A 56,458-nucleotide genomic window follows, 5' to 3' on the forward strand; every position below is an offset into this window, starting at 1 on the left:
TTTTCGAAGATTTCTTCAACAACTTCAACCACTTGCGCTTGCGATCTCTCGTCAGCGGGAGGCGAATTCTACAGCGTTACACGCTGCTGTCAACACCTCTTTTTCTCCGCTTTCGACCGAGAAGATCGAATCGTTAATAGCGTCAAACAACATGACTCTATCAACTCCTTCTGGGCCTCGATGAACTGAAGCAATCCGCTGCTTTATTCTGCATAACTCTTTGTTTACCAAGGAGTTTTGCGTTTCGACTGCGCCGGAAGTGGGGCGAATTATAGACTTCCAGGATCTGCCGTCAACACTTAATTTAGTTTTCCTATCAATTTGCCGAAGTTGATTAAAAAACCACCAAAACGCCCTCTATATAGAAGAGCGCCCCTAGATAACTCCCGCTTCTTTTAAAGCCTTCACATTCGCCGAGCCCAACCCCAACACATCCTGCAGCACCTGAGCCGTATGCTGCCCCAACAAAGGAGGCGCAGTACGGTACTCCACAGGCGTCTTGGATAACCGAATCGGACTGGCCACCAGCGGCACCATCCCCGCCAACGCATGCGGCAGCTGTATCGCCAGCCCTCGTGCCTTTACCTGAGGATCGGCAAACACCTGGGCTAGGTCATTGATCGGCCCACAAGGCACACCAACCCGCTCCAGTTGTGACACCCACTCAGCCGTAGTCTTGAAGACCGTAACCTGGCGAATCAATGGAATCAGCTCAGCGCGGTTGGCTACCCGCACCTTATTAGTAGAGAACCGCGGATCATCCGCCCACTGCGGCTGCCCAGCCACTTCGGCGAACTTGCGAAATTGCCCGTCATTACCCACGGTCAGTATGAAATCGCCATCGGCCGTAGGAAAATCCTGATAAGGCACGATATTCGGATGAGCATTACCCAGTCGTTTTGGCGCCGCTCCCGTGGCCAGGTAGTTCATCGCCTGGTTAGCCAGACAAGCCACCTGCACATCAAGCAACGCCATATCGATATGCTGCCCACCACCGTCATGATCCCGATGCGCCAGCGCAGCAAGGATCGCCACCGTCGAGTAGAGCCCAGTGAGAATGTCAGTCAACGCCACCCCCACCTTCACCGGCCCGGCCCCCTCATCGCCTTCCGGCCGACCGGTAAGACTCATCAGCCCACCCAACCCCTGGATCATGAAGTCATACCCCGCGCGAGCGGCATACGGCCCCGTCTGACCGAAGCCAGTGATCGAGCAGTAGATCAACTCCGGATTCACCTTCTTGAGCGAATCGTAGTCCAGCCCATACGCCGCCAGGCCACCCACCTTGAAGTTCTCGATCAAGATGTCGGACTTGGCAGCCAGATCTCGCACCAGCCGCTGTCCCTCCGGCCGCGTGAAGTCGATCGTCACCGACTCTTTGTTGCGATTAGCCGACAAGTAGTACGCCGCCTCACTCGTGTTCTCGCCATCAGCGTCTTTAAGGAAGGGCGGCCCCCAGGCGCGCGTATCGTCACCGCTACCAGGTCGCTCGACCTTGATCACCTCAGCCCCAAGGTCCGCAAGGATCTGCCCGGACCAGGGGCCTGCCAACACTCGCGATAAATCCAATACCCGCAGATGCGAAAGCGCGCCCATGCCGTTCTCCTATTAATAGAACGCCTGAATACCGGTTTGCGCGCGCCCCAGAATCAGGGCGTGCACGTCATGGGTACCCTCATAGGTGTTAACCACCTCAAGATTCACCAGATGACGCGCCACCCCGAACTCGTCGGAGATACCGTTGCCACCCAACATGTCCCGCGCCATACGTGCGATGTCCAGGGACTTGCCGCATGAGTTGCGCTTCATGATCGATGTGATTTCAACAGCAGCCGTTCCCTCTTCCTTCATACGCCCCAGGCGCAGGCAGCCTTGCAGCGCCAGGGTGATTTCGGTCTGCATATCGGCCAGCTTCTTCTGAATCAATTGAGTTGCTGCCAATGGACGGCCGAACTGATGGCGATCCAGGGTGTACTGGCGTGCGGTGTGCCAACAGAACTCGGCAGCACCCAAAGCCCCCCAGGAGATGCCATAACGCGCCGAGTTGAGGCAGGTAAAAGGGCCCTTCAAGCCGCGCACATCCGGGAAAATGTTCTCTTCCGGCACAAACACGTTATCCATCACGATCTCACCGGTGATGGAGGCGCGCAGGCCGACCTTGCCGTGAATCGCCGGCGCACTCAGGCCTTTCCAGCCTTTCTCCAGAACAAACCCACGAATATCGCCAGCGTCGTCCTTGGCCCACACCACAAACACGTCCGCAATCGGGCTATTGGTGATCCACATTTTTGCGCCGGTAAGGCTGTAGCCGCCATCCACTTTGCGCGCACGAGTGATCATCGCGCCAGGATCGGAGCCGTGGTCAGGCTCGGTCAAACCAAAACAACCAATCCATTCGCCAGAGGCCAATTTCGGCAAGTACTTCTGCTTTTGCGCTTCGGTGCCGAACTCATTGATAGGCACCATCACCAGTGACGACTGCACACTCATCATCGAGCGATAACCGGAGTCGACGCGCTCAACCTCACGCGCAATCAGGCCGTAGCTGACGTAACTCAAACCACTGCCCCCGTACTGCTCAGGAATCATCGCCCCCAGCAAACCGGTCTCACCCATTTCACGGAAAATCGCCGGGTCGGTCTTTTCATGGCGAAAGGCTTCGAGCACACGCGGCGCCAGCTTGTCCTGGGCGAATTGCTCAGCACTGTCGCGCACCATGCGCTCCTCTTCGGTGAGCTGTTGATCCAGCAGCAGTGGATCGATCCAGTTGAAGCTTGCCTTGCCAGCCATGAATAAGTCCTCGCAAAGAAAAATCAGAAGTCGTGCATGGAGCCTAGGCCGGGCAGGCAGGGAGAGCAAACGAGGTTTTAGCATAGGCTTGTGATAATTTATCACTCCGTAACGCCTACAAGCGGCGCAGCTGCACTTTTTATGTGAGGACAAGGTATATGCGCAGAAAAATTCCCAGCACCACCGCCCTTGTCAGTTTTGAAGCGGCAGCCCGCCACGAGAGCTTTACCAAGGCGGCGCATGAGCTTTCCATCACCCAAGGCGCCATTTGCCGACAGATCGCCAGCCTGGAAGAGTTTTTAAGTGTCGAGCTGTTTCGGCGCTCACGGCGCGGGGTAAAGCTGACGGAGGCGGGACTTTCATACAGCCGTCGCGTGGCCACCCAGCTGGACGCCGTGGAGCGCGATACCCTGTCCGTCATGGGGCAGCAAGGCGCAAACACCATTGAGCTGGCCGTAGTACCCACGTTTGGTACGCAATGGTTGATCCCTCGCCTCAAGGACTTTCAACGAGAGCATCCAGAAGTGACGGTAAACCTGACTAACCGCACGCGTCCTTTTCTATTTGCGGATACGGAATTCGACGCAGCAATTTACTTCGGCGACGCAGATTGGTCCGGCACCGAATCCCACAGGCTCATGGGAGAAAATCCTGTCCCCGTGTGCAGCCCGCGACTATTGGGCGAACTTGAGCGATTCACCCCCCAGGAGATTGCAGAACTGCCATTGCTGCAGCAGACCACCCGCCCTTACGCCTGGCGCCAATGGTTCAACGCCCAGCAACTGAACGTGCCCCGCGACATGACAGGCCCACGTTACGAGCTATTCTCGATGTTGTCTCAAGCCGCCATGCATGACATGGGTATTGCACTGATCCCGCCATTCCTTATCCAGCGAGAACTGGATGAGCATCGACTGGTGATCGCAAGCCCGCAGGCGCTGACCAGTTCGAAGGCTTATTACCTGATGATTCCTGACAGAAAAGTCGAATCCGCCTCACTGCACGCGTTCAGAGACTGGTTGATAGACCAATCGCAGCGCTACAGCCCCAGCATTTAAAGGACAAGCCTCACATGCTGACTTTGTAGTCAGCTAAATCTCAAGCCTACAGATGTACGTATATGTCGCATTTAAGCAGACTGTACCTGTCAGTCTGAAACAAGGCTTAAAGCCATGATTTTCGTGGCTTGTAGCGACTCCTATCAGCCAATGCCCGACTATTCACATCAACGATGGAAAAAAACACACGAATCAGCTGAAGCCCTTTAAACACCTGTATTTAAAGAGGTTATTTCAGACCGTTGCGACAATCAGTCACAGGGTGACTTGTAGTTAATTTTTCGTCACCCGTCATAATCCCTTGAAGGCCGTAAAGTTCGCCTGCAAAATGCCGCGCCCCGCTGTCATTTCAGCGGGATCGTGCTGATCGGCCGCCCCAGCTGCGCCACTCGCGGTGCACTGGCCTTTTTACAAAAAGATCAAAAGCAAAAAGATCATGCAGGAGATTTGACGTGCACATTGGTGTTCCTCTCGAAACCCAGACCGGTGAAACGCGGGTGGCTGCCACCCCGGAAACCATCAAGAAGCTGATCGGCCAGGGCCATAAGGTCACTGTTCAAAGCGGCGCAGGCCTCAAGGCCAGCATCGTCGACAGTGCCTATGAAGCGGCAGGCGCGACCATTGGCAGTGCCGGCGATGCGTTTGGCGCCGAGCTGATTCTCAAGGTGGTCGCCCCCAGCGACAGCGAACTGGCGCTGATCAAAAGCGGCACCGCGTTGGTGGGCATGCTCAATCCGTTCAGCAACGAAACCATTGCCAAGCTGGCCGAGCAAGGCATCACTGCCTTTGCGCTGGAAGCTGCGCCACGTACCTCGCGGGCCCAGAGCCTCGACGTGCTGTCTTCCCAGGCCAACATCGCCGGCTATAAAGCCGTGTTGCTGGCCGCTCATCATTACCCGCGCTTCATGCCGATGCTCATGACCGCCGCCGGTACGGTCAAAGCCGCGCGCGTGCTGATCCTCGGCGCCGGTGTTGCAGGCCTTCAAGCCATCGCCACGGCGAAACGCCTGGGCGCGGTGATCGAAGCATCCGACGTGCGTCCTGCGGTAAAAGAGCAGATCGAATCCCTTGGCGCCAAGTTCGTCGACGTCCCCTACGAAACCGACGAAGAACGTGAATGCGCCGTCGGTGTCGGCGGCTACGCGCGCCCGATGCCCAGCAGCTGGATGCAACGCCAGGCCCTGGCCGTGCACGAACGCGCCAAGCAGGCCGACATCGTCATCACCACCGCCCTGATCCCCGGCCGCAAGGCGCCGACGCTGCTCAGCGCCGACACCGTCGCGCAGATGAAGCCCGGCTCGGTGGTCATTGACCTCGCTGCCGCCCAGGGCGGCAATTGCCCGCTGACCGTCGCCGACCAGGTGGTGGTGGAGAACGGCGTAATCATCTGCGGCCCGACCAACCTCGCCGGCGCCGTCGCCGCCGATGCGTCGGCCTTGTATGCGCGCAACCTGCTGGACTTCCTGAAGCTGGTCTTCAACAAGGAAGGGCAGTTTGAAATCAACCTCGAAGACGACATCGTCGCCGCGTGCCTCATGTGCCGCGACGGCCAAGTCATCCGCAAAAACGCCTAAGCAGGGATTCAGACGATGGAAGAGCTTATCTCCCCCGGTATCTACAACCTGATCATCTTTGTGCTGGCGATTTATGTCGGTTACCACGTGGTCTGGAACGTAACGCCCGCACTGCACACACCGTTGATGGCAGTGACGAACGCCATTTCAGCGATTGTGATTGTCGGCGCCATGCTCGCTGCAGCGCTGACCGTTACGCCACTGGGCAAGACCATGGGCACCCTGGCTGTGGCCCTCGCGGCCGTGAACGTGTTCGGCGGTTTCCTGGTAACTCGCAGGATGCTGGAGATGTTCAAGAAGAAAGCCCCGAAAGTAAAAGAAGAGGCGCCGAAGTAATGAGCATGAATCTGGTGACGACGCTGTACCTGATCGCGTCGATCTGCTTTATCCAGGCCCTCAAAGGCCTGTCGCATCCCACTACGTCGCGACGCGGCAATCTGTTCGGCATGCTCGGTATGGCGCTGGCGGTACTCACGACCGTAGGCCTCATCTATAAGCTCGGCACTGAGCTGGCCACCGCCGGTATCGGCTACGTGATCGTCGGCCTGCTGGTCGGCGGCACCGCCGGCTCGATCATGGCCAAGCGCGTAGAAATGACCAAGATGCCCGAACTGGTCGCCTTCATGCACAGCATGATCGGCCTGGCCGCGGTGTTTATCGCGATTGCCGCCGTGGTCGAGCCGCAGTCCCTGGGCATCGTCAAACACCTGGGCGATGCGATCCCGGCGGGCAACCGCCTGGAGCTGTTCCTCGGCGCGGCCATCGGGGCGATTACCTTCTCCGGTTCGGTGATCGCGTTCGGCAAGCTGTCGGGCAAGTACAAGTTCCGCCTGTTCCAAGGCGCACCGGTACAGTTTGGCGGCCAGCACAAGATCAACCTGGTGCTCGGCCTTGCAACACTGGGCCTGGGGCTGACGTTCATGTTCACCGGCAACCTCACCGCCTTTGCGCTGATGCTGGCATTGGCGTTCGTGCTCGGCGTGCTGATCATCATCCCAATCGGCGGCGCCGATATGCCGGTTGTTGTGTCGATGCTCAACAGCTACTCCGGCTGGGCCGCGGCGGGCATCGGCTTCTCGCTGAACAACTCGATGCTGATCATTGCCGGTTCGCTGGTGGGTTCAAGCGGTGCGATCCTGTCGTACATCATGTGCAAGGCGATGAACCGCTCCTTCTTTAATGTACTGCTCGGCGGTTTCGGCAATGCGCCGGATGCCGGTGCTGCAGCGGGTTCTAAAGAAGCACGCCCGGTGAAGTCCGGTTCGGCCGACGACGCCACCTTCCTGCTGACCAACGCCGACACCGTGATCATCGTTCCAGGCTATGGCCTGGCAGTGGCACGGGCACAGCATGCCCTGAAGGAACTGACCGAAAAGCTGACGCACCGTGGCGTGACCGTGAAATACGCGATCCACCCGGTGGCCGGCCGTATGCCTGGGCATATGAACGTCCTGCTGGCCGAGGCGGAAGTGCCTTACGACCAGGTGTTCGAGATGGAGGATATCAACTCCGAATTCGGCCAGGCTGACGTGGTGCTGGTGCTGGGCGCGAACGACGTGGTCAACCCGGCCGCCAAGAACGACCCCAACTCGCCGATTGCCGGCATGCCGATCCTGGAGGCGTTCAAGGCCAAGACCATCATCGTCAACAAGCGTTCGATGGCCAGTGGTTACGCCGGGCTGGATAACGAACTGTTCTACCTGGACAAGACCATGATGGTCTTCGGTGATGCCAAGAAGGTCATCGAAGATATGGTCAAGGCCGTCGAGTAACACTGCGCCAGAGCAATACCCGAAACCCTGGCCTCCAGTAGGCTGGGGTTTTTTATTACCCCATGAAACCCGACCAAAGGCTCTAAATCGCTGCCCCGCATTCGACCATGGTAGCGGGCCGAAACTTTTTGAAATCACTACACTGCCCACCTTGCTTCCGTAGCCTGAGATAACAATTCATGTACCGTGATCGTATCCGCTTGCCTTCGTTGTTGAACAAGGTCATGAGCGCGGCAGACGCCGCCGCACTGATCGAGGACGGCATGACCGTCGGCATGAGCGGCTTCACCCGTGCCGGTGAAGCCAAGGCCGTCCCCCACGCCCTGGCCGAACGCGCCAAGACGTCCCCGCTGAAAATCACCCTGATGACCGGCGCCAGCCTGGGTAACGACCTGGACAAGCAATTGACCGAAGCCGGCGTGCTGTCCCGACGCATGCCGTTCCAGGTCGATAGCACGTTGCGCAAGGCGATCAACGCCGGCGAAGTGATGTTTATCGATCAGCACCTGTCGGAAACCGTCGAGCAACTGCGCAACAACCAGCTCAAGCTGCCGGACATTGCCGTCATCGAGGCCGTTGCGATCACCGAACAAGGCCATATCGTGCCCACCACGTCCGTGGGTAACTCCGCCAGCTTCGCGATTTTCGCCAAGCAAGTGATCGTCGAGATCAACCTGGCACACAACCCGAATCTGGAAGGGCTGCACGACATCTATATCCCGACCTACCGGCCAACCCGTACGCCGATCCCGCTGGTAAAGGTCGACGACCGCATCGGCAGCACCGCGATCCCGATCCCGCCGGAGAAGATCGTCGCCATCGTGATCACCAATCAGGCCGACTCAGCCTCCACCGTGACACCACCCGACAGCGACACCCAGGGCATCGCCAACCACCTGATCAACTTCCTCAAGCAGGAAGTGGACGCCGGGCGCATGACCAACAAGCTTGGCCCGCTGCAGGCCGGGATCGGCAACATTGCCAACGCAGTGATGTGCGGCCTGATCGATTCGCCGTTCGAAGACCTGACCATGTATTCGGAAGTGTTGCAGGACTCGACGTTCGACCTGATCGACGCCGGCAAACTGAGCTTTGCCTCGGGCAGCTCGATCACCCTGTCGGAGCGGCGCAATGCCGACGTGTTCGGCAACCTGGAACACTACAAAGACAAGCTGGTGCTGCGCCCGCAGGAAATTTCCAATCACCCTGAAGTAGTGCGGCGCCTGGGCATTATCGGCATCAACACGGCGCTGGAGTTCGACATCTACGGCAACGTCAACTCCACCCACATCTGCGGTACGCGGATGATGAACGGCATCGGCGGTTCCGGCGACTTTGCGCGCAACGCGCACCTGGCGATCTTCGTCACCAAGTCGATTGCCAAGGGCGGCGCGATTTCCAGCGTGGTGCCGATGGTCAGCCATGTGGACCACACTGAGCATGACGTCGATATCCTGGTCACCGAAATAGGCCTCGCCGACTTGCGGGGCCTGGCGCCGCGGGAGCGGGCCCGGGTGATCATCGACAACTGTGTGCACCCGGCATACCGCGATGCGCTGAACAGTTACTTCAACACAGCCTGCGCCATCGGCGGACACACGCCACACATCCTGCGCGAAGCACTGAGTTGGCACATTAACCTGGAAGAAACCGGGCATATGCTCAAGGCTTGATTGATACAGATTCGAGCTGACGCAAACACAGTTTCGTCAGCTCGATGCCACAACCCTCGCTTCTTGAAAAAACTGTACTGCTGTACCGGTCATTTCCTACCGAAAATTCCCACCCCCACATCATAAAATGCCTATTTCGCACTATTTCAGTGCGGACAGGTACAGTTGCCCCATTTCCGTACAGTACAGCGCCTATAAACAGTTAACTGGCCCCTCACAATACAGGTGAACTGTATCTAGAGAGTCTTGCGCCGGAAGAGGATCATTGGCATCAGTTAAACCACTACCTAATCCCGCCACAAGCGGAAGGATGTCATCATGGAACGTACACTCAGTTCCGAACTGTTCTTCGAAGAAAAAGCTGTAAACACCCAGGCTTCCCTGCCTTTGCGCGTTCTCGCCAACCTGATGTTGTGGCAGCGCCGCATCTCCAGCCGCCATCAACTGGCTCGTCTGGATTCGCGTCTGCTGGCTGATGCCGGTATCAGCGAAGCTCAACGCTACGAAGAGCTGAGCAAGCCGTTCTGGCGTTAATTGACGCCCGCTGGCCCTGACCCACCGGGTCCACAGCCAGCACTGATTTGTCAAAACAAAGCCCGCCCCGGGAGACCGGAGGCGGGCTTTGTTGTTTCGGGGCCAGCCTTGTTCCAGGCCAAACAGAAGCCATTCATCTCAACCAGTACAGTTCAAAAAATATAACAGTTAAGCAGTACAATTAAGCATTGGTGTATCTGTAACGGTCAAAGCAACTCGCCCACCATGGTGTTCCAGGACCTCACGGAAGGCGCTCACCATGGACACCCAACCCTCTCTCTATAAACGGCTGTTACACAGGACAGCTTCCACGCTGGCCAAATGGCTCCGCCACGCCTACGAACGCCGCCAACTGGCGCAACTCGATCTTCGAGAACTCTCCGATGTCGGCATCAGCCCGGGAGACCGAATGGCCGAGCTGTCCAAGCCGTTCTGGCGAGACTAGGCAGTCAAGAAGCTTTCCGAACGGATAAACAGCGGCTTAATATCCATGCACAACGTGGCGAACCGTTTAGAACAGGCGTCTTATCCCCAATGGCTGCCCTGCGCCACCTTATTCGTTCACCTACAGGAGTCACCCCATGTCCCGTATTCGCCTGCTGAGTGCTGCTGCCCTGCTGGCCCTGGCCACCAACGCCAGCGCATCCAGCTTCATCGTGACCACCGACTCCATCGTCGGCGCACTGAAGGCTACTTCCGACGCCACCTCCGATGCCACTTCGTCACTGCGGGATAACAAGGTCGTGCGCGCCGCTCGTGACGACGCAGCCAGCTTCGTCGCAAGCGAAGGCGCCATTCGTGGGGTGAAGCTGGAAAGCGCCCTGGCCCAGATCCGCCAACACGCGCCGCAACTGAACACCGCGACTGACGCACAACTGGCCCAAGCCATCCTGGCTATTTGAGTGGGCTGACAAAGGGAGCGCCCGTCGCTCCCCGATGCCGACGCACTGGCTCTCGCTCGGGCATTACGCTAGCCTTGGCGCTCGCTTTCAGTTGTCGAGTCCCATGGCTTTTTCATACCGCCTGCTAATAGTCCCTGTGTGTTTGTGTGCCAGCTGGTCGCCATTGGCTTCGGCCTTTGACCTGACCATCCAAGGTACCGTCGCGAGTGCGTACGCCACCAGCAAGGTGAGCTCCGCGCCTTTCGACCGGAAAGTAGTCGTGGCGGCCCAGGCTGATGCCGCTGCGTTTATCGCCACTGACGGCCAATGGCGGGGTGCACGGCTGGAATCCGCGCTGGATTACCTGCGCCGTACCCAACCAAAACTTAACGCCAGCGACCTTGAACTGGCGCAGGCAATTCTCGTCCAATAATCATCTTTGTATTTCGGAGTCATTCCATGCGTAGCCCGCTGATCGCCGCCACCCTTGGCCTGCTGTTGTTGGCCGACGTTGCCCAGGCACATACCCTGGTGGCCACCAGTAACATCATTGTTCGCGCCTCTGGCCGCACCATTGATTTCACTTCGGACACCACCACCTCCATCCGCGACTCCAAAGTCGTGCGCGAAGCCCACGATGACGCGGCCAGTTTCGTCGCCACCAACGGCGAGATCCGCGGCGCACAGTTGGAAGCCGCCTTCGACACCCTGCGCACCCGCCTGCCGGAAGCGCGCGATGCCAGCGACCAGACCCTCGCCGAAGCTATCCTCGCTCTGTGAGGCGCCTTGTCGCCTGGCTCCTGGCCGGGACTGTGCTGCTGTGTGCCAGCGCAGCCCAGGCCAGCCTGCAACTGCGGCTCAAGACAGATGGCTTGAGCCCGACCGAACAGCAGGCCAGCCAGGCATTGCTCGATGAGGCGATGCGCTCGCTGCCACCGCGCTTCGTCGAGCAGTTGGACCGGCGCATCGATGTCGGCTGGACCGACAAGATGCCCGAAAATGCCTACGGCCAGGCCTCCCTGGTGTCCGAGTTGGACCTCAACCGCAACCTGCTCGACAGCCTGACCGACGGCAGCGCCGCCACGCAAAAAACCAATCGCCCCCACGGCACCGTGCGCCGGGAAATGCTCGCCACCGTGCTGCATGAACTGACCCACATCTATGACCGTGCGCGCCTGTGGCCCAAGGACGAACGCGCGCTGATCCAGCGTTGCAGCCGCCAGAACAACATCACCGGCCTGATCGGCCTGCCCGATCAATGCCGTGGCCAGAATGACCGACGCTTCACCCTCAGCGATGACCCGCGCCTGCTGGACCTGGCGGGCTGGCCGCAATATGTCGGCCGTCGCGGTGAGCGCGAACAACACAACCGTCAGGTCGCGCGCAGCCCGGATATCTACGAAACCACCAGCCCGCTGGAATTCGTAGCGGTCAATATGGAGTACTTCCTTCTCGACCCAAGCTATGCCTGCCGGCGCCCCGCGCTGTTCCGCTATTACAAGGAACACTTCGGCTGGGCCCCACCGGAACAAGACACCTGCGCCAAGACCTACGCGTTCCTCAACGCCGGCAACGATTTCGCCAAGACACCCCTGGGCCACGTCGACCCGGAGCGGGTCTACGAAATCGACTACCTGCTGGCCGAAGCCAACCAGAACCTGGTCAGCCGCTGGGGCCACAGTATGTTGCGCCTGGTGATCTGCGCGCCGGGCCGCCCCCGTGGGCCGGACTGCCGGCTCGACCTGGACCAGCACCTGGTGCTGTCCTACCGCGCCTTCGTCGGCGATGTACAGCTGTCCAGCTGGGACGGCCTGGTGGGCAAGTACCCGTCACGGCTGTTCGTGTTGCCGCTGGCCCAGGTGATCGACGAATACACCAAGACCGAACTGCGCGGCCTGGCGTCCGTGCCGCTGAAACTGTCGCGCCAGGAGATCAACGACACCGTCGAGCACGCCGCTGAAATGCATTGGAGCTATGACGGCAACTATTACTTCCTGTCCAACAATTGCGCGGTCGAAAGCCTGAAACTGCTGCGCAGCGGCAGCGCCAACCCGCAGCTGACCGGCCTGGATAACATCACGCCTAATGGCCTGCTGGAAGTGCTGCAAGCCCGCGGCCTGGCGGATACCAGCGTACTCAACGACAAACGCGAGGCCATGCGCCTGGGGTATCACTTCGACTCCTTCCGCGAACGCTACCAGGCCATGTTCGACGTGCTGCGCAAACACCTGCCGATCAAACAGACCCAGGTTGAAGACTGGCTGTCCCTCAGCGCCGAAGAGCGCCGCCAGTGGTTCGACCAGGCCGACCTGCGCACCAGCGCCGCACTGCTGCTGCTGGAACAGGCGAGCTTTCGCAAACAGCTGATGCTGGCCCAGGACGAAGTCAAGCAACGCTACCTCGGTGCACGCGAGCTGAAAAACGGCGGCATGGAGAAAGCCAACGCCACGCTGCAGCAGATCCTCGCCAACAGTGGCTTCCTCAGCCGTCCGGCAGAACTGCTGGGCAGCGGTGGCTATGGCCTGCCGCAACCATCGGAAGCCAAGCGCCTGGAATCGGAAAGCGCCGAGCGCCAGAAGCAGCTGCAATCGCTCACCGGCGAGCTGGATAAAGAGGTGAGGGCGCTGCTGGATCCGTCCCGCGCGGCCGAAATTGCCGCGTGTGAAGCCAACCTCAAGCAGGTGGGTGAACACCTGCGCAAACTGCACAAAGCAGCGGGCGGCCTCGAGCTGCCCTGAAGTACACGGGATAAACACATTCCAATGTGGGAGCAGCCCCCTCCCACATTTGCAATGTGTACACCTGAAGACCGTACATCTTCCCACCACCAACTGTTTTGCCAACGAAAGCTGGCTGAAAGCTAACGCGTCTAGGATCGCCCCCAACTGCCGGCAACAGACCGGCTGTACACAACAACAATGGTGATCCCCGATGTCCGTCCGTACCCGCCTGTTCGCCCCAACTCCACCCGTACGCCTCGTGCCCTTCGTTCTGCGCTGACCCCACCCCGGTTCGCCATTCCCTAGCCGCGCTACGCCTGGAGTATTCCTATGCTGACTTTCCTTGGCTTTGCCATGGTCATCACGTTCATGTTCCTGATCATGACCAAGCGCCTGTCCGCGCTGATCGCCCTGATCATCGTGCCTATCCTGTTCGCGCTGTTCGGCGGTTTCGCACCGAAGATCGGCCCGATGATGCTCGAAGGCATTACCAAGCTCGCGCCCACCGGCGTGATGCTGATGTTCGCCATCCTCTATTTTGCCCTGATGATCGACTCCGGCCTGTTCGACCCGGCTGTGCGCAAGATCCTCAAGATGGTCAAGGGCGACCCGCTGAAGGTGTCGGTCGGCACCGCCGTGCTGGCCCTGGTGGTGTCCCTCGACGGTGACGGCGCCACCACCTACATGATTTGCGTGGCCGCCATGCTGCCGCTGTACCAGCGCATCGGCATGAGCCCGCGGATCATGGCCGGCCTGATCATCCTCGCCGGTGGCGTGATGAACATGACCCCCTGGGGCGGCCCGACCGCCCGCGCCGCCAGTGCGCTGCACGTGGACCCCTCGGATATTTTCGTACCGATGATCCCGGCGATGGCCGCCGGTGTGGTCGCGATCCTGGTGATTGCCTACATGTACGGCAAGCGCGAACGGGCGCGCCTGGGTGAACTGCACCTGCAAGGCGACGAGATCGACCACAGCGAGATCAGCGTGTCGCAATACCCGGACGCCCGTCGTCCGAAGCTGATCTGGTTCAACGGTGCCCTGACCCTGGCCCTGATGTGCACCCTGATCGCCGGCCTGTTGCCGCTGCCGGTGCTGTTCATGGTGGCATTCAGTATCGCGATGATCGTCAACTACCCGTGCCTGCAACAGCAGAAAGACCGCGTCGCCGCCCACGCCGGCAGCGTATTGGCGGTGGTCGGGTTGATCTTCGCCGCAGGGATCTTCACCGGCATCCTGTCGGGCACCGGCATGGTCGATGCCATGTCCAAGAGCCTGCTGGCCGTCATTCCGGAAGCCATGGGCCCTTACCTGGCGGTGATCACCGCACTGGTGAGCATGCCGTTCACCTTCTTCATGTCCAACGATGCGTTCTACTATGGCGTACTGCCAGTACTCGCCGAAGCCGCCAGCCATTACGGCATCACCGCAGTGGAAATGGCCCGCGCCTCGATTGTTGGCCAGCCCGTGCACTTGCTCAGCCCGCTGGTACCGTCGACCTACCTGTTGGTGGCCCTGGCCGGTATCGAATTTGGCGATCACCAGCGCTTCACCCTGAAGTGGGCAGTACTGGTATGCCTGTGCATAATGTTCGCCGCATTGCTGATGGGGATTTTTCCGCTGTTCAGCACTCTATAATCGTACCGACTCACTCACCGCGCGGCGCTGCAGCTTGCGCGGTTTAACACTTGCTCAAAGGAATACACATGGAATGGCTGACCAATCCGGAAATCTGGATTGCCTTCTTCACCCTGACGGCCCTCGAGATCGTCCTGGGCATCGATAACATCATCATGATTTCGATCCTGGTCAGCCGCATGCCCAAGCATATGCAGGCACGCACCCGGATCTTCGGCCTGGCATTGGCCATGGTCACGCGAATCCTGTTGCTGCTGTCGATCACCTGGGTCATGCGCCTGACCGACGATCTGTTCGTGGTCTTCGGCCAAGGCATTTCCGGCCGCGACCTGATCCTGTTCTTCGGTGGCCTGTTCCTGCTGTGGAAAAGCTCCCAGGAGATGTACCACGCCCTGGAAGGTGAAGACGAAACCCACGACGAACCCAAGGGCGCCGGTGGCAAGTTTATCTACACCATCATCCAGATCGCGATCATCGACATCGTCTTCTCCCTGGACTCGGTGATCACCGCCGTGGGCATGGTCTCCCATGTGCCGGTCATGGTTGCCGCGATCATTGTTGCCGTATTGGTGATGATGCTGGCCGCCGGCACCATCAGCGACTTCATCGACAAGCACCCGTCGCTGAAGATGCTGGCGCTGTCGTTCCTGCTGGTGGTGGGTACCGTACTGATCGCCGAATCCTTCGACGTGCACGTGCCAAAAGGCTACGTCTACTTCGCCATGGCATTCTCGCTGGCGGTGGAAGCAGTGAACATCAAGATGCGCACCGCCATCGCGAAAAAGAAGAAACAGCAGGACCCTGTGAAACTGCGCAAGGATATTCCGGGTCAATAAACCCGAGCCAGACAAAAAAGGGGCTTTTATAAGCCCCTTTTTTCATGCATAAAAAGCTGATTTCATGACAGTTTTGTTTCAATCCCCACTTTAGCTATGCGATGCTGGCGCCGAGCCCATTCGCCAACTACAGCTTAACTACAAGACGTAGAACGGCACGCGGTAATTCTCATTTGCGCCAAATGGCGCACACCCACACGGGGGGCCGAGCATGCTGACCTTGCTCAATCTGCTTTCCGCCGTGACCCTGCTTATCTGGGGCACGCACATCGTCCGTACCGGCATCCTGCGGGTCTACGGTTCCAACCTGCGTCAAGTCATCGGGCAGAACATGTCCAAGCGCTGGCTGGCATTTGTCGCCGGCATCCTGGTGACTGCCATGGTGCAGAGCAGCAACGCCACGGCAATGCTGGTGACCTCCTTTGTCGGCCAGGGCCTGATGGGGCTGGTGCCCGCCCTGGCGACCATGCTCGGCGCCGACGTCGGTACCGCGCTGATGGCGCGGGTGCTGACCTTCGACCTGTCCTGGCTGTCGCCGCTGCTGATCTTTCTCGGGGTGATTTTCTTCCTGTCGCGCAAACAGACGCGGGCCGGGCAGTTGGGCCGGGTCGGGATCGGCCTCGGGCTGATCATCCTCGCGCTGCAGTTAATCGTCGAAGCCGCCGGGCCGATTACCCACGCCCAGGGCGTGAAAGTGCTGTTCGCCTCGCTGACCGGCGATATTTTGCTCGATGCCCTGGTCGGCGCCCTGTTCGCGATGATTTCCTACTCCAGCCTCGCCGCTGTCCTGCTGACCGCCACCCTGGCCGGCGCCGGGGTGATCGGCTTGCACGTGGCCATCGGCCTGGTAATCGGCGCCAACATCGGCAGCGGCGTGCTGGCCTTTCTCAGCACCAGCATGCAGAACGCCGCCGGTCGCCAGGTCGCCTTGGGCAGCCTGCTGTACAAACTGATCGGCCTGCTGCTGATTATCCCGGTGCTCGACCCGCTGGTGCTGTGGATGGACGGCCTGGACTACAGCGCCCAAGGCATGGTCATCACCTTCCACCTGCTCTACAACGTCAGCCGTTGCCTGATCCTGCTGCCCACCATCGGCCCCATGGCCAGGCTGTGTGCCTGGTTGCTGCCGGAGCGGGACGAGGTCAACGGCAAGGCCAAACCGCGCCACCTGGACCCCACGGCCCTGACCACACCGAGCCTGGCCCTGGCCAACGCCGCGCGCGAAACCCTGCGCCTGGGTGATCTGATCGACAACATGCTCACCGCCATGCAGGAAGTGCTGCGCGGCAAACAGACAGCCATTACCCAGGAAATACGCAGCCTCAGCGATGATGTCGAGGCACTCTACAGCGCGATCAAACTCTACCTGGCGCAAATGCCCCGCGAAGACCTCAGCGAGCAAGACAGTCGGCGCTGGGCCGAAATCATCGAGCTGTCGATCAACCTGAAACTGGCCGGCGACCTGATCGAACGCATGCTGCGTAAAGTCCAGCAGCAGAAAACCTCCCAACGCCGCCAGTTTTCCGAAGTGGGCCTGGAAGAACTCACCGGCCTGCACAGCCAATTGATCGCCAACCTGCGCCTGGGCTTGTCGGTGTTCCTCAGTGCCGACCCGGAAAGCGCCCGCCAACTGCTGCGCGAAAAGCGCCGCTTTCGCGCCCAGGAACGCCGCCTGGCCCACGCCCACGTCAGTCGCCTGCAACGCAAGATCGTGCAGAGCCTGGAGACCAGTTCCCTGCACCTGGAGCTGATTGCCGACATGAAACGCTTGAACTCGTTGTTTTGCAGCAGTGCTTATGTAGTCTTGGAAACGTCCGACACCGGCGCACTCTCCGCCGAAGATATTGCCGACATCACACATTCGCCCTGAACGTACGATGGCCCGTGAAGTCAGTTAAAGCTGACCTCACTCGCCAGGAAGCTTGTTATGCGTCGCCTGTTGTTCGCTTGCCTGCTCATGGGTTCTGCCCACGTCCTTGCCTTTGACCGCTTGCAGGTTGAGGGCTACACCTTGCCCAACGGCCTGCAATTGCTGCTTAAACCGGGCACCGAGCGCGGCCATGTGGCGATTCGCCTGGTGGTCGGCGTCGGCCTGGACGACTTCGGTTGCGAAGACAAGGAACTGCCGCACCTGCTCGAGCACTTGCTGTTCAGCGGTATCGACGGCGGCGGCGAAGGCGAGCTGGAAGACCGCATGCAAGCCCTGGGTGGCGAGTGGAACGCCTACACCAGCAACGCCGATACGACCTTTGTGATCGAGGCACCCGCGCAAAACCAGCGCAAGGTGCTCGACCTGCTGCTGGCGATCATCACCCGCACCCAGTTGACCGACGCCAATATCAACGCGGCCAAACAGGTCGTCGAGCGCGAAGACGGCGGTCATTACTCCCACCTGCAACGCCTGCTCGACCGCCAGGACCTGGGTCACACCGCCAGCAATCAACTGGCCATCGAGCTGGGGCTCAAATGCGCCGAGCGTTCCGAGGTCGATCACCTGACCCGCGACCAACTGGAGACGCTGCGCAAAAATTGGTACGCCCCCAACAACATGACCCTGATCATCGTCGGCGACCTCGACAAACTGCTGCCGGCCTACCTGGAGCGCACCTACGGTCAACTCGACCCGATCGAACCCAGCGAGCACCCGGCGCTGCCGCAGATCCAGCACGCCGCCGCCAGCCACCGCGACCTGATCCACGGCTGGGTGGGTGACAGTGCCAAACTGCACTGGCTGTTCCCCGAGCCGGTGCTGGACGACCAGCATGATGAAACCTACGACCTGCTCAAGGATTACCTGGATTGGGCGCTGTACCGCCAACTGCGCCTCAAGCATGGGTTGTCCTACGGCCCCTGGAGCGAGCGCGAAGTGCTCGGCGGCGTTGGCTTCCTCAGCCTGAATGCCGACCTCGAGCGGGACCACCTCCCCGAAGCCGAGCAGGTGCTGCAAGACCTCAAAGCGCAACTGCTCAAGGACGGCCTTGACCCAACGGTATTCGCGCGCCTCAAACAGGCCGCCATCGCCCGCCAGGCCTGGGCCGTGCAGGGCAACAGCGCGCTGGCCGACTATTATTGGAGCGCCTCGGGCGATTACGACAACGGCCACTTCAGCGACCCGGTCAAACGCATCAAGGCCGTGAGCCTGGAGCAGACCAGCCAGGCCATGCGCGAGTTGCTCAAGCAACCGGGTTACTGGCGCATCGAGAAACCACTGCTGAGCTACGACATGCTCAACTGGATCGGCGCCGGCATCCTCGGGCTGATCGCCATTGCGTTGATCGGCGTGCGCCGTTATCGCAAACGGATCGCGTAATGAGGCACCGAACCCTGGCCTAAGACGTTATTCTGTCTGGGATTTTTTCCTACAAAGACTGCGAACCGCCGAATGCAAAACCTGACCCGCTTAATCACCCGCGTCCTCGAACTGATGAAGCGCTACCCAGGGGTGATTGCACTCGGCGGTTTTATCTCGGGTGTATGCAGCTTCATCCTGGTGGATCGCCAGCAGGGCATGGCCAGTTGGATCGCGGTGATCATGCTGGTGAGCTGGCTGTGGCTGATGCTGGAAAACAGCTTTACCCAGCTGTTCACCAAAGTCTTCAAGCGCGAAATACCCGAACCCCTGCTGCGCTACGCGACCCAGATGATTCACCAGGAAAGTCTGTTCTTCGTGCTGCCGTTCTTTTTCGTCACCACCGCCTGGAACAGCGGCCAATCGGTGTTCACCGGCCTGCTCGGCGCGGCCGCGCTGGTTTCGATCGTCGACCCGCTGTACTACAAATGGCTGGCGCCCAAGCGTTCGTTGTTCCTCGCGTTGCACACCCTGACCCTGTTCGCCGCGCTGCTCACTGCGCTGCCGATCATCCTGCACCTGACCACCGCCGAAAGTTACAAACTCGCCCTCGGCGTCGCCATGGCCTTGTCGATTCCAAGCCTGGCGGTGAGCCTGCCGCTGCGCAGCCTCAAGGGCTGGGCGATGCTGCTGGGGGTAACGGCCGCCATTGGTTGCGCGGGCTGGTTCCTGCGCAGTTGGGTACCGCCGGCCACCTTGTGGATGACCGAAGTGGCGATCAGCACCCAACTGCAAGACCGCACGCCGGGTGACGACCTCAAGGAAGTCAGCGCCGCCCAACTGCGCAACGGCGGGCTCTATGCCTACACCGCAATCAACGCGCCGCGCGGGCTGGATGAGCGCATCTACCACGTGTGGAAATTCAACGGCAAAGAGGTCGACCGCATCGCCCTGGACATCCACGGCGGACGCAAGGAGGGCTACCGCGCCTGGACCCACAAGCAGAACTTCCCGCCCGAAGCGGTAGGGCGCTGGCAAGTCCAAGTGTTGACGGAGGACGGCCAGGTGATCGGCGTGCTGCGTTTTAAAGTGACGGACACAGCACAAACCGACAACCCAAAGTAGGCAGGATCGTGCTATTACGTAGGAATTGTGGATAGCCAGACAAGCTCGGAGCTTATGACCAGTAGTACTACGGCCGGCGCAGCCCACCTCGATACGTCCACCGCTCCCCCGTTACTGCGGATTACAGGGGACTGGACGCTTGCCCACTACGCAAACCTGAAGAAGCTGTCGGACAAGCTCGACGGCCAATACGACGCCGGAGCGTGCATCGATCTCAATGGCCTCGGCGCCCTGGATACCGCCGGCGCCTCGCTGCTGGTGGAGCTGCTGGGGCCCACCCGTATCGAACAATCCGCCGAGCAGACCGACTGCAGCCTGTCCGCAGCCGACCGCGCGCTGCTCAAGACCGTCTACCGCTCCCTCAACGATTTTTGCGTGCCGGACAAAGCGCCGGAAGAAGCCACTGGCATTCAGGTGCTGGCGCGTATCGGCGCGGCCGTGGACAAGGTCTGGCAAGACAGCAAGCAACTGCTGGGCTTTATCGGCCTGATCCTCGAAACCTTTGCCCGGGGCATTTTCCGGCCCAAGCGCTGGCGCCTGACGCCGATGGTCGCCCATCTTGAACAGGTCGGCCTCGACGCCGCGCCCATCGTCGCGTTGCTGACCTTTCTGGTCGGTGCCGTCGTGGCGTTCCTCGGCGCTACAGTGCTCAAGAGCTTTGGCGCAACGATCTTTACCGTGGACCTGGTGGCGTTCTCTTTCCTACGGGAATTCGGCGTATTGCTCACCGCCATCCTGATTGCCGGTCGCACCGCCAGCGCCTTTACCGCGCAAATCGGCTCGATGAAGGCCAATGAAGAAATCGACGCCATCCGCACCCTGGGCCTGGACCCGATGGAGTTGCTGGTATTGCCGCGCGTGCTGGCGTTGCTGGTGGCACTGCCGATGCTGACGTTCATGGCGATGCTGGCGGGGATCGTCGGCGGCGGCGTGGTCTGCGCCGTGGCCCTGGACATCTCGCCGGCGATGTTCCTCTCGCTGCTGCAATCGGACATTGGCGTGCAGCACTTCCTGGTGGGCATGGTAAAAGCCCCGTTCTTCGCCTTCCTGATCGCCGCCATCGGCTGCCTGGAAGGCTTCAAGGTCAGCGGCAGCGCCGAATCGGTCGGCGCCCACACCACCTCCAGCGTGGTGCAATCGATCTTTGTGGTGATCGTGCTGGATGCGGTGGCCGCGTTGTTCTTCATGGAGATGGGCTGGTGAGTCGTCTGCACCGTGCGCCCACCGAGGCGGTGATTGAAGTGCGTGGCCTGTGCAATCGCTTTGGCAGCCAACGCGTGCACGAGCATCTCGACCTGGATCTGTACAAGGGCGAAATCCTTGCGGTGGTCGGCGGATCCGGCAGCGGTAAATCAGTGCTGCTGCGCAGCATCGTCGGCCTGCGCCGGCCCAGTGAAGGCGAAGTGCGGGTGTTCGGTAAGAACCTGCCGAGCCTGCCGGAACATGAACGCTCGCTGGTGGAACGGCGCTTTGGCGTACTGTTCCAGCAGGGCGCGCTGTTCTCCTCGCTGACGGTGACCGAGAACGTCGCGCTGCCGCTGATCGAACATGCCGGGCTCAGCCGCCGTGATGCCGAGCACCTGGCTGCGGTCAAGCTGGCCTTGGCCGGACTGCCGCTGTCGGCGGCCGACAAATACCCCGCTTCGCTGTCCGGCGGCATGATCAAGCGCGCGGCCCTGGCACGGGCACTGGCACTGGACCCGGACATCCTGTTCCTCGACGAACCCACCGCCGGCCTCGACCCGATTGGTGCGGCGCAATTCGACCAACTGATCCTGACCCTGCGTGATGCGCTGGGCCTGAGCGTGTTCCTGGTCACCCATGACCTGGACACGCTCTACACCATCACCGACCGTGTGGCGGTGCTGGCGCAGAAGAAGGTGCTGGTGGCCGATGCCATCGATATCGTCTCGGAAACGGACGACGCCTGGATTCACGAATATTTCCACGGCCCCCGTGGCCGCGCGGCATTGGATGCCGCTCAACCGCTCAACGAGGTATGACATGGAAACCCGAGCCCATCATGTGATGATCGGTCTGTTCAGCGTGATCGTGGTGGTCGGCGCGATGCTGTTTGGCCTGTGGCTGGCCAAATCCAGCGTCGACAGCGCCTTCCAGGATTACGAAGTGATCTTCAACGAAGCGGTCAGCGGTCTGTCCCAGGGCAGCTCGGTGCAATACAGCGGGATCAAGGTGGGCGATGTCATCAGCCTGCGCCTGGATCCCAAGGACCCGCGCCGCGTACTCGCGCGCATTCGCCTGGCCGGCCAGACGCCGATCAAGGAAGACACCCAGGCCAAACTCGCGCTGACCGGCATCACCGGCACCTCGATCATCCAACTCAGCGGCGGCACGCCGCAAAGCCCGGAGCTCAAGGGCAAGGACGGCAACCTGCCGGAGATCATCGCCTCGCCATCGCCGATCGCGCGATTACTCAATAACAGCAACGACCTGATGACCAGCATCAACCTGCTGCTGCACAACGCCAACGACATGTTCTCCGCGCAGAATGTCGAGCGCCTCAGCAACACCCTGGACCATCTGGAACAAACCACCGGCGCGATTGCCGACCAGCGTGGGGATATCAAGGTGGTGATGCAGCAATTGATGCAGGTAAGCAAGCAGGCCGGGGCCGCCCTGGAGCAAACCACGGCGCTGATGCGCAACGCCAATGGCCTGCTCAGTGATCAAGGCAAGCAGGTCTTCGGCAGCGCCGAACAGGCGATGAAATCCCTTGAGCAAAGCACCGCCACCATCAATACCTTGCTGACCAACAACAAGGACTCGGTGAACAGCGGCATGCAGGGCCTCAACGAACTGGCGCCGGCCGTGCGCGAACTGCGCGAAACCCTCGGTTCACTGCGCGCCATCTCTCGCCGCCTGGAAGCCAACCCCAGCGGCTACCTGCTGGGCAGCGACAAGAACAAGGAGTTCACGCCATGAAGCGTGCTTACCAAATGATCGCCCCTGTGGCCTTGGCGCTGATCAGCGCGTGTTCGATCCTGCCCAAGGCGGATCCGTCGGACGTCTACCGACTGCCTACGGCCCAGGGCACGACCCAGGGCGCGCCAGTCAATTGGTCGCTGCGCCTGGCCAAGCCGCAGACCAGTGAGTTCCTCGACAGCCCACGCATCGCCGTGGTGCCCAATGGCGATTTGATCAGCAGCTATGCGAACTCACGCTGGAGCGACCCAGTGCCGGTGCTGCTGCGCAATCGCCTGATGGACGGGTTCCAGCGCGATGGACGCGTAACGCTGTTGAGCACCGACGACACCAACCTGCAGGCCGATTATGAATTGGGCGGGCAGTTGCAGGCGTTTCAGAGCGAGTACCGGGGCAGTGCGGTAGCGGTGGTGATCCGCCTCGACGCACGCCTGGTGCGTGGGAGTGATCAGCGGATTATTGCCAGCCGGCGGTTTGAAGTGCAGCAGGCGGTGACTGACACCAAAGTGCCGGCGGTGGTGACCGGGTTTGGGTTGGCGGGAGATCAGTTGAACAGGCAGGTGGTGGAGTGGGTTGTTCAGCAGGGCAATGGTGCGGTGAAACGCTGAGGGCCTCATCGGGGCCCCCTCCCACATTTGGATCTGTGAACACATTCAGAATGTGGGAGGGGGCTTGCTCCCGATAGCTATTTAAGCCTCAGCCAAAGAACCAGTAGCACACCGCGATCGCTGCGACCACACCAGCAAACTCAGCCAGCAACGCGCACCCTACGGCATGCCGCGCCCGCTGGATGCCCACCGAACCGAAGTACACCGCCAACACATAAAAGGTGGTCTCCGTACTGCCCTGAATCGTCGCCGCCACCAACGCCGGGAAGCTGTCCACCCCCTGGGTCTGCATGGTCTCGATCAACATCGCCCGGGCCGCGCTGCCGGAGAAGGGCTTGACCATTGCGGTCGGCAAGGCGTCGACAAAGCGCGTGTCCATGCCCGTCCAGGCCACCACATGGCGAATGCCTTCGAGGCCCAGGTCCAACGCGCCGGAGGCACGCAACACGCCCACCGCACACAGCATCGCCACCAGGTACGGCAGCAGGTTCTTGGCGACGTCGAAGCCTTCCTTGGCGCCTTCGACAAATGCTTCGTAGACCTTAACCTTGCGCAGCGCGCCGATCAGCAGGAACAGCATGATCAGGCCGAACAACGTGAGGTTGCCGAGGATTGACGACAACCCGGCCAATGCGGTGGCCGAGAGGGTCGCCAGCAGGGCCATGAACCCACCCAGTACCAATGCGCCTGGAACCAGGTAGGCCAGCACCACCGGGTCCCACAGCCGCAGGCGCTGCATCACCGCCACCGACAGCAGGCCCACCAATGTGGATGCGCTGGTGGCCAGCAGGATCGGCAGGAATACCAGGGTCGGATCGGGCGCACCTTGCTGGGCGCGATACATGAAGATCGTCACCGGCAACAGGGTCAGGGAGGATGCATTGAGCACCAGGAACAGGATTTGTGCGTTAGTCGCCGTGTTAGGGATGGGATTGAGCTCTTGCAGCGCCTTCATGGCCTTCAGGCCGATAGGTGTTGCTGCGTTATCCAGGCCCAAGCCGTTGGCGGCAAAGTTGAGGGTGATCAGGCCAATGGCCGGGTGACCGGCCGGCACTTCCGGCATCAGGCGCAGGAACAGCGGGCCCAGGGCCTTGGCCAGCCATTCGACAATCCCGGCTTTTTCGGCGATACGCAAGAAGCCCAGCCATAACGTCAGGGTGCCGAACAACAGCACCATCACTTCCACGGACAATTTGGCCATGGCGAAAATGCTTTCGACCATCGCCGCGAAAATCCCGGCGTTACCGCCCACCAGCCATTGCGCCAGTGCTGACACCATTGCCACGACAAAGAAGCCAAGCCACAGGCCATTGAGCATCAGTTGAATCCCCCGAAAGATGGGGCGAATGATAGCGGGGCTGACAGAAACGACAAACCCCGGATTTACCGGGGTTTGTCTTACAGCCGTCGGGCTATCAGCCGCGAGTGGCTTGGGCAGTCGGCAGGGCTTGCTTGGTGCGCCAGTGCGGCAGGGAGTTCCAGTAGCGCTCGCCCTTGGCGTCGTCGTACATGCCTTCCCAGCGCGAGATGACCAGCACGGCCAGGGCGTTGCCGATCACGTTCAGCGCGGTACGGGCCATGTCCATGATGCGGTCGACACCGGCGATGAAGGCCAGGCCTTCCAGCGGGATACCCACGCTGCCCAGGGTGGCCAGCAGCACCACGAAGGACACGCCCGGCACACCAGCGATGCCTTTGGAGGTGACCATCAGGGTCAATACCAGCATCAGTTGCTGGCCGATCGATAGGTCGATGCCATACAGCTGGGCGATAAAGATCGCCGCGATGCTCTGGTACAGGGTCGAACCGTCGAGATTGAACGAGTAGCCGGTCGGCACCACGAAGCTGCAGATGGCCTTGGGCGCGCCGTAGGCTTCCATCTTCTCGATCACACGCGGCAGCACAGTTTCGGAACTGGCGGTGGAGTAGGCCAGCACCAACTCGTCCTTGAAGATGCGCATCAGCTTGAGGATCGAGAAGCCGAACAGGCGAGCGATCAGGCCCAGCACCGCAAAGGCGAAGAACAGGATGGCGACGTAAACCAGGATCACCAGCTTGGCCAGCGGCAGCAGCGAGGCAAAGCCGAAGTTGGCCACGGTCACCGCGATCAGCGCGAATACGCCGATGGGGGCGTACTTCATGATCATGTGGGTGACTTTGAACATGCTCTCGGACACGCCCTGGAACATGGTCACCAGCGGCTCGCGCAGCTCCGGCTTGAGGCTCGACAAGCCCAGGCCGAACAGCACGGAGAAGAAGATGATCGGCAGCATCTCGCCACGGGCTACAGCGGCGAAGATGTTAGACGGGATCAGGTTGAGGATGGTCTGGATGAACGCATGCTCATGCTGCACCTCGGCGGCGGTCGCCTGGTACTTGGAAATATCGACGGTACCCAGGGTACTCATGTCGATGCCTGCGCCCGGGTGGAAAAGGTTGGCAAGCAGCAGGCCGACCACGATGGCGATGGTGGTGACCACTTCGAAGTAAAGGATGGTTTTGACGCCGATGCGCCCGAGTTTTTTCGCGTCACCGACACCGGCAATGCCGACGATCAACGAGGAAATCACAATCGGGATCACGATCATCTTGATCAGGCGGATAAAGATATCGCCCGCTGGCTGCAACACATTGCTGATCCACCAGGCCTTTTCAGCACTGAAATGGTTGAGCACTGCGCCGATTGCGATCCCCAATACCAAACCGATGAGGATCTGCCAGGCGAGGCTTAGCTTTGCCTTCTTCATGTCATTACCCTTACTTCAAGTGGACTTAAGGCAAATGCGCCAGCTGCAACGCTCGAGAGCGAAAAAGTGTGCGCATCTGCCTCCATGGAAGGTCACCGCAGCATGGCCGAAATGGCTTACTGGCAGGCGAAAAAAGGCGCAACTATTCCCATGCAAGGGGACGACGTCTAATGCCGTAAACGCCTACCCCATGCCAAATCGGCATGACTTTTTTCCATAATAACTGTCCGAACGGTCAGTTCAAATGTGACATTTTGTCCGGTGAATATGCCGTGAACCTGCCAATTCAGGCTCGCGCAGAGATTTTGCAGGTCTTGGAGAGGTTGGCAGAAATGCCCGGGAACTCTGCCGTCGAGCGTCGGAAACGTCCTATGGCGCGAGCAAAACTTTCTCGATAGATGGTCGCCCCGACACACCCAGTAATGGTTGGTCGAAAGCAAAATCAGGATTTGTGGCTATGGGCGGCATAGGAGGCGGGAATAAGAGTCACAAGCCCGCCGCAAGTTCAGCAAGCCGTGGGCTTGTGAACCTGCGTCGCAGCTTTTCACCTGACCTGGCCCTTGCGCAGGCACTCCCTGTGCCCGTAGGTCACGCCGATCTCAATTGATCAGAACAACCCGGCCCCCTGGTCATGCATCCCCCTTGGCGGGGGATGCAGACAGAAAGAAGCGAGAGGCTTCTTTCTATGGACGCTGATCGCGCAGACGACAGACCCGTCAGACGCAACCTAGTACCAATTCGGATCTTTCTTCAGCTGCTCCATCAGCAGCTTCTGCATGCCTTCGTCCGGCTTACCGATAAACCGGTAATCGGCATGCCGCGTCGGAGACTTGTCCGCCGGCAAACCGGCAGGGACTTCCACCAACATGGCGTAGGCATCTTCCTTGTCGAGGCTGAAGGCGACGATCAGGCGCTTGTTAAGGCACGTATCCGCAGTTTCGCAGAGCGGCCCCACCAAGTACTTATCGCCATCTTCTTCCACGGCATTCATCTGCTCGGCCGTGCCCGACAGGTTCAAGACCCATTCCGGCAGGCGCTCTTCTTTCTTCACCACGCCTTGCCAGGTCTCGCGGTACTGCGGATCCGCGCTGAGCAGTTCGTTGGCCCGCGACTGACCGTCATTGGCGGCCATCGCGAAGCCGCTGCCGCCCAAGAGCACAGCGGCAGCAATCGCTTTGAGGGACAAAGTGGTCATTTTCAGCCTCGGCCGCGACGACCAAAGAAGAACGAAGCAATGAACATCACCAGGAAGACCACAAACAGAATCTTGGCGATACCCGTGGCGGTGCCCGCGATACCACCGAAGCCCAGGACTGCGGCCACAATGGCGATGATCAGAAATGTGATTGCCCAACTCAACATGGTGATTCTCCTTACGCTTCTATAAAAGGTAACAGCGGTGATACCGTTCAGGCGCTCAACACAAGCGTCCGACGTTTTTGCCTAGAACACCCAACGCTCTTGGGTTGGCAGCTCGCCCAGGGTGGAGTCCTGATCGGCCACTCTCAATTGCTTGGCGGTCACATCGGCAGAAACGCTCCCGACGGCACGGCTCTCAATGGAACTGAAATGGGTCTGGGTCATTACCGGACGTTCGAATTGCGGGGCTTGGTGCTGACTCTGCTGCCAATGTTGCATCTGCTGGCCTGCAATCAGCGTGACCATCAGGGCCAGGCTGGCAAACAGCCCCTGTTGCATACGCAGTGGCGATACACGCAGTTGGCTGAGGTGTTGGCGAGTCATGCTGCTTTTCTCCCGCATTCTGATTATTCGTTCATGACGCTCTTGAGAGAGGTATTGCAGAGCGCATGCCAGCTTTTTTACAAAATAAAAACCATTAAAATCAACAGCTTATAAATTAAGGCTCAACTGGCGGCGCAGCATCCTGCACGATCCACCGCTACAGGCCGTGCGAAATGCACGATGGCCAGCGGTCGGGTCAAAGGATCGAATGCGCGGGTTGAGTTGCCGAAGTGGCAAGACGGCATGAAAACGCCATCAGACGGGGCTTTGTAGGAAGACTTGCAGATAGCTGCACGACGTTGCTTTTTATCGATCAGAATAAACCATGCAACTTGCCCGATTATTCCGGGACTAAACACCATCATTCATAGTTAAGGAGCGCGGGACAGATGGAATCAGCCAAGGAACTTCAAGGCCGCATTCTTTTAGTGGATGACGAGTCCGCGATCCTCCGCACCTTCCGTTATTGCCTGGAAGATGAAGGCTACACCGTCGCCACCGCCAACAGCGCCGCCCAGGCCGATGCCCTGATGCAACGCCAGGTGTTCGACCTGTGCTTCCTGGACCTGCGCCTGGGTGAAGACAATGGCCTGGATGTGTTGGCCCAGATGCGGATCCAGGCGCCGTGGATGCGTGTGGTGATCGTCACCGCCCATTCCGCCGTCGATACCGCCGTGGACGCGATCCAGGCGGGTGCCGCCGACTACCTGGTCAAGCCTTGCAGCCCCGACCAACTTCGCCTGGCCACCGCCAAACAGCTGGAAGTGCGCCAACTTTCCGCGCGCCTGGAAGCATTGGAAGGCGCCGTACGCCAGCAGAAAGACGGCCTCGACTCCCACAGCCCGTCAATGATGGTTGTGCTTGAAACCGCACGCCAGGTGGCGGGCACCGATGCCAACATCCTGATCCTCGGCGAGTCCGGCACGGGTAAAGGCGAACTGGCCCGGGCCATTCACGGCTGGAGCAAGCGCTCGAAGAAATCCTGCGTGACCATCAACTGTCCGTCGCTGACGGCAGAACTGATGGAAAGCGAGCTGTTCGGCCATAGCCGTGGTGCCTTTACCGGTGCCAGTGAGAGCACGTTGGGCCGGGTCAACCAGGCGGACGGCGGTACACTGTTTCTCGACGAGATCGGCGACTTTCCCCTCACTCTGCAACCCAAGTTGCTGCGATTTATCCAGGACAAGGAGTATGAGCGCGTGGGCGACCCGGTCACCCGTCGCGCCGATGTGCGTATCCTGGCCGCCACCAACCTGAACCTGGAAGACATGGTGCGCGACGGTCGCTTCCGTGAAGACTTGCTGTATCGCCTCAACGTCATCACCTTGCACCTGCCCCCGCTGCGCGAGCGCAGTGAAGACATCCTCACCCTGGCAGACCGCTTCCTGGCGCGCTTCGTCAAGGAATACGCCCGCCCGGCGCGGGGCTTCAGTGATCAAGCGCGCGAAGCCCTGCTCAACTATCGCTGGCCAGGCAATATCCGCGAACTACGCAACGTGGTGGAACGCGCCAGCATCATCTGCCCACAGGAAAAGGTCGAAATCATCCACCTCGGCATGGCCGAACAACCGACCAATAACGCCCCGCGCATTGGCGCGGCGTTGAGCCTGGACGAGCTGGAGAAAGCCCATATCGGCGCCGTATTGGCCACCAGCGATACCCTGGACCAGGCCGCCCGCACCCTCGGCATCGACGCGTCGACCCTGTACCGCAAACGCAAACAGTACAACCTGTGAGCTGCACCCTATGAAGCTAGCGATGAAACTGCGCACTCGATTGTTCCTGAGTATCTCAGCGCTGATCACCGTCGCCCTACTGGGTCTGATCCTGGGTCTGGTCAGCGTCATGCAAATGGCCAAGACCCAGGAGTCCCTGATTCGCAGCAACTTCGTCACGCTGGACCTGGGGCTCAAACTGCGCCAAAGCCTGGGCGACCAATTGATCATGATGCTGGAACATCGCCCCGATCCGCAGGCATTGCAAAGCTCCAAGCAGCATTACTTCGACCTGCTGGACCAAGGCATCGCCCATGAGCAACGCGACGGCCATAACCACGGTTTCAGCCAGGCGCGAGCCCAATACCAGGACCTGCTGGACGCCTTCGAGCAATCCCAGCAGGCGTCGCCACCACCGGGCAGCAAGGAAAAACTCACCGAAACCTTCAATGTGCTGCGCAACGGGCTGATTGCCGAACATAAACAAGCCCTGGGAAACATCAGCGCCAGCGAGCATAAATCCCGCGCGCGCGCCTTGCTGATCGCCGGTTTGCTGGGGTTGGTGGGCCTTGCAGTGCTGATCATCGGATTTGTCACGGCCCATGGCATCGCCCGGCGATTTGGCGGCCCGATCGAAGCGCTGGCAAAAGCAGCCGACAAGATCGGCCAGGGCGATTTTGAAGTGACCCTACCGCTCTCTTCGGCAGCGGAAATGAACCTGTTGACCCGTCGCTTCGGCCTTATGGCCGAGGCGGTGCGCCAGCATCAGGCGACTAATGTTGACGAGTTGCTGGCCGGCCAGCAGCGCCTGCAAGCCGTGCTCGACAGCATCGACGACGGCCTGCTGATGATTGACCGCCAAGGCCGCCTGGAGCATCTCAACCCCGTTGCGCAACGCCAATTGGGCTGGGACGAGGAACGCCTGGGCCAAGGCCTTGGCGAAGCCCTGGTGCGCCCGGAGCTGGATGAACAACTGCAACTGGTGCTGCGCGGCGGCACTCTGGAGCGCGCGCCGGAGGACCTGGAAGTCGAAGTCGAAGGCGAACTGCGCCTGCTGACCTACAGCCTCACTCCCGTCAGCCATACCCAGGGACATATCCTTGGGGCGGTGATGGTGCTGCACGACGTCACCGAACAGCGCGCCTTCGAGCGGGTACGCAGCGAATTCGTCTTGCGCGCGTCCCATGAACTGCGCACGCCGGTGACCGGCATGCATATGGCGTTCGGCCTGTTCCGTGAACGCGCGAAGTTCCCGCCGGAATCCCGTGAAGCGGACCTGCTGGATACGGTCAATGAAGAAATGCAGCGCCTGATGCAGTTGATCAACGACCTGCTCAATTTCTCGCGCTACCAGAATGGCCTGCAGAAACTCACCTTGGGCCCCTGCGACGTGACCGATCTGCTCGAACACGCCCGCGCGCGCTTTGCGGAGCCCGCCAATGCGCAACACATAGAACTGCTGGTAGAAGTGCAATCCGATCTGCCACGGCTGTATGCCGACCAGGGGCAATTGGAACGGGTGCTCGACAACCTGCTGGGCAATGCCCTGCGTCATACCGCCGACGGTGGGCAAATTCGCCTGCAGGCGCGACGTCATGGCGAGCGGGTGATTATCAGCGTCGAAGACAACGGCGAAGGTATCGCTTATGGCCAGCAAGGGCGCATCTTCGAACCCTTCGTCCAGGTTGGCCGCAAGAAAGGCGGCGCCGGCCTGGGGCTGGCGCTGTGCAAGGAGATCGTGCAATTGCACGGCGGCCGCATGGGGGTGTATTCGCGGCCGGGGCAGGGCACCCAGTTCTATATGGCGCTGCCCTTGTAGGCGCCAGCTTAGCGCCGGTTCAGGGCACGCAGGATGGCAGCACTTTCGGCATCCGGCACGCCATCGAACCGGGATGGCCGGAAGCGCATCTGGAACGCCGCGATCACATGGCGCGTGGCGACATCCAACTCACCCGTCTGGGGTGTCGGGTAACCGAGGAGCGCCAATTCTTCCTGGAACCAAGTGATGCTCGGCAATTCAGCGGCGTACTGCACCTGGAAACGGGCGACGGCCTGGGCATCCGGCCACACACTCAGGCCCTCATCGGCCAGGCGCTTCCAGGGGAACAGCGGCCCCGGATCGAGCTTGCGCAGGGGTGCGATATCGCTATGGCCGATGATGTTCCTGGGATCGATGCCATTGCGCTTGCTGATGTCCTTGAGCAACACCACCAATGATTTCACCTGGGCCTCGGAGTACGGGTACCACAAGCGGCCTGTGGGGGTGTCCTTGTAGCCAGGGTTTACGATCTCGATGCCGATGGAGCTGGAGTTGAGCCAGGTACGCCCCATCCACTCGCTTTCTCCCGCATGCCACGCACGTTGGCTCTCATCCACCAGCTTGTAGATGGTGGCGCCGGCGTCGTCACCGATCAGGTAATGAGCGCTGACCTGGCCGTGGGTCAGCAGGGCGAGGGAACGCTCAAGATTGGTGGAGGTGTAGTGCACGACCACGAACTGCACGCGATTGTCGTGGTTCGCCGAAGGGTGGCGGGTGTCCAGGCGCGGACCACTGGCGCAACCGGCGAGCAGAAGAAATACACAGGCGAAGTACAAGGATTTCATGGCGGAAGACAGTACGCTGAAGACGATAATGCAACAGTGTAACGTACCGTTTGTGGCCCGGCGGTCAAATTACACAATGGAACATCTTTTACGCCGCCTGCACCTGGTTACGCCCAGCGGCCTTGGCCCGATACAACGCTTCGTCCGCTCGCTTGAGCGCCAGCTCACTGCGCTCACCGGGCAGGAACTGCGCCACGCCCATGGACACGGTAATCGTCACCGGCTCGCCCTTGAAGTGGAATGGGCAGGCGGCAATCGCAGCACGTAGCACCTCACCCACCGCCAACGCATCCGAGAGGGATGAGTGGGGCATCAGCAACACAAACTCCTCACCGCCAAACCGCGCGATAAAGTCGCCGGTGCGCAGGCGCTTGCGCAGGACGTTGGCGATGATTTTCAGCACCTTGTCACCCGCCAGATGCCCGTAGCCATCGTTGATGCGCTTGAAGTGATCCAGGTCCAGCATCGCGAGCGACAGGCTATTGCCACGCTGGTGCCAGGCATTGACCTCATGGTCCAGACGCTCGCTCCAGGCCGCACGGTTAGGCAAACCGGTGAGCGGATCGACCAGGGCCTTCTGGCGTTGCACCTCCAGGTGCTCACGGTAACCCTGGGCTTCCTGCTCCATATTGGCGACCCGCTCGGCCAGGCCTTTCAGGCGCGCCGCCACTTCCTGCTCGCGCTGATCACGTTGTTGCTGGTGCTCGTCCATGGTCCCGAGCAAACCCTCCAGATGGCTTTCGAGCACCTGCTTGAGGCTGTCCAGGTCCGCGGCTTCCTGGACACTGCTTTGCAGGCCGTCGACCTGTTCGCGAATCTGCGTGTCCAACTCCCTGGCAGCGGAGCGGCTGTCGGCATGGCCGTCGCTGGCCACCTGCAGATGGCCCTGGAAGGCTTCAAGGCGTTCGTTGAGCTGTTTGAGGTAAGCCTCAAACTCGTGCTGGCCGCTGTCGGTGATCGCCAGCATCAGCACCGCCAGGTCATCGAGGATCGGCAGCAATTCGTACCAATTCAAGCCGTGGGCCAAGCGCTCACGCATGGCTTCGGCCTGGGGCCGATGGCGCTCGGGGAGGGCCAGCTCCTCCAGCAGGCCGATCAGGGTGTCTTCGATGTGCTTGGCCACGGAGCTATACGATGGCTCCGGTGAATCCGGCAGGGAGTAGAGGCCATCCGATTGAAGTTCATCGGGGTCCGGTTCTTCGACGTCAAGAACCGGAGGGAACGAGAGGCTGCCGATCACCGTCTCCTGCGGCGCCTCGACGGCAACCTGCGGCGCTTCGATAAAAGCGGCGAGAGCACTCTCGGTGCTGGGCTCTTGCAACTGTGGCTCGGGCTCCCCGGGCTCGACAAGTGCTGGAGAAGCGTCGACAGGCGCAGCCACTGCGGCCCTTTGAACAGGCGCCTCGTACACAAACTTTTCACTGGCGACATCGGCAGCCTTGGCTGGCGCTGTGGCTTCAGGCTGCGCGGCAAGCGGCGCCTGAGACGGCGGCGCAAAGGCTCGCAACGCTTGCGTCAACTCGTCGGACTGTTCGGGCTCCTGGGGCTCGGCGGCGGGCTTGGGGGCAACAGGGGCCGGCGGCGGACTGGGGATGGGCTCGCTGGCCGGCGCCTCGCTCGAAGCGTCCTTGGCACCAAACAGGCGTTGCAACAAACCCGGCCCGGGACGCACGGTTTCACCGTCCGGCTCCAGGTTATCCAGCGCCTGCCCTTGCAGGCTGCTCAACTCGCTGAGCAACAGGGGAATCTCGCGCGCCTGGCTGACACGGCCATCCAACTGCTTGGCAAAGGTTTTCAGCGGACGGGCGACCTCACGGGGCAGCGGCAGCTTTTGCAACTGCGTGACCAGGGAGGTCAGTGCGGTGCTCATCTGGTCGATCCGGGTTTCGCGGCGCTGCTCCGAATCCAGTACCGCCTTTTCCAGGCGCGGCAGCAAGGCGGCGAGGGCAGCGTCCATGTCGTCGGTACGCACGACGTCGCGCATTTCCTTCATGCATTGGTCAACCGCGCGGTCGGTGCCTTCCGCCGCCAGCGTGCTGCGCACCAGCCCACGACGCAGCAGGTCGAGGCGGGCAGCCCAACGGCGTTCGAGCTTTTCTTGTTGCTCGATGCTTAACAGGTATTTTTCTTTCCAGCGCTGGGCGTCGTCGCTCATGCAAGGGGTCCGCGAGGGCCGGGGCTCAACGCGGGCAATGCATCAGCCGTGAGCGAACCCGGCAGACGAATCTCTACCGCGACTGGCAGGTGATCGGAGATGGGCTGCGCCAGTACCTGCACACTCTCAAGTGTGAGGGTCGGGCTGAGCAGGATATGGTCAAGACAACGTTGCGGGCGCCAGCTGGGGAACGTGGCTTCGACTTGCGGCGCCAGTAGCCCGAGGTCACGCAACGGGGAATTCAGCAGGAGGTCGTTCGCATGGGTGTTCATGTCACCCATCAACACCTGATGCTTGTAGTTGCCAATCAGGTCGCGCACGTAGGCCAATTGCAGGTTGCGCGTACGCCCCCCGAGCGCCAGGTGCATCATCACCACCACCAAGGCCTCAGGCCCTTCGCCAAAACGCACGAGAATCGCCCCGCGCCCCTTGGGGCCCGGCAATGGGTGATCTTCGATGGAGGTGGGCTTCAAACGGCTGAGCACACCATTACTGTGCTGCGCCAGGCGCCCGAGGTTGCGATTGAGCTGCTGATACCAGTAGGGGAACGCCCCGAGGTGTGCCAGGTGTTCGACCTGATTGATATAGCCGGAACGCATGCTGCCGCCGTCGGCCTCCTGCAGGGCGACCAGGTCGAAATCATTCAACAGGTCGCCGATCTTCTGCAGGTTACCGGCCCGGCCGTTGTGGGGCAGCAAATGCTGCCAGCCACGGGTGAGGTAGTGCCGGTACTTCTCGGTGCTGTTGCCCACCTGGATATTGAAGCTGAGCAGGCGCAGGCGGTTGTCTGCCGGCAAACCTGTGGACTCCAGGTGATGTGCGTTGACCTGCGGTTCACGCAGGCCAACCACACGTTCAGTACCCCAGCGGCGCATGAGGAGCCCCTTACTTGGCTGCGCGTTCTTTGGCGATCAACTGGTCGGCAACGTTGAGGGTCGCTTCAGGACCACCGGTAGTGCCCAGGTCGAAACGATACTTGCCGTTGACAATCATGGTCGGTACGCCTTGCACGCCGTACTTCTGCGCCAGCTCCTTGGCCTGTTTGATCTGGCCCTGGATGGCGAAGGAGTTGAAGGTGGCCAGGAACTTGTCCTTGTCGACGCCTTGGGTAGCAATGAAGTCAGCCATTTCGTCCGGCTTGGTCAGGCGCTTGCCTTGTTTCTGGATGGCGTCGAATACCGCGTTGTGGACCTTGTGCTCCACACCCATGGCTTCCAGGGTCAGGAACAGTTGGCCGTGGGCATCCCATGGGCCGCCGAACATGGCGGGGATGCGCTTGAAGTTCACGTCCTTGGGCAGCTTCTCGACCCAAGGGTTGATGACCGGCTCAAAAGCGTAGCAATGCGGGCAGCCGTACCAGAACAGCTCTACCACTTCGATCTTGCCCGGTACCGAAACCGGCACTGGGTTGGCCAATTCAACGTAGGTTTTACCGGCTTCAAGCGGCACGTCGGCAGCTTGTGCGGTCATGCCGAAGAGGCTGGCAGTGACGAGAGCGGCGCTGAGGATCAGATTACGCATGCTTTACTCCTGGACAAATAAAGTCGCCTCACGCGACCTTTGTTGTGACAGGTCTACGCGGGCATGAGTTCGTTAGTGTAACGGCAGCGGCCACAAAAAAGGGCGGCCTAAGCCACCCTTTTTATGCTTGCATCGATGGATTAATCGAGCGTTAACGTTGCGTGCACCTTAGTGCAGGCCCTGGATGTAGCTGGAGACCGCCGCAATGTCTTCATCACTCAGCTTGCGAGCGATGGTGCGCATGATTGCCGCGTCGCCATCATTGGCTCGCCCGGCCTCTTCCTTACGGAAATCGGTCAGCTGCTTGGCAATGTAGGTAGCGTGCTGGCCGCTCAGGTGCGGGAAGCCGGCGGCGGCTATGCCCGCGCCATTGGGCGAGTGGCAACCGGTGCAGGCAGGCAGGCCTTTATCCAGGTCACCGCCGCGGAACAGTTTCTCACCACGGGCCACCAGTTTCGGATCAGCAGCTCCCACACTGCCTTTCTGGCTGGCAAAATAAGCCGCGAGGTCTGCCAGGTCCTGGTCACTGAGGTTGGTCAGCAGGCCGGTCATTTCCAGGACCGTGCGCTTGCCATCCTTGATGTCGTGCATCTGCTTGGTCAGGTAACGCTCACCCTGGCCGGCCAATTTGGGGAAGTTCGGCGCCGGGCTGTTACCATCCGGCCCATGGCAGGCACCACATACGGCGGCTTTCGCTTGACCGGCAGTGGCATCACCTTTAAGGGGGCCCTCTGCGGCGACGGCAACACCGGTGATGCCCAAGGTCAACAGCAGACTCACGATCAGTTTGTTCATCAGCTAATCCAACTACGGCTAAGGGTTTAAGAGTTATCTACCGGGTTTACTCACCATCAACTCAATGATGGCCTGGTAATCCTCGGTACTGCAGTCCATGCACAAACCACGCGGCGGCATTGCCTTGAAACCCTGGGTCACGTGTTGCACCAGCGTGTCCATGCCCTGCGCCAGTCTTGGCGCCCAGGCTGCCTGGTCACCCCGTTTCGGGGCGTTCGGCAGTTGGCCGGCATGGCAAGCCACGCAAACTCGGTTGTACACCGCTTCCGGATCCTGTGTAGCCTGAGCGCCATACAGCGGAACCAGGGCACCAAAAGCGAGCAACCATCGGGTCATACATCGACCTTTTCAGGGTTTGAGAGCGTTTTGCGTTCTAATGCGCAATAAAGGTCTATCGCTCCCGTGAACTTCATCCTTCGCTGGGACAAAGCACACACAAAATCTGCGGCATTATATACTGGCGCTACTGAAACGGAAACGACACCGCTTGCCGCACCCTTTTTCGGCACCGCCCACATCGGAAATCTCATGCAACTCAAGAACCCCATCCTCGGCCTGTGCCAACAGTCCACCTTCATGCTCAGCGCCGCCAAAGTTGACCAATGCCCCGATGACGAAGGCTTTGAAGTCGCCTTTGCCGGTCGCTCCAACGCCGGTAAATCCAGCGCACTGAACACCCTGACCCACGCCAGCCTCGCACGCACCTCAAAAACCCCGGGCCGCACGCAGTTACTCAACTTCTTCAAGCTAGACGATGATCGGCGTCTGGTCGACCTGCCGGGCTACGGTTATGCAAAAGTACCTATCCCGCTGAAGCTGCACTGGCAGCGTCACCTGGAGGCTTACCTGGGTGGCCGGGAGAGTTTGAAGGGGTTGATCCTGATGATGGATATCCGTCATCCAATGACCGACTTCGACCTGCTGATGCTGGATTGGGCGGTCGCCAGCGGCATGCCGATGCATATCCTGCTGACCAAGGCCGACAAGCTTACCTACGGCGCCGCCAAGAACACCCTGCTCAAAGTGCAGTCCGAAATCCGCAAGGGTTGGGGTGACACAATCACCATCCAGCTGTTCTCGGCCCCCAAGCGCATGGGCCTGGAAGATGCCTATACCGTGCTGGCCGGCTGGATGGAATTGGCTGACAAAGGTGCGGAACTCGCCGAGTAACTTTTCTGCGGGCAAAAAAAACCCCGGACTTCGTATGGGGAGGGGAAGTTCGGGGTTCAAGTACCGGACCGCTAGGGCGGGGTCCGGATATCTGCCAACACTTAACACAACATAGGAGCATTGAAGGGCTTCACCACCCATTCAGTAACTCTGAGTAGCAGTTCACAGGTTAAGTTCCGGCAGTGTCAAAAAACTATTGGAAATAACTGCAGCGGATTTCCGATCTAAAGCACTGCGCCACCACGCTCGGTGGTGGCGATGCCGCGAAATCAGTGCGCTTCGTCCCAGTTGTCGCCTACGCCAACGTCCACCACCAACGGCACATCCAACTGCGCGGCCGCGCTCATGTGCTCGCGAATCTTCTCGCTGACCTCGGCCACCAGATCCTCCCGCACTTCGAGCACCAGTTCATCGTGTACCTGCAGGATCACCTTGGCATCCAGGCCCGACGCGGTCAGCCAGTTATCCACCAGCACCATGGCCTTCTTGATGATATCCGCCGCCGTGCCCTGCATCGGCGCGTTGATCGCCGTGCGTTCTGCGGCCGCGCGCTCCTGGGGCTTGTTGGAGTTGATATCCGGCAAATACAGCCGACGTCCGAAGAAGGTTTCCACGTAGCCTTGATCGGCAGCCTGGGCGCGGGTGCGCTCCATGTACTCGCGAACGCCTGGGTAGCGGGCGAAGTACACATCGATGTAAGCCTTTGCGGTCTTGGTATCAACACCGATGTCCTTGCCGAGCTTCTGAGCCCCCATGCCGTAGATCAGGCCAAAGTTGATCGCCTTGGCACTGCGACGCTGATTGGAGGTGACCTCAGCCAATTCGACCTTGAACACCTCGGCCGCCGTGGCGGTATGCACATCCAGGTCGTTACGGAACGCATTCATCAGCCCCTCGTCCTTGGACAGGTGCGCCATGATCCGCAGTTCGATCTGCGAATAGTCCGCCGCCAGCAGTTTGTAGCCCTTGGGCGCGACAAACGCCTGGCGGATGCGCCGCCCTTCGGCGGTGCGCACCGGGATGTTCTGCAGGTTCGGGTCGCTGGAAGACAGCCGCCCGGTCGCCGCCACCGCCTGATGGTAAGAGGTGTGAACACGCCCGGTCCGCGGGTTGATCTGCTCCGGCAAGCGGTCGGTGTAAGTGCTTTTCAGCTTGCTCATGCTGCGGTACTGCATCAGTACCTTGGGCAGCGGATAGTCATCTTCGGCCAGCTTGGCCAGCACTTCCTCTGCCGTGGATGCCTGGCCCTTGCCCGTTTTTTTCAGCACCGGCAGGCCGAGTTTCTCGTAGAGAATCGCGCCGAGCTGCTTGGGCGAACCCAGGTTGAATGCTTCGCCGGCGATCTCGAACGCCTGGCGCTCCAGTTCGACCATCTTGTTGCCCAGTTCGATGCTCTGGACACCGAGCAGCTGCGCATCCACCAGCGCGCCCTGGCGTTCGATACGCGCAAGCACCGGCACCAGGGGTATTTCGATGTCCGTCAACACACTCGCCAGGCTCGGTATGGCGGTGAGCTGTGCGTGCAGTGCCTGATGCAGGCGCAGCGTCACGTCCGCATCCTCGGCGGCATAAGGGCCAGCCTGTTCGAGCGGGATCTGGTCGAACGTGAGCTGCTTGGCGCCTTTGCCGGCGATATCCTGGAAACTGACGGTGTCGTAGTCCAGGTACTTCTTGGCCAGGCTGTCCATATCATGGCGGGTCGCAGTGGAATTCAACACGTAGGATTCAAGCATGGTGTCGAACGCGATACCGCGCACGCTGATGCCATTCGCCGGGTCGCCGCCGATGGCACAGTTGGCCAGGATATTCATATCGAACTTGGCGTGCTGGCCGACCTTGAGCTTGCTCGGGTCTTGCAATAATGGCTTCAAGGCCAGCAACACAGTGTCGCGATCCAGCTGCTGCGGCGCACCGATGTAGGAATGGGTCAGCGGGATGTAGGCGGCTTCATGGGGCTGCACGGCGAAGGAAACCCCCACCAGTTGCGCCTGCTGAGCGTCGATCCCGGTGGTTTCGGTGTCGAAAGCGAACAACTTCGCGTCGTTGAGCTTCTTCAGCCAGGCATCGAATGTGGCTTGGTCGAGGATCGTGGTGTAGGTCGTTTCTGCGGGTGCCGCGGGCGCGGCCTCAACAATGTCCTCGGCAACAGGCGCGGCCTTGAGCTCCACTCGCTTGGCATCGCGCTGAATCTCATCGAACCAGCTCTTGAACTCCAGCTGGGTGTAAAGCTCCAGCAACTTTTCGCGATCCGGTTCAATCAGGTGCAAATCGTCCAGACCCACGTCCAGCGGCACATCGATCTTGATCGTCGCCAACTGATAGGAGAGGAATGCCATCTCCTTATGCTCTTCCAGCTTCGCCGGCAGCGTCTTGGCACCGCGGATCGGCAGGGTCGGCACAATGTCCAACTGCTCATAAAGCTCTTTGAGGCCGCCGTTCACGCCCACCAGCAAGCCGGAAGCGGTCTTCGGGCCAATGCCCGGAACGCCCGGGATGTTGTCGGACGAATCGCCCATCAACGCCAGATAGTCGATGATCTGCTCCGGAGCGACGCCAAATTTCTCCTTTACGCCTTCGATGTCCATCGAGCTACCGGTCATGGTGTTGACCAGGGTAATGTGTCCGTCGACCAACTGCGCCATGTCCTTATCGCCGGTGGAGATCACCACCGGACGGTCAGCGGCCGCACTGCTGCGGGCCAGGGTACCGATCACGTCATCGGCCTCGACGCCTTCGACGCACAGCAAAGGGAAGCCCAGGGCGATCACGCTCTGGTGCAGGGGCTCGATTTGCACGCGCATGTCATCGGGCATGCTTGGGCGGTTGGCCTTGTATTCGGCGTACATGTCATCGCGAAACGTCCCACCCTTGGCGTCGAACACTACCGCGAACGGGCTGTCCGGGTACTGCTTGCGCAGGCTTTTGAGCATGTTCAACACGCCCTTGACCGCACCGGTCGGCAGGCCTTTGGAAGTGGTCAGCGGTGGCAGCGCGTGGAACGCGCGGTACAGGTAAGACGAACCGTCCACCAGGACGAGGGGGGCTTGGCTCATGAGCAGGATCAACCTTTTCGGCGGGTCAGGCGCTAGAATAGCCGGACCAATGAAAACAAAGGGACAAGGTTATCATGCGTACATTCAATCGCCTGCTGTTGACCGGCCTGATTGCACTCGCTCCGATGGCTGCCATGGCGGCAGACAGCGCGCCTTCGGGTGATCCGGAAGTGACCATTCGCACGGAAGGCGACCGGACTATCCAGGAGTACCGTCAAAACGGTTTCCTGTATGCAATCAAGGTGACCGTAAAAGGCGCGCCTCCGTATTTCCTGGTACGCGCGGATGGAACCGACGCGAACTTCATCCGCTCTGACCAGCCGGATATGCTGATCCCGTCATGGAAGATCTTCGAATGGAAATGATTTCTTAACTTCAATTGGCGCCGCCCACTGCGGCGCCCGTACTGGCAGTTTTAACCATGTCTGTGTTCACCCCCCTGGCTCGGCCCGAGCTGGAAACCTTTCTCGCCCCCTACGGGCTCGGCCGCCTGCTTGACTTCCAGGGGATTGCCGCTGGTAGCGAAAACACCAATTTCTTTATCAGCCTGGAACAGGGCGAGTACGTCCTGACCCTGGTTGAGCGCGGGCCCGTGCAGGAAATGCCGTTCTTCATCGAACTGCTCGACGTGCTCCACGACGCCAACCTGCCGGTGCCCTATGCCCTGCGTACCACCGATGGCGTTGCATTGCGCGAACTGAAAGGCAAACCAGCCCTGCTGCAACCACGCCTGGCCGGCAAGCACATCAAGGACGCCAACTCACAGCATTGCGCCCAGGTCGGCGACCTGCTCGGCCATCTGCACCTGGCGACGCAAGGCGAGAAGGTGCTGGAGCGCAGGACCGATCGCGGCCTGGACTGGATGCTCAGCGAGGGTGCGCAGCTGATTTCGCACCTGGACGATGCACAGCAAAGCCTGCTGCAAGCAGCATTGACTGAAATCGAGACCCATAAGGCCGAGATCCTCGCCCTGCCACGCGCCAACGTGCACGCCGACCTGTTCCGCGACAACGCGATGTTCGAGGGCACGCACCTGACGGGTCTGATCGACTTCTACAATGCTTGCTCGGGCCCGATGCTGTACGACGTGGCGATCACTCTGAATGACTGGTGTTCACACGCCGATGGCGTGATTGATGGCCCGCGCGCCCGAGCGCTGCTGGGTGCCTACGCAGGCCTGCGGCCGTTCACGGCCAAGGAGGCCGAGCTATGGCCGACCATGCTGCGGGTGGCGTGCGTGCGGTTCTGGCTGTCGCGCCTGATCGCCGCTGAGTCCTTTGCCGGGCAGGATGTTCTCATTCACGATCCCGCCGAGTTCGAGCATCGGCTGGCGCAACGCCAAGACGTCACTGTCCACCTGCCGTTCGCCCTTTAACGGTTCAGGCGGGCAAAAAAATGTGGGAGGGGGCTTGCTCCCGATAGCGGTAGATCAGTCAACTTATGCACTGACTGGCACTCTGCTATCGGGAGCAAGCCCCCCTCGCACATTTGATCTGCGCTGCGGCTTATAACGACTCCAGGCACCCTGCCAAGTCATTCCCCAATTTCTCCAGCACCTGCTCATAACCCTGGGCCGTGGCCGAGGTGTAGCCGCCCAGCGCATCCAATTCCGCCAGCTTCACCGGCAAACCTGCCACCAAGGTTTCGGCCAGACGCGGACGCAACGGCGGCTCACTGAACACACAGGTCTTGCCCACTTCCTGCAAACGCGTACGCATCGCCGCCACATGCTGGGCGCCAGGCTGCACTTCGGCGGCAACGCTGAACACGCCGGTGTGCTTGAGCCCGTAGGCGTCTTCAAAGTAATCAAAGGCTTCGTGGAACACGAAGTAAGGTTTGTCACCGATGCTCGCCAGGCGTTTTTTCAGGCGCGCATCCAGTGCATCAAGGCGCTCGTCGAAAGCCTTGGCATTGCTCTGATAACGCGCGGCGTTCACTGGGTCGGCTGCACTGAGGTCAGCGGCCATACGCGCTGCGATCACCCGAGCGTTCACCGTGGACAGCCAAAGGTGCGCATCCAGGCTCCCCGGGCGGTGATCATGGTCATGTTCGTCGGCATCGTCGGCGTGGGAATGGCTATCTTCGGCGAACCGACGAAATTTCAGCCCCGGCAGGTCTTGAACCGCTACGGTCGGTGCGGTACGCCCCTTGAGCACGCGAGGCAGGAAGCCCTCCATGTCCGGCCCGATCCAATACAGCAGATCGACCGACTGCACGCGCCGTACGTCGGATGGGCGCAAGGCGAAGTTATGGGGCGATGCACCCGGCGGCAGCAATACCTCCGGAACCGCCACACCGTCCTGCACGGCAGCGGCAATCAACTGCAATGGCTTGATGCTTGTGAGCACCTTGACCTCGGCCTGAGCGGCACCAGCGAGGAACAAACTGGTGACAAATACGACAAAAACGGGAAAAAGTCGGGACACGATGACCACTCAATGACGTAGGAACGGGTAACATAATAACGTCTCTATCAAATATCTGTCGCCGCTCATGCCTAAAACACCGCTTGCCAGCCGTCCACACGACCACTCTCACTGCGTGCATACCGCGCTGTCGGAGGCCGACACCCTGTGCGCACAGAAAGGCTTGCGCCTGACCGCCCTGCGTCGCCGGGTGCTGGAACTCGTCTGGCAGAGCCACAAGCCCCTGGGTGCCTACGACATCCTGGGTGTGCTCAGCGAGCAGGACGGCCGCCGGGCCGCGCCGCCGACCGTGTACCGCGCGCTGGATTTCCTGCTGGAAAACGGCCTGGTGCACCGCATTGCCTCGCTCAACGCCTTTGTCGGCTGCAACCACCCGGAGCACGCGCATCAGGGCCAGTTCCTGATCTGCCGCGAGTGCCACGCCGCCATCGAGCTTGAACAAAAAAGCATCAGCGACGCCATCATCAAGAGCTCCGCCGACGTAGGCTTCCGGGTCGAAGGGCAGACGGTCGAAGTGGTCGGCCTGTGCTCGGGCTGCCAGGGGGCTTGATGAGCAACGCGTTAATCCGCCTGGAGCAGGTCGGCGTCACGTTTGCCGGGCAGAACGTGCTGGATAACATCGCCTTGAGCGTCGAGCCGGGGCAGATCGTCACCCTGATCGGCCCCAATGGCGCCGGCAAGACCACCCTGGTGCGCGCCGTACTCGGCCTGCTCAAGCCCGACACCGGCAGCGTGTGGCGCAAGCCCAGGCTGCGCGTGGGCTACATGCCGCAAAAGCTGCATGTTGATCCGACCTTGCCCTTGTCTGTACTGCGGTTTTTGCGCCTGGTGCCCGGTGTGGACCGCGCCCGCGCGCAGGCCGCCCTCAAGGAAGTCGGTGCCGAGCAGGTCATCGACAGCCCGGTGCAAAGCATCTCCGGCGGCGAAATGCAGCGCGTGCTGCTGGCCCGTGCCCTGCTGCGCGAGCCCGAGTTGCTGGTGCTGGATGAACCCGTGCAGGGCGTCGACGTCGCCGGCCAGGCCGAGCTGTACAGCCTGATCACCCGCCTGCGCGACCGCCATGGCTGCGGCGTGCTGATGGTCTCCCATGATTTGCACCTGGTGATGAGCACCACCGACCAAGTGGTATGCCTCAACCGCCACGTGTGCTGCTCCGGCCACCCGGAACAAGTCAGCAGCGACCCGGCGTTCGTCGAACTGTTCGGCAAGAACGCCCAGAGCCTGGCGATCTATCACCACCATCACGATCACGCCCATGACCTGCATGGCGCTGTCGTTGACGATCCCGCGACGCCCCACACCCACGTTCATGGAGATAGCTGCAAGCATGGCTGATTTTCTGCTTTACGCCCTGCTGGCAGGCTTGGCTCTGGCGCTGGTGGCGGGCCCGCTGGGCTCGTTCGTGGTCTGGCGGCGCATGGCGTATTTTGGCGACACCTTGTCCCACGCCGCGCTGCTGGGCGTGGCCATGGGCTTCCTGCTGGATGTGAGCCCGACCATCGCCGTGACCGTGGGTTGCCTGCTGCTGGCGGTGCTGCTGGTGACCCTGCAACAGCGCCAGCCACTGGCCTCGGACACCCTGTTGGGCATCCTGGCGCCGAGCACGCTGTCCCTGGGCCTGGTGGTGCTGAGCTTTATGCATGAAGTGCGCATCGACCTGATGGCCTATCTGTTCGGCGACCTGCTGGCGATCAGCCCCACCGATCTTGCCTGGATTCTCGGCGGCAGCGCTGCAGTATTGGTGCTGTTGGTCGCCCTGTGGCGCCCACTGCTGGCCATCACGGTGCATGAAGAACTGGCCAGGGTCGAAGGTTTGCCCGTATCTGCGTTGCGCATGGCCCTGATGCTGCTGATTGCCGTGGTGATCGCTGTCGCGATGAAGATTGTCGGCGTATTGTTGATCACATCGCTGTTGATCATTCCGGCCGCCGCCGCCCAGCGCCACGCCCGCTCGCCGGAGCAGATGGCAATCGGTGCCAGCCTGTTGGGGATGCTGGCAGTGTGCGGGGGCCTGGCGTTGTCATGGTTCAAGGACACACCGGCCGGACCGTCGATCGTAGTCACGGCGGCCGCCCTGTTTCTGCTGAGTTTTGTCCTGCCCCGTCGAGGGGTGTAGACTTGCTCGCTTTTTGCGCAAATAGAGAGTCGCAGGAATGAAGTTGTTCACCTCCCGTTATCTGCTCCTTGCCGCGTTTTCCCTGCTGCTGGGCGCCTGTCAAAGCACACCGCCCGCCGCCCCAGAGGCGCCGGATCCGCGTGCTGCGGCCATCGCGCAGCTGGAGCAAAACCTGGCCAGCAGTGAGCTGGCCACCGCCGAAGACCAACTGGCCGCGCTGCAGGCCCAGTCGCCCAATGACCCGACGCTGGAGCCCTACCAACGTCAATTGGCCGAGGCTTACCTGCAGCGCAGCCAGATCGTGCTGCAAAAAGGCGACGTAAACGCCGCCGCCACCGCCCTGAGCCGTGCCCGTGCACTGATGCCCAAGGCGCCGGCGCTGACCGGTGGCGTCAACAGCGCCATCACCCACGCCCGTAAAGTCGAGCTGGATAAAGCCGAAGAGGCCCTCAAGGCCGCCGAAGCCAAGCCCGCTGCCAAGGTCATCGACCCGGCCGCGCCAAGCACCACCGTGGCGCTGAACCTCACTGATATTGAAGCGCTGCGCCATCAACTGGATGCGATTGCCACCGACGTGGTGAATTACCAGTGCGATGTGACGATCCAGGCACCGCGCACTCAGGACTACCCGTGGCTGGCCACGTTGCTGACCAAACGGGTGAAGCGTATTGATTCGGGGTATGACCTGAAGATACACCGGCAGATTCTGAATCATATTCAGGCGCAGGTTGTGCTGATTCCGCGCAAGGCGGAATAACGCATCGGGGGCAAGCCCCTCTCACATTTGAATTGTGAGAGGGGCTTGCCCCCGATAGCGATCCAACAAGCAACCAATAAATTAAGCCGGAATCGCCTTAGCCTTCGGCTCACGATCCCAAACCCGATGCTGTGCAATCGCGGCAAAAAACGCCTTGAACGCCTTAGCATCCGACCCCACGATCAACCCCGCATCCGTCTCCAGCTTCAGCAGATCCAGCAGTGGTTTCGCGTCACTGGCAACCGCAATCGCCTTCAGGTGTTTGTAGGCTTCCAGAACGTAATGCAGCGCCACACCATCACCGCTCAGTGCTTTCACCGACTCTTTTCCGCCCGGGATAAACACGGCGTCAAACGCAATCGACGGCATGCCTTCCATCGACGCATCCACCGGCAGGCGCTTGCCATCCGCCGTCTTCACCGGCGCCGAGGTCGGCCCCAGCAACTTGGCATGGGCACCTTCTGTCTCCAGGGCTTTTTTCAGCGCATCGATTGCCGCGCCATCCACACCGTCAGCCGCGAGAATCGCGACTTTGCGCGTCTTGATATCGCCAGACAGCAGGTTCACCTGGCTCAATGCCGGCGACTCTTTCAGCGAAGACTCACGCGGCGCTACCGTGCCTTTGGTCGGTGCCGGCAGACCAAGGTTCTGCGCCACGCGCTTGGCCAGTTCCAGATCGATATTGGCCAGAATCTCGTTGACCTGACGCGCGCGGATAAACTCGCGCTCCACCTTGCCCAACTCGAAGCTGTAGGCCGCGATGATGTGCTCTTTCTCGTGGTGGCTCATGCTGTGGAAAAACAGCGCAGCCTGGGAGAAGTGGTCGCCAAACGACTCACTGCGCTCACGTACCTTGTTGGCATCGACACGCTCGTAATAAGTTTCGAAACCGCCATCCTGGGCAGCCGGCGGCGTTTCTTTCGGCCAACCACCATCGATCGAATTCGGCTCGTACGCGGCTCGGCCCTTGTCGATCACGGTGCGGTGCTGGGCGTCGCGCTGGCCGTTGTGGAAAGGTACTACCGGCCGGTTGATCGGCAGCTCATGGAAGTTCGGCCCACCGAGGCGGCTGATCTGCGTATCCGTGTAGGAAAACAGACGACCTTGCAGCAACGGGTCGTTGGTGAAGTCGATACCCGGCACGATGTGGCCCGGGCAAAACGCGACCTGCTCGACTTCGGCAAAGAAGTTATCCGGGTTACGGTTCAGCACCATCTTGCCCAGCGGCGTGATCGGCACCAGTTCCTCGGGGATGATCTTGGTCGGATCGAGCAGGTCAAAGTCGAACTTATGCTCGTCTTCTTCCGCAACGATCTGCACACCCAGCTCCCACTCAGGGTAGTCGCCGCTTTCAATCGCTTCCCACAGGTCACGGCGGTGGTAATCGGTATCTTTACCGGCAAGCTTTTGCGCTTCGTCCCACACCAGGGAACAGGTGCCGACCTTCGGGTGCCAGTGGAACTTCACAAAGCTGGACTTACCTTCGGTATTGATCAAGCGGAAGGTGTGAATGCCAAACCCCTGCATGGCACGCAGGCTTTTTGGAATGGCGCGGTCAGACATCGCCCAGATCACCATGTGCGCCGACTCCGGCTGCAACGAAACAAAATCCCAGAACGTATCGTGGGCCGAGCCGCCGGTAGGAATTTCGTTGTGTGGCTCAGGTTTTACCGCATGCACGAAGTCGGGAAACTTGATCGCATCCTGAATGAAAAACACCGGCATGTTGTTGCCGACCAGGTCGAAGTTGCCCTCGTCGGTGAAGAACTTCACCGCGAAACCGCGCACGTCACGCACCGTATCGCCCGAGCCACGCGGGCCCTGCACGGTGGAGAAACGCACGAACACCGGGGTTTTATGCTCGGGGTTACGCAGGAAACCTGCCTTGCTCAGCGCGGAATGGTTTTCATAGGTCTGGAAATAGCCATGGGCGCCGGTGCCCCGGGCATGCACGATGCGCTCGGGGATACGCTCATGGTCAAAGTGCGTGATTTTTTCACGCATGATGAAGTCTTCCAGCAGCGAGGGGCCGCGGGCACCGACTTTCAATGTGTTCTGGTTGTCGGAGATCTTCACGCCTTGGTTGGTACGCAGGGCCTGGCCGGTCGCATCGGAACGGAATTCCTCCAGGGCTTGCAGCTTGGCGTTGGTGTTGCCACGGTCCAGGGTGTCGGTGCCTGCAAGTTCACTCTTCGACGGGGTGGCTGGCTTCTTGGTACTCATCAGTCAAAACTCCTTATTCAAAGTGGCCAGAGCGGTCCCCGGCTCGTTTGAGCAAAACCCCAGGCACGGCACCTGGGAAATCGAGTTGCTTAAGTAGTGACTGACACGGTTTTCTGCCGTTCCTTTTTTATGACCTTTGATCGCGTTATTGCCAAATCACTGGTTGAATGCGAAATAAATGCTAAGAAACGCTATACGGACAGGCTAAAATGCGCGCCCGGCTAACCGCTGATCCCTTTTCAATGCGCCCCACAAGGTTCGCTACGTGATCGAGTTTCAAAACGTCCATAAAACCTACCGCGTCGCCGGTAAGGATATTCCCGCGCTGTACCCCACCAGCCTGCGCGTCGAAAACGGCCAGGTGTTTGGCCTGATCGGCCACTCGGGTGCAGGTAAAAGCACGCTGCTGCGCCTGATCAACCGCCTGGAAGAGCCCAGCGGCGGCCAGATCACGGTGGACGGCGAAGAAGTCACCGCCCTGGACGCCAACGGCCTGCGCCGTTTCCGCCAGCAGGTCGGGATGATCTTCCAGCACTTCAACCTGCTGGCGTCCAAGACCGTTGCCGACAATGTGGCCTTGCCACTGACCCTGGCCGGCGAATTGTCGCGCAAGGACATCGACCAACGTGTCGCCGAGCTACTTGCCCGCGTCGGCCTGTCGGACCACGCCAAGAAGTACCCGGCGCAGTTGTCCGGTGGCCAGAAGCAGCGCGTCGGCATCGCCCGCGCCCTGGCGACCAAGCCGAAAATCCTGCTATGCGACGAGGCCACCAGCGCCCTCGACCCGCAGACCACCGCCTCGGTCCTGCAATTGCTGGCCGAGATCAATCGCGAGTTGAAACTGACCATCGTGCTGATCACCCATGAAATGGATGTGATCCGCCGCGTGTGTGACCAGGTAGCCGTGATGGACGCCGGCGTGATCGTCGAGCAAGGCTCGGTGGCCGACGTGTTCCTGCACCCCAAGCACCCGACCACCAAGCGCTTCGTGCAGGAAGCCGAGCAGGTCGATGAAGGCGAGCAGCGTGATGACTTCGCCCATGTACCGGGTCGCATCGTACGGCTGACGTTCCAGGGTGAAGCGACCTACGCGCCATTGCTGGGTACCGTCGCCCGCGAAACGGGGGTGGACTACAGCATCCTCGCCGGCCGCATCGACCGCATCAAAGACATCCCCTACGGGCAACTGACCCTTGCGGTCACCGGCGGTGACATGGAAGCGGCCTTTGCCCGCTTTACCGCCGCAGACGTCCACATGGAGGTGCTGCGCTGATGGACGTTTTCTTGAGTTTCTTCGCCAATATCGACTGGTCCGAAATCTGGCTCGCCACCGGCGACACCATGATCATGCTGTTCGGTTCGCTGTTCTTCACCGTGGTATTGGGCCTGCCTTTGGGCGTGCTGTTGTTCCTCACCAGCCCACGCCAGCTGTTCGAGCAAAAAGGCCTGTACGCACTGCTGTCGCTGGTCGTGAACATCCTGCGCTCGCTGCCGTTCATCATCCTGCTGATCGTGATGATCCCGTTCACTGTGCTGATCACCGGTACCTCCCTGGGCGTAGCGGGCGCGATCCCGCCGCTGGTCGTAGGGGCCACGCCATTCTTCGCGCGCCTGGTGGAAACCGCCTTGCGTGAAGTGGACCGCGGCATCATCGAGGCCACCCAGTCCATGGGGGCCAGCACCCGCCAGATCATCATCAACGCGCTGCTGCCCGAAGCACGCCCCGGCATCTTCGCGGCGATAACGGTGACGGCGATTACCCTGGTGTCCTACACGGCCATGGCCGGTGTCGTCGGTGCCGGCGGCCTGGGTGACCTGGCGATCCGTTTCGGTTACCAGCGCTTCCAGACCGATGTGATGGTGGTCACCGTGGTAATGCTGTTGATCCTGGTGCAAATTCTGCAAACCGTCGGCGACAAGCTGGTGGTGCACTTTTCTCGAAAATAACGGCCATTGCCGGTCAAAAGCCGGCACATGCCCGAACAAGGAGCTTGTTGGATGAAAAAACTACTGGTTGCTTTCGCCGCCGTTGCCGCGTTTTCCGCCCACGCCGCCGAGACCCTGAAAGTCGCTGCCTCGCCGGTGCCCCACGCGGAAATCCTGGAATTCGTGAAGCCTGCCCTCGCCAAAGAAGGCGTGGACCTGCAAGTCAAAGTCTTCACCGATTACGTACAGCCCAACGTCCAGGTAGCGGAAAAACGCCTGGACGCGAACTTCTTCCAGCACCAGCCATACCTGGATGAATTCAACAAAGCCAAAGGCACTCACCTGGTGAGCGTCGGCGCTGTGCACCTGGAGCCTCTGGGCGCTTACTCCAGCAAGTACAAAAAACTGGAAGACCTGCCTGACGGCGCCAACGTGGTGATCCCGAACGACGCCACCAACGGAGGCCGTGCGCTGTTGCTGCTGGCCAAGCACAACCTGATCACCCTGAAGGACCCGACCAACATCCTGTCGACCATCAAGGACATCACTGCAAACCCGAAAAACCTGAAATTCCGCGAACTCGAAGCCGCCACCCTGCCGCGCGTGCTGACCCAGGTCGACCTGGCGCTGATCAACACCAACTATGCGCTGGAAGCCAAGCTGGACCCGTCCAAGGACGCCCTGGTGATCGAAGGCAATGACTCGCCTTACGTGAACATCCTCGTGAGCCGCGAAGACAACCAGGATTCGGACGCGATGAAGAAGCTGATTGCAGCCCTGCACACCCCTGAGGTGAAGCAATTCATCCAAGAGAAGTACAAAGGCGCGATCCTGCCGGCGTTCTGATCCGACCCGGTCTCCAACACGCTGGAGATCAAAAAATGTGGGAGGGGGCAAGCCCCCCTCCCACATGTGTTGTGCATTGTCTGTTACTTGCGCTGCAATAGCCCCGGCAGTTGCGCCACCAGCTTCTGGTTGTTCAACGGCGCACGGATAAAGCCGCGCTGGGTACCATCCGGGCCGATCAGCGCGAGGTTGCCGCTGTGGTCGACGGTGTAGTTGGGCTTGCTGGTGTCTGCCGGGATGAACGGGATGCTCACGGCATTCGAAACCTTCTGCACATCCTCCACGTTCGCGCCGGTGAGGCCTTCGAATTGCGGGTCGAAGTAGCCCAGGTACTGCTTGAGCTGGGTCGGGGTGTCGCGGTTCGGGTCGACGCTGACCAGGATTACCTGCAACTTATCCACAGCCTCCTTAGGCAACTCGCTCTTGATCTGGCGCAGTTGAGCGAGGGTGGTCGGGCAGATGTCGGGGCAGAAGGTGTAGCCGAAGAACAGCAGGCTCCACTTGCCTTTCAACTCGTTGACCAGCACCGGCTGGCCGTCCTGGTTGGTCATGGTCACCGGCGGCAGCTGGCGGCTTTGCGGCAGCAGGATGATGCCGGCATCAATCAATGCCGTAGGGTCGCCCTGGCCCTTGCCCGAGAGCACTTTGTTAACGGTCAGGCCCATGATCAACGCGACGATGGCCACCAGGATAAAGACGGTTTTTTGAGTTCGAGTCATAGGTTCAACAGTAAGTAGTGGTCTACGAGCAGGGCGATAAACAGCAGGAACAGGTACCAGATAGAGTACTTGAAGGTGTTGATCGCCGCGTGCGGCTGAGCGCCACGGTACAGCACCCAGGCCCATTGCAGAAAGCGTCCGCCCAAAACCAGCGCACAGGCCAGGTAGAGCGGGCCGCTCATGTGGATCACATAGGGCATCAGGCTCACCGCCAACAGGGCGAAGGTATAGAGCAGGATATGCACCTTGGTGTAGTGCTCGCCGTGAGTGACCGGCAGCATCGGGATATCGGCCTTGGCGTATTCCTCCTTGCGGTGAATGGCCAGGGCCCAGAAGTGCGGCGGCGTCCAGGCGAAGATGATCAGCACCAGCAACAAGGGCTCGGCGCTGACATGGCCGGTAACGGCGACCCAGCCCAACAGCGGTGGCGCGGCACCGGCAAGGCCTCCGATGACAATATTTTGTGGCGTCGCACGCTTGAGAAAACCGGTGTAGACCACCGCATAACCGAGCAGCGAAGCCAGCGTCAGCCATGCCGCCAGGGGGTTGGTAAACGCCAGCAACAAGGCCAACCCTGCAACGGCTAGAAACAAAGCAAAGGCCAGCGCCGCCACCGGCGACACACGCCCCTCCGCCAACGGCCGCTTATGGGTGCGAGCCATCACTGCATCAATCCGCCGGTCCACCACATGGTTCACCGCCGCCGCGCCACCGGCACACAGGGCTATCCCCAGGTTGCCGAAAACCAGCACCGCCCACGGCACGCCGGCGCGGGTCGCGAGGAACATGCCGACCAGGGAGGTGATGAGCATCAGCACCACCACTTTCGGCTTGGTCAGCTCCAGGTAATCGCGCCAGATCGCCTGGCTGTGGCGCGCGCCGATCAAGGTCGCCATGGCATCTCTCCTTTAAGGGTGATGAGGCCCGATACGTGTTTGCGCGGGCTGAAGCGCCAGCCGAAGGGCAACTGGTGACGCACCCGGACCAGACTGGTGCGGGCGTGGTAATTGACCAGCACCAGGGTCAATAACAACGCTGCACCGCCGGCGTTATGTCCGACCGCAACCGGCAGCGGCAGGTGGAAATACACGTTGCTCAGGCCCAGGCTGATTTGTGCCGCCAGGGCAATCAACAGCAGGCCCGCGAGCCGCGTCATACCCACCGCACGCAGCTGCCAGGCCAGCCCCGCAAGCACCAGGGTGACCAGCACTGCACCGATGCGGTGGGTCAGGTGGATAGCGGTGCGCGCGTCGCTGTCGAGCTGGCCGCCCAGGTAATTGGGGCCGATGTGCTGGGTCAGGTGAAAGCCGTTGGCAAAGTCCGCCGCAGGCCACCACTGGCCATGGCAGGTGGGCAAATCGATGCAGGCCACCGCTGCATAGTTGGAACTGACCCAGCCGCCCAAGGCGATCTGGCCGATCACCAGCACCAGACCCGCCGTGGCCCAATATTGCAGGCGCCTGGGCACGATCAACGCGGGCAACACCCCAGACAAGCGCAGGGTCAGCAGGAACAACAGGCTCAAGGTCGCAAAGCCGCCCAACAAGTGCCCCGTCACCACCTGGGGCCACAGCTTCAAGGTCACCGTCCACATGCCAAACGCCGCCTGGGCGAACACCACCATCAACAGAAACAACGGCAGTTTCACTGGCTGGCCCGGATCACGCCGATGGCTCCACGAACGCGCCGCCAACAGCACAATCAACAGGCCCAGGGTGCCGGCGAAGTAGCGATGGGTCATCTCCGCCCAGCCCTTGTCAGCCTCCACGGGCGTATCGGGAAAATGCAATTCGGCATGGGCCAGCTGGGCCTCGCTTTGCGGCACGCTGATAAAGCCGTAGCAGCCCGGCCAGTCCGGGCAACCGAGGCCGGCGTGGGTCAGGCGGGTGTAGGCGCCAAGCAGCACGACGATCAACGCCAGCAAAGTGGCAAACAACGCGAGGCGAAATCCAGGTTTGGCCATGACGATGCCCTTATCCGATGTTCGACAGTTTCAACAGGTGGCGCAGGTCATTGAGCAAGTCCTTGCCCTTGACCTTGGCGTCGTAGCGCAGCACCAGGTTGCCGTGGGGGTCGACGATCCACAGTTGCGCAGCGCCCGGCGCGGCGGCGTTTTTGGTGAAGGTCGAGAGATCCAGTGAGTAGCGCTGCAATTGCGGGTATTCGGCCTTGAGCTTGGTGTCATAGTCGGCAGCGACCGGTTGCGCACTGGCCAAGGCATGGCTGGCGCGTGAAGCGTCGCGCCCCAGGCCGATCTGCAACTGGCGCGCGAGGTACACCAGTTGCTGGCAATCGGCGGCGCAGGCGCCAGGCGCGGTGACCAGCAACTGCCAGCGCTGTTCATCGGCCTGCACGCCAATATCGGCGCGGGTCTGACCGTTACCGATCATTTCTCCGTGGTAGCTGCGACTGTCCGGCACCCAGAACTGCAGTTTGTACATGAAGGTGGCCAGCACCATCGGACCGATCACCATCAGCAGGATCAGCATCAGCTGCCAGCGGCCTTTGCGCCGATCAGGTACCTCAGACATGTTGAGTGGATTCGTGGCCGTTCCCATGGGGCTTCTCCTTTGTGGTGTGCCATCCGAGGTAGAGGTAAAGAGCCAGTAGCGCCAGGGACATGGCGAACCACTGCACCGCGTAGGCCAAGTGTTTTTCCGGCCCCATCGCAACGATGGGCCAGGTGGTTTCGTACGTGCCGGGGCCGGCTTCGGTGCGCAGCTCATAGGCAAAACCGTTGCGGCCCAGCTCAGCCCACAGCGCGGCGGGGTGCAACGCGGTCAACAGGCGCGGCCATTGCGCGGTCGTGGGGTCCGCATGCAGCTGGAAGGTTTCGCCGGGCGCGACATACACCCAGGCGTCGAGATTTAAAGGCTGATCCGGGGTGGTGAAGACGGGCGGGGTGCGCCGATCCGGCCACGGCAACCAGCCCCGATTGAGCAATAACCACAGGCCGCTGGCCTGGTCATGAAAGGGTTGCAGCAACTCGACACCTGCCTTGCCGTCGCGCATGCGGTTATCCAGCAATACGCTGTGCTCGGCATCGAATTGCCCGCGCAGATGCACGCGGCGAAAGGCCGGGTCCGCCATATCCCCGAGTTGCACACTGCTGATCGGCTCAGCGGCGCGGCGTTCGGCATAGCTGTCCACCAGCAACTGCTTCTCATGGCCGCGCGACAGCTGCCAGACGCCCAAGCCCACCATCAAAGGCAGCAGAATCATCACCACCACGGTCGGTGCGATACCTGGACGAAAGCGTTTCATGGCGCTGGCTATACTTGTTTTCATTGCCCGCCCATCCCCTTAATGCCCACCAACGCCAGGAACCAGACCATGCTCAAAGCAGCCATTGCCCTGATGCTGATCGCGACCGTCGTGAGCCTGTTCAGTGGCCTGTTCTTCCTGGTCAAGGACGAGGGCAACTCCAACCGCCTCGTGACGGCCTTGACCGTGCGTGTGGTACTGGCCGTGATCACCGTGGCATTGATCGCCTGGGGATTTTTCAGCGGCCAGCTGGTATCTCATGCGCCCTGGTAAGTCGCCTCAGAGCACATAGACGAAGAAAAACAGCCCGATCCACACCACATCCACGAAGTGCCAATACCAACTGGCCGCCTCGAAACCGAACTGATGCTCGGCATTGAAATGCCCGCGCAGGATGCGCATCAGCATCACAAACAAAATGATGGTGCCGATGGTCACGTGAGCACCGTGGAAGCCCGTGAGCATAAAGAACGTCGCGCCGTACACCCCCGAACCCAAGGTCAGGCCCAGTTCTTTATAGGCATGGATGTATTCCTCGGCCTGGAACCCGAGGAATGCCAGGCCCAGCAAGACGGTGATCGCCAGCCAGATTTTCAGCGCGCCGCGATGCCCCTTGCGCAAGGCGTGGTGGGCAATGGTGATGGTCACGCTGGAACTCACCAGCAGGATGGTGTTCACCAACGGCAAGCCCCACGGGCTGATGGTGCCCTCCGGCGCGGGATAGAGCTTCGGGTCCGGGTTGTTGAGCAACGGCCAGGCAAACTCGAAGTTCGGCCACAGCATGTGCGCAATGCCTTTGGGGCCTTCGCCGGCCAATGCGGGACCGGACAAATGGCGCACGTAGAACAGCGCACCGAAAAACGCGATGAAGAACATCACCTCGGAAAAAATGAACCAGGTCATGCCCCAGCGAAACGAGCGGTCCATCTGGGCGCTGTACAAACCGGCGCGGCTTTCCTTGATCACTGCACCGAACCAGCCAAACAGCATGTAGGCCAGCAACAGCCCTCCGACGAAAAAGATCCACGGCCCGTGGGATTCAGGGCGTGCCGCCTTCAGGTCGTTGAACCACACGGCCAGGCCATACACGGTGACCAGCATGCCAATCGTGGCAATTATCGGCCATTTGCTTTGCGCTGGTACGTAGTACGTATCATGAGTCGACATGTATTCGCTCTCCTGATTGAGCGGGCAAACAGTAGCTAGCCGCCGGTACGGACAGCCACGGGCGGTTGGC

At 60.6% G+C, this 56,458-nt stretch carries 56 protein-coding genes (1 of these 56 cut by a window edge); 33 read left to right on the forward strand and 23 right to left on the reverse strand.

The features are described from left to right. Nucleotides 1-375: 375 nt before the first annotated feature. Both V3W40_RS15655 and V3W40_RS15660 read right to left on the reverse strand, forming a co-directional pair. The gene (locus tag V3W40_RS15655; protein WP_065926878.1) at nt 376-1,596 is read right to left on the reverse strand and encodes a CaiB/BaiF CoA transferase family protein; all 1,221 of its coding nucleotides are present in this window, start codon (nt 1,594-1,596) and stop codon (nt 376-378) included. Nucleotides 1,597-1,608: 12 nt separating this feature from the next. After that, nucleotides 1,609-2,790, reverse strand: coding sequence for an acyl-CoA dehydrogenase (locus V3W40_RS15660; protein ID WP_065946476.1), 1,182 nt, complete (start codon nt 2,788-2,790; stop codon nt 1,609-1,611). A 158-nt stretch (nt 2,791-2,948) separates the two neighbouring features. Here V3W40_RS15660 and V3W40_RS15665 point away from each other — a divergent pair, with 158 nt between their 5' ends. From V3W40_RS15665 to V3W40_RS15760, 20 genes are all read left to right on the forward strand, one after another. Beyond that, complete coding sequence (locus V3W40_RS15665; protein WP_065926876.1) at nt 2,949-3,848, forward strand: LysR family transcriptional regulator; 900 nt, start codon at nt 2,949-2,951, stop codon at nt 3,846-3,848. 452 nt (nt 3,849-4,300) lie between these two features. Then, nucleotides 4,301-5,422: a Re/Si-specific NAD(P)(+) transhydrogenase subunit alpha gene (locus V3W40_RS15670; protein ID WP_065926875.1), complete on the forward strand. Its 1,122-nt coding sequence runs from the start codon at nt 4,301-4,303 to the stop codon at nt 5,420-5,422. A gap of 15 nt (nt 5,423-5,437) precedes the next feature. After that, entirely contained in the window at nt 5,438-5,758 is a 321-nt protein-coding gene (locus V3W40_RS15675; RefSeq protein ID WP_003187417.1) for an NAD(P) transhydrogenase subunit alpha, read from the forward strand. Next, nucleotides 5,758-7,194: an NAD(P)(+) transhydrogenase (Re/Si-specific) subunit beta gene (locus V3W40_RS15680; protein ID WP_330215305.1), complete on the forward strand. Its 1,437-nt coding sequence runs from the start codon at nt 5,758-5,760 to the stop codon at nt 7,192-7,194. Before V3W40_RS15675 ends, V3W40_RS15680 begins: the two co-directional genes overlap by 1 nt. A 179-nt stretch (nt 7,195-7,373) precedes the next feature. Next, the gene (locus tag V3W40_RS15685; protein WP_065926874.1) at nt 7,374-8,867 is read left to right on the forward strand and encodes an acetyl-CoA hydrolase/transferase family protein; all 1,494 of its coding nucleotides are present in this window, start codon (nt 7,374-7,376) and stop codon (nt 8,865-8,867) included. A 318-nt stretch (nt 8,868-9,185) separates the two neighbouring features. Next, a complete protein-coding gene (locus tag V3W40_RS15690; protein WP_003187413.1) occupies nt 9,186-9,401 on the forward strand; it encodes a DUF1127 domain-containing protein in 216 nt (71 codons plus the stop codon). Between the two features lie 259 nt (nt 9,402-9,660). Continuing rightward, on the forward strand, nt 9,661-9,846 hold the full coding sequence (locus tag V3W40_RS15695; RefSeq protein WP_027608005.1) for a DUF1127 domain-containing protein: 186 nt from the start codon (nt 9,661-9,663) through the stop codon (nt 9,844-9,846). A gap of 136 nt (nt 9,847-9,982) precedes the next feature. Next, entirely contained in the window at nt 9,983-10,303 is a 321-nt protein-coding gene (locus tag V3W40_RS15700) for a DUF2388 domain-containing protein (protein ID WP_137211772.1), read from the forward strand. Nucleotides 10,304-10,406: 103 nt separating this feature from the next. Then, complete coding sequence (locus V3W40_RS15705) at nt 10,407-10,715, forward strand: DUF2388 domain-containing protein (RefSeq protein WP_065926888.1); 309 nt, start codon at nt 10,407-10,409, stop codon at nt 10,713-10,715. 26 nt (nt 10,716-10,741) lie between these two features. After that, nucleotides 10,742-11,062 (forward strand): DUF2388 domain-containing protein, encoded by a 321-nt coding sequence (locus tag V3W40_RS15710; protein WP_027608008.1) that lies wholly within the window; start codon nt 10,742-10,744, stop codon nt 11,060-11,062. After that, nucleotides 11,059-13,020: a DUF7844 domain-containing protein gene (locus V3W40_RS15715; RefSeq protein ID WP_065926873.1), complete on the forward strand. Its 1,962-nt coding sequence runs from the start codon at nt 11,059-11,061 to the stop codon at nt 13,018-13,020. Before V3W40_RS15710 ends, V3W40_RS15715 begins: the two co-directional genes overlap by 4 nt. 312 nt (nt 13,021-13,332) lie before the next feature. Beyond that, a complete protein-coding gene (locus V3W40_RS15720) occupies nt 13,333-14,640 on the forward strand; it encodes a CitMHS family transporter (protein ID WP_003170826.1) in 1,308 nt (435 codons plus the stop codon). A 68-nt stretch (nt 14,641-14,708) separates the two neighbouring features. After that, the gene (locus V3W40_RS15725) at nt 14,709-15,476 is read left to right on the forward strand and encodes a TerC family protein (protein ID WP_027608010.1); all 768 of its coding nucleotides are present in this window, start codon (nt 14,709-14,711) and stop codon (nt 15,474-15,476) included. Between the two features lie 211 nt (nt 15,477-15,687). Beyond that, nucleotides 15,688-17,346, forward strand: a complete 1,659-nt coding sequence (locus tag V3W40_RS15730; RefSeq protein ID WP_065926872.1) for a Na/Pi cotransporter family protein — start codon at nt 15,688-15,690, stop codon at nt 17,344-17,346. A gap of 57 nt (nt 17,347-17,403) precedes the next feature. Beyond that, on the forward strand, nt 17,404-18,786 hold the full coding sequence (locus V3W40_RS15735; protein WP_330215306.1) for a M16 family metallopeptidase: 1,383 nt from the start codon (nt 17,404-17,406) through the stop codon (nt 18,784-18,786). Nucleotides 18,787-18,858: 72 nt separating this feature from the next. Then, nucleotides 18,859-19,890 carry a DUF5924 family protein gene (locus V3W40_RS15740; RefSeq protein ID WP_065926870.1) on the forward strand — a complete coding sequence of 344 codons (1,032 nt, stop codon included), beginning with the start codon at nt 18,859-18,861 and terminating at the stop codon, nt 19,888-19,890. Nucleotides 19,891-19,944: 54 nt separating this feature from the next. Continuing rightward, entirely contained in the window at nt 19,945-21,093 is a 1,149-nt protein-coding gene (locus V3W40_RS15745; RefSeq protein WP_330215307.1) for an ABC transporter permease, read from the forward strand. Then, nucleotides 21,090-21,893, forward strand: coding sequence for an ABC transporter ATP-binding protein (locus V3W40_RS15750; RefSeq protein ID WP_442962843.1), 804 nt, complete (start codon nt 21,090-21,092; stop codon nt 21,891-21,893). The genes V3W40_RS15745 and V3W40_RS15750 overlap by 4 nt, the downstream gene beginning before the upstream one ends. A 1-nt stretch (nt 21,894) precedes the next feature. Then, nucleotides 21,895-22,833 carry an MlaD family protein gene (locus V3W40_RS15755; protein ID WP_027608016.1) on the forward strand — a complete coding sequence of 313 codons (939 nt, stop codon included), beginning with the start codon at nt 21,895-21,897 and terminating at the stop codon, nt 22,831-22,833. Continuing rightward, nucleotides 22,830-23,441 (forward strand): ABC-type transport auxiliary lipoprotein family protein, encoded by a 612-nt coding sequence (locus V3W40_RS15760; protein WP_065926867.1) that lies wholly within the window; start codon nt 22,830-22,832, stop codon nt 23,439-23,441. The genes V3W40_RS15755 and V3W40_RS15760 overlap by 4 nt, the downstream gene beginning before the upstream one ends. An 88-nt stretch (nt 23,442-23,529) precedes the next feature. On the opposite strand, the gene V3W40_RS15765 is transcribed toward V3W40_RS15760, so the two are convergent. The 5 genes from V3W40_RS15765 to V3W40_RS15785 form a co-directional block, all read right to left on the reverse strand. Then, entirely contained in the window at nt 23,530-24,759 is a 1,230-nt protein-coding gene (locus V3W40_RS15765) for a nucleoside recognition domain-containing protein (protein ID WP_027608018.1), read from the reverse strand. Between the two features lie 97 nt (nt 24,760-24,856). Then, nucleotides 24,857-26,188 carry a glutamate/aspartate:proton symporter GltP gene (gene gltP / locus V3W40_RS15770; RefSeq protein ID WP_065926866.1) on the reverse strand — a complete coding sequence of 444 codons (1,332 nt, stop codon included), beginning with the start codon at nt 26,186-26,188 and terminating at the stop codon, nt 24,857-24,859. A 727-nt stretch (nt 26,189-26,915) separates the two neighbouring features. Next, on the reverse strand, nt 26,916-27,383 hold the full coding sequence (locus V3W40_RS15775) for an inhibitor of vertebrate lysozyme family protein (RefSeq protein WP_065946470.1): 468 nt from the start codon (nt 27,381-27,383) through the stop codon (nt 26,916-26,918). Nucleotides 27,384-27,385: 2 nt separating this feature from the next. Beyond that, complete coding sequence (locus V3W40_RS15780; RefSeq protein WP_003170804.1) at nt 27,386-27,550, reverse strand: DUF1328 domain-containing protein; 165 nt, start codon at nt 27,548-27,550, stop codon at nt 27,386-27,388. Nucleotides 27,551-27,631: 81 nt separating this feature from the next. Continuing rightward, complete coding sequence (locus V3W40_RS15785; protein WP_330215308.1) at nt 27,632-27,931, reverse strand: hypothetical protein; 300 nt, start codon at nt 27,929-27,931, stop codon at nt 27,632-27,634. A gap of 389 nt (nt 27,932-28,320) precedes the next feature. Between V3W40_RS15785 and algB the strand changes: the two genes are divergently transcribed. Then, a complete protein-coding gene (gene algB, locus V3W40_RS15790; RefSeq protein ID WP_065926864.1) occupies nt 28,321-29,667 on the forward strand; it encodes a sigma-54-dependent response regulator transcription factor AlgB in 1,347 nt (448 codons plus the stop codon). Between the two features lie 10 nt (nt 29,668-29,677). Continuing rightward, nucleotides 29,678-31,465, forward strand: coding sequence for a KinB sensor domain-containing domain (locus V3W40_RS15795; protein WP_330215309.1), 1,788 nt, complete (start codon nt 29,678-29,680; stop codon nt 31,463-31,465). Between the two features lie 8 nt (nt 31,466-31,473). On the opposite strand, the gene V3W40_RS15800 is transcribed toward V3W40_RS15795, so the two are convergent. From V3W40_RS15800 to V3W40_RS15825, 6 genes are all read right to left on the reverse strand, one after another. After that, nucleotides 31,474-32,250 carry an N-acetylmuramoyl-L-alanine amidase gene (locus V3W40_RS15800; RefSeq protein WP_027608024.1) on the reverse strand — a complete coding sequence of 259 codons (777 nt, stop codon included), beginning with the start codon at nt 32,248-32,250 and terminating at the stop codon, nt 31,474-31,476. Nucleotides 32,251-32,338: 88 nt separating this feature from the next. Continuing rightward, a complete protein-coding gene (locus V3W40_RS15805) occupies nt 32,339-34,405 on the reverse strand; it encodes a diguanylate cyclase (RefSeq protein ID WP_330215310.1) in 2,067 nt (688 codons plus the stop codon). Further along, a complete protein-coding gene (locus V3W40_RS15810) occupies nt 34,402-35,280 on the reverse strand; it encodes an endonuclease/exonuclease/phosphatase family protein (protein ID WP_065926860.1) in 879 nt (292 codons plus the stop codon). The genes V3W40_RS15805 and V3W40_RS15810 overlap by 4 nt, the downstream gene beginning before the upstream one ends. Nucleotides 35,281-35,290: 10 nt before the next feature. After that, nucleotides 35,291-35,926, reverse strand: coding sequence for a thiol:disulfide interchange protein DsbA (gene dsbA, locus V3W40_RS15815; protein ID WP_027608027.1), 636 nt, complete (start codon nt 35,924-35,926; stop codon nt 35,291-35,293). 168 nt (nt 35,927-36,094) lie between these two features. Beyond that, nucleotides 36,095-36,721 (reverse strand): c-type cytochrome, encoded by a 627-nt coding sequence (locus tag V3W40_RS15820; protein WP_065926859.1) that lies wholly within the window; start codon nt 36,719-36,721, stop codon nt 36,095-36,097. Nucleotides 36,722-36,754: 33 nt separating this feature from the next. Further along, nucleotides 36,755-37,057, reverse strand: coding sequence for a c-type cytochrome (locus tag V3W40_RS15825; protein WP_027608029.1), 303 nt, complete (start codon nt 37,055-37,057; stop codon nt 36,755-36,757). Between the two features lie 192 nt (nt 37,058-37,249). On the opposite strand from V3W40_RS15825, the gene yihA reads away from it, so the two are divergent. Beyond that, nucleotides 37,250-37,891 carry a ribosome biogenesis GTP-binding protein YihA/YsxC gene (gene yihA / locus V3W40_RS15830; RefSeq protein ID WP_027608030.1) on the forward strand — a complete coding sequence of 214 codons (642 nt, stop codon included), beginning with the start codon at nt 37,250-37,252 and terminating at the stop codon, nt 37,889-37,891. A 269-nt stretch (nt 37,892-38,160) separates the two neighbouring features. Here the strand turns inward: yihA and polA are convergent, their stop codons facing one another. Further along, complete coding sequence (gene polA / locus V3W40_RS15835) at nt 38,161-40,944, reverse strand: DNA polymerase I (protein ID WP_330215311.1); 2,784 nt, start codon at nt 40,942-40,944, stop codon at nt 38,161-38,163. A 74-nt stretch (nt 40,945-41,018) separates the two neighbouring features. Between polA and V3W40_RS15840 the strand changes: the two genes are divergently transcribed. Continuing rightward, a complete protein-coding gene (locus V3W40_RS15840) occupies nt 41,019-41,309 on the forward strand; it encodes a DUF2782 domain-containing protein (RefSeq protein WP_060756492.1) in 291 nt (96 codons plus the stop codon). Between the two features lie 56 nt (nt 41,310-41,365). Next, on the forward strand, nt 41,366-42,319 hold the full coding sequence (locus tag V3W40_RS15845) for a homoserine kinase (RefSeq protein WP_330215312.1): 954 nt from the start codon (nt 41,366-41,368) through the stop codon (nt 42,317-42,319). Nucleotides 42,320-42,449: 130 nt separating this feature from the next. Here V3W40_RS15845 and V3W40_RS15850 read toward each other — a convergent pair whose 3' ends face one another. After that, nucleotides 42,450-43,379, reverse strand: a complete 930-nt coding sequence (locus V3W40_RS15850; RefSeq protein WP_330215313.1) for a zinc ABC transporter substrate-binding protein — start codon at nt 43,377-43,379, stop codon at nt 42,450-42,452. 58 nt (nt 43,380-43,437) lie between these two features. Between V3W40_RS15850 and zur the strand changes: the two genes are divergently transcribed. Genes zur through V3W40_RS15870 form a run of 4 tightly spaced genes read left to right on the forward strand, consistent with a single transcriptional unit; the run spans nt 43,438 to nt 46,243 of the window. Continuing rightward, complete coding sequence (gene zur / locus V3W40_RS15855) at nt 43,438-43,920, forward strand: zinc uptake transcriptional repressor Zur (RefSeq protein WP_026136513.1); 483 nt, start codon at nt 43,438-43,440, stop codon at nt 43,918-43,920. Then, on the forward strand, nt 43,920-44,705 hold the full coding sequence (znuC, locus tag V3W40_RS15860) for a zinc ABC transporter ATP-binding protein ZnuC (RefSeq protein WP_065926855.1): 786 nt from the start codon (nt 43,920-43,922) through the stop codon (nt 44,703-44,705). Before zur ends, znuC begins: the two co-directional genes overlap by 1 nt. After that, a complete protein-coding gene (gene znuB / locus V3W40_RS15865; protein ID WP_092488099.1) occupies nt 44,698-45,486 on the forward strand; it encodes a zinc ABC transporter permease subunit ZnuB in 789 nt (262 codons plus the stop codon). Before znuC ends, znuB begins: the two co-directional genes overlap by 8 nt. Nucleotides 45,487-45,523: 37 nt before the next feature. Then, entirely contained in the window at nt 45,524-46,243 is a 720-nt protein-coding gene (locus V3W40_RS15870; protein WP_092488100.1) for a PA5502 family lipoprotein, read from the forward strand. Between the two features lie 81 nt (nt 46,244-46,324). Here the strand turns inward: V3W40_RS15870 and katE are convergent, their stop codons facing one another. Then, nucleotides 46,325-48,466, reverse strand: a complete 2,142-nt coding sequence (gene katE / locus V3W40_RS15875) for a catalase HPII (RefSeq protein WP_092488101.1) — start codon at nt 48,464-48,466, stop codon at nt 46,325-46,327. A gap of 265 nt (nt 48,467-48,731) precedes the next feature. Here katE and V3W40_RS15880 point away from each other — a divergent pair, with 265 nt between their 5' ends. From V3W40_RS15880 to V3W40_RS15890, 3 genes are read left to right on the forward strand one after another with little or no spacing between them, the layout of a single operon-like run. Beyond that, complete coding sequence (locus tag V3W40_RS15880) at nt 48,732-49,739, forward strand: methionine ABC transporter ATP-binding protein (protein ID WP_065926852.1); 1,008 nt, start codon at nt 48,732-48,734, stop codon at nt 49,737-49,739. Next, entirely contained in the window at nt 49,739-50,413 is a 675-nt protein-coding gene (locus V3W40_RS15885) for a methionine ABC transporter permease (protein ID WP_065926851.1), read from the forward strand. Before V3W40_RS15880 ends, V3W40_RS15885 begins: the two co-directional genes overlap by 1 nt. A gap of 51 nt (nt 50,414-50,464) precedes the next feature. Beyond that, nucleotides 50,465-51,238: a MetQ/NlpA family ABC transporter substrate-binding protein gene (locus V3W40_RS15890; RefSeq protein WP_027608041.1), complete on the forward strand. Its 774-nt coding sequence runs from the start codon at nt 50,465-50,467 to the stop codon at nt 51,236-51,238. Nucleotides 51,239-51,321: 83 nt separating this feature from the next. On the opposite strand, the gene V3W40_RS15895 is transcribed toward V3W40_RS15890, so the two are convergent. Genes V3W40_RS15895 through V3W40_RS15915 form a run of 5 tightly spaced genes read right to left on the reverse strand, consistent with a single transcriptional unit; the run spans nt 51,322 to nt 55,245 of the window. Beyond that, the gene (locus V3W40_RS15895; protein ID WP_167656823.1) at nt 51,322-51,957 is read right to left on the reverse strand and encodes an SCO family protein; all 636 of its coding nucleotides are present in this window, start codon (nt 51,955-51,957) and stop codon (nt 51,322-51,324) included. Then, nucleotides 51,954-52,853 carry a heme o synthase gene (gene cyoE, locus V3W40_RS15900; protein WP_065926848.1) on the reverse strand — a complete coding sequence of 300 codons (900 nt, stop codon included), beginning with the start codon at nt 52,851-52,853 and terminating at the stop codon, nt 51,954-51,956. The genes V3W40_RS15895 and cyoE overlap by 4 nt, the downstream gene beginning before the upstream one ends. Continuing rightward, the gene (locus tag V3W40_RS15905) at nt 52,841-53,920 is read right to left on the reverse strand and encodes a COX15/CtaA family protein (protein ID WP_098480656.1); all 1,080 of its coding nucleotides are present in this window, start codon (nt 53,918-53,920) and stop codon (nt 52,841-52,843) included. Before V3W40_RS15905 ends, cyoE begins: the two co-directional genes overlap by 13 nt. Before the next feature lie 10 nt (nt 53,921-53,930). After that, complete coding sequence (locus V3W40_RS15910) at nt 53,931-54,515, reverse strand: hypothetical protein (protein WP_065946462.1); 585 nt, start codon at nt 54,513-54,515, stop codon at nt 53,931-53,933. After that, complete coding sequence (locus V3W40_RS15915) at nt 54,481-55,245, reverse strand: SURF1 family protein (RefSeq protein ID WP_065926845.1); 765 nt, start codon at nt 55,243-55,245, stop codon at nt 54,481-54,483. The genes V3W40_RS15910 and V3W40_RS15915 overlap by 35 nt, the downstream gene beginning before the upstream one ends. Before the next feature lie 45 nt (nt 55,246-55,290). Here V3W40_RS15915 and V3W40_RS15920 point away from each other — a divergent pair, with 45 nt between their 5' ends. Then, nucleotides 55,291-55,494: a twin transmembrane helix small protein gene (locus tag V3W40_RS15920; RefSeq protein ID WP_016978774.1), complete on the forward strand. Its 204-nt coding sequence runs from the start codon at nt 55,291-55,293 to the stop codon at nt 55,492-55,494. A gap of 6 nt (nt 55,495-55,500) precedes the next feature. Here V3W40_RS15920 and V3W40_RS15925 read toward each other — a convergent pair whose 3' ends face one another. Together V3W40_RS15925 and V3W40_RS15930 are read right to left on the reverse strand one after the other, a co-directional pair. Further along, entirely contained in the window at nt 55,501-56,388 is an 888-nt protein-coding gene (locus tag V3W40_RS15925) for a cytochrome c oxidase subunit 3 (protein WP_027608047.1), read from the reverse strand. Nucleotides 56,389-56,423: 35 nt separating this feature from the next. Next, a protein-coding gene (locus tag V3W40_RS15930) for a cytochrome c oxidase assembly protein (RefSeq protein ID WP_065926844.1) crosses the window boundary here: on the reverse strand, nt 56,424-56,458 show its 3' portion. Its footprint extends 517 nt past the window's final position; the window shows 35 of its 552 coding nt (coding positions 518-552); its start codon lies beyond the right edge, outside the window; it ends in the stop codon at nt 56,424-56,426.

The organism is Pseudomonas sp. AM8, assembly GCF_036346475.1.
GTDB classification, from domain to species: Bacteria; Pseudomonadota; Gammaproteobacteria; order Pseudomonadales; family Pseudomonadaceae; genus Aquipseudomonas; species Aquipseudomonas marginalis.

Excerpts from the sequence above, each read along its gene's own strand:
- V3W40_RS15655 (WP_065926878.1), bottom strand. The coding sequence starts at position 1,596 with ATGGGCGCGCTTTCGCATCTGCGGGTATTGGATTTATCGCGAGTGTTG.
- V3W40_RS15660 (WP_065946476.1), bottom strand. The coding sequence starts at position 2,790 with ATGGCTGGCAAGGCAAGCTTCAACTGGATCGATCCACTGCTGCTGGAT.
- V3W40_RS15665 (WP_065926876.1), top strand. The coding sequence starts at position 2,949 with ATGCGCAGAAAAATTCCCAGCACCACCGCCCTTGTCAGTTTTGAAGCG.
- V3W40_RS15675 (WP_003187417.1), top strand. The coding sequence starts at position 5,438 with ATGGAAGAGCTTATCTCCCCCGGTATCTACAACCTGATCATCTTTGTG.
- V3W40_RS15680 (WP_330215305.1), top strand. The coding sequence starts at position 5,758 with ATGAGCATGAATCTGGTGACGACGCTGTACCTGATCGCGTCGATCTGC.
- V3W40_RS15685 (WP_065926874.1), top strand. The coding sequence starts at position 7,374 with ATGTACCGTGATCGTATCCGCTTGCCTTCGTTGTTGAACAAGGTCATG.
- V3W40_RS15690 (WP_003187413.1), top strand. The coding sequence starts at position 9,186 with ATGGAACGTACACTCAGTTCCGAACTGTTCTTCGAAGAAAAAGCTGTA.
- V3W40_RS15695 (WP_027608005.1), top strand. The coding sequence starts at position 9,661 with ATGGACACCCAACCCTCTCTCTATAAACGGCTGTTACACAGGACAGCT.
- V3W40_RS15700 (WP_137211772.1), top strand. The coding sequence starts at position 9,983 with ATGTCCCGTATTCGCCTGCTGAGTGCTGCTGCCCTGCTGGCCCTGGCC.
- V3W40_RS15705 (WP_065926888.1), top strand. The coding sequence starts at position 10,407 with ATGGCTTTTTCATACCGCCTGCTAATAGTCCCTGTGTGTTTGTGTGCC.
- V3W40_RS15710 (WP_027608008.1), top strand. The coding sequence starts at position 10,742 with ATGCGTAGCCCGCTGATCGCCGCCACCCTTGGCCTGCTGTTGTTGGCC.
- V3W40_RS15720 (WP_003170826.1), top strand. The coding sequence starts at position 13,333 with ATGCTGACTTTCCTTGGCTTTGCCATGGTCATCACGTTCATGTTCCTG.
- V3W40_RS15725 (WP_027608010.1), top strand. The coding sequence starts at position 14,709 with ATGGAATGGCTGACCAATCCGGAAATCTGGATTGCCTTCTTCACCCTG.
- V3W40_RS15730 (WP_065926872.1), top strand. The coding sequence starts at position 15,688 with ATGCTGACCTTGCTCAATCTGCTTTCCGCCGTGACCCTGCTTATCTGG.
- V3W40_RS15735 (WP_330215306.1), top strand. The coding sequence starts at position 17,404 with ATGCGTCGCCTGTTGTTCGCTTGCCTGCTCATGGGTTCTGCCCACGTC.
- V3W40_RS15740 (WP_065926870.1), top strand. The coding sequence starts at position 18,859 with ATGCAAAACCTGACCCGCTTAATCACCCGCGTCCTCGAACTGATGAAG.
- V3W40_RS15745 (WP_330215307.1), top strand. The coding sequence starts at position 19,945 with ATGACCAGTAGTACTACGGCCGGCGCAGCCCACCTCGATACGTCCACC.
- V3W40_RS15755 (WP_027608016.1), top strand. The coding sequence starts at position 21,895 with ATGGAAACCCGAGCCCATCATGTGATGATCGGTCTGTTCAGCGTGATC.
- V3W40_RS15760 (WP_065926867.1), top strand. The coding sequence starts at position 22,830 with ATGAAGCGTGCTTACCAAATGATCGCCCCTGTGGCCTTGGCGCTGATC.
- V3W40_RS15765 (WP_027608018.1), bottom strand. The coding sequence starts at position 24,759 with ATGCTCAATGGCCTGTGGCTTGGCTTCTTTGTCGTGGCAATGGTGTCA.
- gltP (WP_065926866.1), bottom strand. The coding sequence starts at position 26,188 with ATGAAGAAGGCAAAGCTAAGCCTCGCCTGGCAGATCCTCATCGGTTTG.
- V3W40_RS15775 (WP_065946470.1), bottom strand. The coding sequence starts at position 27,383 with ATGACCACTTTGTCCCTCAAAGCGATTGCTGCCGCTGTGCTCTTGGGC.
- V3W40_RS15780 (WP_003170804.1), bottom strand. The coding sequence starts at position 27,550 with ATGTTGAGTTGGGCAATCACATTTCTGATCATCGCCATTGTGGCCGCA.
- V3W40_RS15785 (WP_330215308.1), bottom strand. The coding sequence starts at position 27,931 with ATGACTCGCCAACACCTCAGCCAACTGCGTGTATCGCCACTGCGTATG.
- algB (WP_065926864.1), top strand. The coding sequence starts at position 28,321 with ATGGAATCAGCCAAGGAACTTCAAGGCCGCATTCTTTTAGTGGATGAC.
- V3W40_RS15795 (WP_330215309.1), top strand. The coding sequence starts at position 29,678 with ATGAAGCTAGCGATGAAACTGCGCACTCGATTGTTCCTGAGTATCTCA.
- V3W40_RS15800 (WP_027608024.1), bottom strand. The coding sequence starts at position 32,250 with ATGAAATCCTTGTACTTCGCCTGTGTATTTCTTCTGCTCGCCGGTTGC.
- V3W40_RS15805 (WP_330215310.1), bottom strand. The coding sequence starts at position 34,405 with ATGAGCGACGACGCCCAGCGCTGGAAAGAAAAATACCTGTTAAGCATC.
- V3W40_RS15810 (WP_065926860.1), bottom strand. The coding sequence starts at position 35,280 with ATGCGCCGCTGGGGTACTGAACGTGTGGTTGGCCTGCGTGAACCGCAG.
- dsbA (WP_027608027.1), bottom strand. The coding sequence starts at position 35,926 with ATGCGTAATCTGATCCTCAGCGCCGCTCTCGTCACTGCCAGCCTCTTC.
- V3W40_RS15820 (WP_065926859.1), bottom strand. The coding sequence starts at position 36,721 with ATGAACAAACTGATCGTGAGTCTGCTGTTGACCTTGGGCATCACCGGT.
- V3W40_RS15825 (WP_027608029.1), bottom strand. The coding sequence starts at position 37,057 with ATGACCCGATGGTTGCTCGCTTTTGGTGCCCTGGTTCCGCTGTATGGC.
- yihA (WP_027608030.1), top strand. The coding sequence starts at position 37,250 with ATGCAACTCAAGAACCCCATCCTCGGCCTGTGCCAACAGTCCACCTTC.
- polA (WP_330215311.1), bottom strand. The coding sequence starts at position 40,944 with ATGAGCCAAGCCCCCCTCGTCCTGGTGGACGGTTCGTCTTACCTGTAC.
- V3W40_RS15840 (WP_060756492.1), top strand. The coding sequence starts at position 41,019 with ATGCGTACATTCAATCGCCTGCTGTTGACCGGCCTGATTGCACTCGCT.
- V3W40_RS15845 (WP_330215312.1), top strand. The coding sequence starts at position 41,366 with ATGTCTGTGTTCACCCCCCTGGCTCGGCCCGAGCTGGAAACCTTTCTC.
- zur (WP_026136513.1), top strand. The coding sequence starts at position 43,438 with ATGCCTAAAACACCGCTTGCCAGCCGTCCACACGACCACTCTCACTGC.
- znuC (WP_065926855.1), top strand. The coding sequence starts at position 43,920 with ATGAGCAACGCGTTAATCCGCCTGGAGCAGGTCGGCGTCACGTTTGCC.
- znuB (WP_092488099.1), top strand. The coding sequence starts at position 44,698 with ATGGCTGATTTTCTGCTTTACGCCCTGCTGGCAGGCTTGGCTCTGGCG.
- V3W40_RS15870 (WP_092488100.1), top strand. The coding sequence starts at position 45,524 with ATGAAGTTGTTCACCTCCCGTTATCTGCTCCTTGCCGCGTTTTCCCTG.
- katE (WP_092488101.1), bottom strand. The coding sequence starts at position 48,466 with ATGAGTACCAAGAAGCCAGCCACCCCGTCGAAGAGTGAACTTGCAGGC.
- V3W40_RS15885 (WP_065926851.1), top strand. The coding sequence starts at position 49,739 with ATGGACGTTTTCTTGAGTTTCTTCGCCAATATCGACTGGTCCGAAATC.
- V3W40_RS15890 (WP_027608041.1), top strand. The coding sequence starts at position 50,465 with ATGAAAAAACTACTGGTTGCTTTCGCCGCCGTTGCCGCGTTTTCCGCC.
- V3W40_RS15895 (WP_167656823.1), bottom strand. The coding sequence starts at position 51,957 with ATGACTCGAACTCAAAAAACCGTCTTTATCCTGGTGGCCATCGTCGCG.
- cyoE (WP_065926848.1), bottom strand. The coding sequence starts at position 52,853 with ATGGCGACCTTGATCGGCGCGCGCCACAGCCAGGCGATCTGGCGCGAT.
- V3W40_RS15905 (WP_098480656.1), bottom strand. The coding sequence starts at position 53,920 with ATGGCCAAACCTGGATTTCGCCTCGCGTTGTTTGCCACTTTGCTGGCG.
- V3W40_RS15910 (WP_065946462.1), bottom strand. The coding sequence starts at position 54,515 with ATGGGAACGGCCACGAATCCACTCAACATGTCTGAGGTACCTGATCGG.
- V3W40_RS15915 (WP_065926845.1), bottom strand. The coding sequence starts at position 55,245 with ATGAAAACAAGTATAGCCAGCGCCATGAAACGCTTTCGTCCAGGTATC.
- V3W40_RS15920 (WP_016978774.1), top strand. The coding sequence starts at position 55,291 with ATGCTCAAAGCAGCCATTGCCCTGATGCTGATCGCGACCGTCGTGAGC.
- V3W40_RS15925 (WP_027608047.1), bottom strand. The coding sequence starts at position 56,388 with ATGTCGACTCATGATACGTACTACGTACCAGCGCAAAGCAAATGGCCG.